Origin of the sequence: Marinimicrobium sp. C2-29 (genome assembly GCF_038419845.1) — a bacterium.
In the GTDB taxonomy this organism is placed as follows: domain Bacteria; phylum Pseudomonadota; class Gammaproteobacteria; order Pseudomonadales; family Cellvibrionaceae; genus Marinimicrobium.
Genome location: NZ_JBCAQT010000004.1, coordinates 1 through 57262 on the forward strand (window position 1 = coordinate 1; position 57262 = coordinate 57262).

51 protein-coding genes (1 of these 51 cut by a window edge) are annotated in these 57262 nt (G+C 60.2%); 15 read left to right on the forward strand and 36 right to left on the reverse strand.

The window, feature by feature from the left end:
• Positions 1 to 248: 248 nt before the first annotated feature.
• Entirely contained in the window at positions 249 to 620 is a 372-nt protein-coding gene (locus AAE484_RS04895) for a putative zinc-binding protein (RefSeq protein WP_341937223.1), read from the reverse strand.
• A 196-nt stretch (positions 621 to 816) separates the two neighbouring features.
• Here AAE484_RS04895 and AAE484_RS04900 point away from each other — a divergent pair, with 196 nt between their 5' ends.
• On the forward strand, positions 817 to 2637 hold the full coding sequence (locus AAE484_RS04900) for a putative bifunctional diguanylate cyclase/phosphodiesterase (RefSeq protein ID WP_341937224.1): 1821 nt from the start codon (positions 817 to 819) through the stop codon (positions 2635 to 2637).
• Positions 2638 to 2641: 4 nt separating this feature from the next.
• Here the strand turns inward: AAE484_RS04900 and AAE484_RS04905 are convergent, their stop codons facing one another.
• The 4 genes from AAE484_RS04905 to ubiU form a co-directional block, all read right to left on the reverse strand.
• A complete protein-coding gene (locus tag AAE484_RS04905) occupies positions 2642 to 3304 on the reverse strand; it encodes a TSCPD domain-containing protein (protein WP_341937225.1) in 663 nt (220 codons plus the stop codon).
• A 3-nt stretch (positions 3305 to 3307) separates the two neighbouring features.
• On the reverse strand, positions 3308 to 6562 hold the full coding sequence (locus tag AAE484_RS04910) for an LAGLIDADG family homing endonuclease (protein WP_341937226.1): 3255 nt from the start codon (positions 6560 to 6562) through the stop codon (positions 3308 to 3310).
• A gap of 74 nt (positions 6563 to 6636) precedes the next feature.
• Positions 6637 to 7515 (reverse strand): U32 family peptidase, encoded by an 879-nt coding sequence (locus tag AAE484_RS04915; RefSeq protein WP_341937227.1) that lies wholly within the window; start codon positions 7513 to 7515, stop codon positions 6637 to 6639.
• Entirely contained in the window at positions 7515 to 8510 is a 996-nt protein-coding gene (ubiU, locus tag AAE484_RS04920) for a ubiquinone anaerobic biosynthesis protein UbiU (RefSeq protein ID WP_341937228.1), read from the reverse strand. Before ubiU ends, AAE484_RS04915 begins: the two co-directional genes overlap by 1 nt.
• Positions 8511 to 8629: 119 nt before the next feature.
• On the opposite strand from ubiU, the gene ubiT reads away from it, so the two are divergent.
• Together ubiT and AAE484_RS04930 are read left to right on the forward strand one after the other, a co-directional pair.
• Positions 8630 to 9112, forward strand: coding sequence for a ubiquinone anaerobic biosynthesis accessory factor UbiT (ubiT, locus tag AAE484_RS04925; RefSeq protein ID WP_341937229.1), 483 nt, complete (start codon positions 8630 to 8632; stop codon positions 9110 to 9112).
• Between the two features lie 132 nt (positions 9113 to 9244).
• Positions 9245 to 9664 carry a hypothetical protein gene (locus AAE484_RS04930; protein WP_341937230.1) on the forward strand — a complete coding sequence of 140 codons (420 nt, stop codon included), beginning with the start codon at positions 9245 to 9247 and terminating at the stop codon, positions 9662 to 9664.
• A gap of 15 nt (positions 9665 to 9679) precedes the next feature.
• Here the strand turns inward: AAE484_RS04930 and AAE484_RS04935 are convergent, their stop codons facing one another.
• Positions 9680 to 10180, reverse strand: coding sequence for a CBS domain-containing protein (locus AAE484_RS04935; protein ID WP_341937231.1), 501 nt, complete (start codon positions 10178 to 10180; stop codon positions 9680 to 9682).
• A 419-nt stretch (positions 10181 to 10599) separates the two neighbouring features.
• Between AAE484_RS04935 and AAE484_RS04940 the strand changes: the two genes are divergently transcribed.
• The gene (locus tag AAE484_RS04940) at positions 10600 to 12396 is read left to right on the forward strand and encodes an assimilatory sulfite reductase (NADPH) flavoprotein subunit (RefSeq protein WP_341937232.1); all 1797 of its coding nucleotides are present in this window, start codon (positions 10600 to 10602) and stop codon (positions 12394 to 12396) included.
• The gene (locus tag AAE484_RS04945) at positions 12396 to 14099 is read left to right on the forward strand and encodes an NADPH-dependent assimilatory sulfite reductase hemoprotein subunit (protein WP_341937233.1); all 1704 of its coding nucleotides are present in this window, start codon (positions 12396 to 12398) and stop codon (positions 14097 to 14099) included. Before AAE484_RS04940 ends, AAE484_RS04945 begins: the two co-directional genes overlap by 1 nt.
• Positions 14100 to 14129: 30 nt before the next feature.
• Here the strand turns inward: AAE484_RS04945 and AAE484_RS04950 are convergent, their stop codons facing one another.
• The 7 genes from AAE484_RS04950 to AAE484_RS04980 form a co-directional block, all read right to left on the reverse strand.
• Positions 14130 to 14351: a hypothetical protein gene (locus AAE484_RS04950; protein ID WP_341937234.1), complete on the reverse strand. Its 222-nt coding sequence runs from the start codon at positions 14349 to 14351 to the stop codon at positions 14130 to 14132.
• Between the two features lie 98 nt (positions 14352 to 14449).
• Positions 14450 to 14662, reverse strand: coding sequence for a DUF3565 domain-containing protein (locus AAE484_RS04955; protein WP_341937235.1), 213 nt, complete (start codon positions 14660 to 14662; stop codon positions 14450 to 14452).
• A gap of 11 nt (positions 14663 to 14673) precedes the next feature.
• Positions 14674 to 16308, reverse strand: a complete 1635-nt coding sequence (locus tag AAE484_RS04960; protein WP_341937236.1) for an FG-GAP repeat domain-containing protein — start codon at positions 16306 to 16308, stop codon at positions 14674 to 14676.
• A 115-nt stretch (positions 16309 to 16423) separates the two neighbouring features.
• Complete coding sequence (locus tag AAE484_RS04965) at positions 16424 to 17038, reverse strand: SCO family protein (RefSeq protein WP_341937237.1); 615 nt, start codon at positions 17036 to 17038, stop codon at positions 16424 to 16426.
• Entirely contained in the window at positions 17035 to 17802 is a 768-nt protein-coding gene (locus AAE484_RS04970) for a formylglycine-generating enzyme family protein (protein ID WP_341937238.1), read from the reverse strand. The genes AAE484_RS04965 and AAE484_RS04970 overlap by 4 nt, the downstream gene beginning before the upstream one ends.
• A 44-nt stretch (positions 17803 to 17846) precedes the next feature.
• Positions 17847 to 18989 (reverse strand): multicopper oxidase domain-containing protein, encoded by a 1143-nt coding sequence (locus AAE484_RS04975; RefSeq protein ID WP_341937239.1) that lies wholly within the window; start codon positions 18987 to 18989, stop codon positions 17847 to 17849.
• A gap of 77 nt (positions 18990 to 19066) precedes the next feature.
• Positions 19067 to 19492: a c-type cytochrome gene (locus AAE484_RS04980; protein ID WP_341937240.1), complete on the reverse strand. Its 426-nt coding sequence runs from the start codon at positions 19490 to 19492 to the stop codon at positions 19067 to 19069.
• Between the two features lie 581 nt (positions 19493 to 20073).
• On the opposite strand from AAE484_RS04980, the gene AAE484_RS04985 reads away from it, so the two are divergent.
• The 3 genes from AAE484_RS04985 (at position 20074) to AAE484_RS04995 (ending at position 22960) form a co-directional block, all read left to right on the forward strand.
• The gene (locus tag AAE484_RS04985) at positions 20074 to 21231 is read left to right on the forward strand and encodes a cytochrome P450 (protein WP_341937241.1); all 1158 of its coding nucleotides are present in this window, start codon (positions 20074 to 20076) and stop codon (positions 21229 to 21231) included.
• Positions 21232 to 21412: 181 nt separating this feature from the next.
• Complete coding sequence (locus tag AAE484_RS04990; RefSeq protein WP_341937242.1) at positions 21413 to 22072, forward strand: peroxiredoxin; 660 nt, start codon at positions 21413 to 21415, stop codon at positions 22070 to 22072.
• A 111-nt stretch (positions 22073 to 22183) separates the two neighbouring features.
• Positions 22184 to 22960, forward strand: a complete 777-nt coding sequence (locus tag AAE484_RS04995) for a class II glutamine amidotransferase (RefSeq protein WP_341937243.1) — start codon at positions 22184 to 22186, stop codon at positions 22958 to 22960.
• Between the two features lie 92 nt (positions 22961 to 23052).
• Here AAE484_RS04995 and AAE484_RS05000 read toward each other — a convergent pair whose 3' ends face one another.
• From AAE484_RS05000 to sufT, 3 genes are all read right to left on the reverse strand, one after another.
• A complete protein-coding gene (locus AAE484_RS05000; protein ID WP_341937244.1) occupies positions 23053 to 24405 on the reverse strand; it encodes a TrpB-like pyridoxal phosphate-dependent enzyme in 1353 nt (450 codons plus the stop codon).
• A 152-nt stretch (positions 24406 to 24557) separates the two neighbouring features.
• A complete protein-coding gene (locus AAE484_RS05005) occupies positions 24558 to 25916 on the reverse strand; it encodes an OmpP1/FadL family transporter (RefSeq protein WP_341937245.1) in 1359 nt (452 codons plus the stop codon).
• A gap of 125 nt (positions 25917 to 26041) precedes the next feature.
• Positions 26042 to 26560, reverse strand: coding sequence for a putative Fe-S cluster assembly protein SufT (sufT, locus tag AAE484_RS05010; RefSeq protein ID WP_341937452.1), 519 nt, complete (start codon positions 26558 to 26560; stop codon positions 26042 to 26044).
• Positions 26561 to 27016: 456 nt separating this feature from the next.
• Here sufT and AAE484_RS05015 point away from each other — a divergent pair, with 456 nt between their 5' ends.
• On the forward strand, positions 27017 to 28603 hold the full coding sequence (locus tag AAE484_RS05015) for an MFS transporter (protein WP_341937246.1): 1587 nt from the start codon (positions 27017 to 27019) through the stop codon (positions 28601 to 28603).
• 63 nt (positions 28604 to 28666) lie between these two features.
• Here AAE484_RS05015 and AAE484_RS05020 read toward each other — a convergent pair whose 3' ends face one another.
• The 4 genes from AAE484_RS05020 to ytfE all read right to left on the reverse strand — a co-directional run bounded on the left by AAE484_RS05020 (position 28667) and on the right by ytfE (position 33557).
• The gene (locus tag AAE484_RS05020; protein WP_341937247.1) at positions 28667 to 29023 is read right to left on the reverse strand and encodes a DUF488 domain-containing protein; all 357 of its coding nucleotides are present in this window, start codon (positions 29021 to 29023) and stop codon (positions 28667 to 28669) included.
• Between the two features lie 107 nt (positions 29024 to 29130).
• Positions 29131 to 30477 (reverse strand): NADP-specific glutamate dehydrogenase, encoded by a 1347-nt coding sequence (gene gdhA / locus AAE484_RS05025; RefSeq protein WP_341937248.1) that lies wholly within the window; start codon positions 30475 to 30477, stop codon positions 29131 to 29133.
• Between the two features lie 73 nt (positions 30478 to 30550).
• A complete protein-coding gene (locus tag AAE484_RS05030) occupies positions 30551 to 32914 on the reverse strand; it encodes a nitric-oxide reductase large subunit (RefSeq protein ID WP_341937249.1) in 2364 nt (787 codons plus the stop codon).
• Entirely contained in the window at positions 32907 to 33557 is a 651-nt protein-coding gene (gene ytfE / locus AAE484_RS05035; protein ID WP_341937250.1) for an iron-sulfur cluster repair protein YtfE, read from the reverse strand. Before ytfE ends, AAE484_RS05030 begins: the two co-directional genes overlap by 8 nt.
• Positions 33558 to 33845: 288 nt before the next feature.
• On the opposite strand from ytfE, the gene AAE484_RS05040 reads away from it, so the two are divergent.
• From AAE484_RS05040 to AAE484_RS05050, 3 genes are read left to right on the forward strand one after another with little or no spacing between them, the layout of a single operon-like run.
• Positions 33846 to 34226 (forward strand): YbaN family protein, encoded by a 381-nt coding sequence (locus AAE484_RS05040; RefSeq protein WP_341937251.1) that lies wholly within the window; start codon positions 33846 to 33848, stop codon positions 34224 to 34226.
• 2 nt (positions 34227 to 34228) lie between these two features.
• Entirely contained in the window at positions 34229 to 35422 is a 1194-nt protein-coding gene (locus AAE484_RS05045) for an NnrS family protein (RefSeq protein ID WP_341937252.1), read from the forward strand.
• Between the two features lie 13 nt (positions 35423 to 35435).
• On the forward strand, positions 35436 to 35873 hold the full coding sequence (locus AAE484_RS05050; protein ID WP_341937253.1) for an RrF2 family transcriptional regulator: 438 nt from the start codon (positions 35436 to 35438) through the stop codon (positions 35871 to 35873).
• On the opposite strand, the gene AAE484_RS05055 is transcribed toward AAE484_RS05050, so the two are convergent.
• The 6 genes from AAE484_RS05055 to AAE484_RS05080 form a co-directional block, all read right to left on the reverse strand.
• The gene (locus tag AAE484_RS05055; protein WP_341937453.1) at positions 35856 to 36752 is read right to left on the reverse strand and encodes a sterol desaturase family protein; all 897 of its coding nucleotides are present in this window, start codon (positions 36750 to 36752) and stop codon (positions 35856 to 35858) included. The two genes, AAE484_RS05050 and AAE484_RS05055, sit on opposite strands and share 18 nt — an antisense overlap.
• A gap of 25 nt (positions 36753 to 36777) precedes the next feature.
• Positions 36778 to 38985, reverse strand: a complete 2208-nt coding sequence (locus AAE484_RS05060; RefSeq protein ID WP_341937254.1) for a TonB-dependent receptor family protein — start codon at positions 38983 to 38985, stop codon at positions 36778 to 36780.
• 14 nt (positions 38986 to 38999) lie between these two features.
• The gene (locus AAE484_RS05065; protein ID WP_341937255.1) at positions 39000 to 40229 is read right to left on the reverse strand and encodes an imelysin family protein; all 1230 of its coding nucleotides are present in this window, start codon (positions 40227 to 40229) and stop codon (positions 39000 to 39002) included.
• A 91-nt stretch (positions 40230 to 40320) separates the two neighbouring features.
• Positions 40321 to 41856, reverse strand: a complete 1536-nt coding sequence (locus tag AAE484_RS05070; protein WP_341937256.1) for a DUF4856 domain-containing protein — start codon at positions 41854 to 41856, stop codon at positions 40321 to 40323.
• A gap of 335 nt (positions 41857 to 42191) precedes the next feature.
• Positions 42192 to 44294 carry a sensor domain-containing diguanylate cyclase gene (locus AAE484_RS05075; protein WP_341937257.1) on the reverse strand — a complete coding sequence of 701 codons (2103 nt, stop codon included), beginning with the start codon at positions 44292 to 44294 and terminating at the stop codon, positions 42192 to 42194.
• Entirely contained in the window at positions 44284 to 44946 is a 663-nt protein-coding gene (locus tag AAE484_RS05080; protein ID WP_341937258.1) for a biliverdin-producing heme oxygenase, read from the reverse strand. Before AAE484_RS05080 ends, AAE484_RS05075 begins: the two co-directional genes overlap by 11 nt.
• 76 nt (positions 44947 to 45022) lie before the next feature.
• Here AAE484_RS05080 and lpxL point away from each other — a divergent pair, with 76 nt between their 5' ends.
• Positions 45023 to 45946, forward strand: coding sequence for an LpxL/LpxP family Kdo(2)-lipid IV(A) lauroyl/palmitoleoyl acyltransferase (gene lpxL, locus AAE484_RS05085; protein WP_341937259.1), 924 nt, complete (start codon positions 45023 to 45025; stop codon positions 45944 to 45946).
• A gap of 13 nt (positions 45947 to 45959) precedes the next feature.
• Here the strand turns inward: lpxL and AAE484_RS05090 are convergent, their stop codons facing one another.
• Genes AAE484_RS05090 through dauA form a run of 3 tightly spaced genes read right to left on the reverse strand, consistent with a single transcriptional unit; the run spans position 45960 to position 48974 of the window.
• The gene (locus AAE484_RS05090) at positions 45960 to 46964 is read right to left on the reverse strand and encodes an isocitrate dehydrogenase (RefSeq protein WP_341937260.1); all 1005 of its coding nucleotides are present in this window, start codon (positions 46962 to 46964) and stop codon (positions 45960 to 45962) included.
• A 42-nt stretch (positions 46965 to 47006) separates the two neighbouring features.
• The gene (locus AAE484_RS05095; RefSeq protein WP_341937261.1) at positions 47007 to 47237 is read right to left on the reverse strand and encodes a hypothetical protein; all 231 of its coding nucleotides are present in this window, start codon (positions 47235 to 47237) and stop codon (positions 47007 to 47009) included.
• A gap of 21 nt (positions 47238 to 47258) precedes the next feature.
• The gene (dauA, locus tag AAE484_RS05100; RefSeq protein ID WP_341937262.1) at positions 47259 to 48974 is read right to left on the reverse strand and encodes a C4-dicarboxylic acid transporter DauA; all 1716 of its coding nucleotides are present in this window, start codon (positions 48972 to 48974) and stop codon (positions 47259 to 47261) included.
• A 227-nt stretch (positions 48975 to 49201) separates the two neighbouring features.
• Between dauA and AAE484_RS05105 the strand changes: the two genes are divergently transcribed.
• Together AAE484_RS05105 and AAE484_RS05110 are read left to right on the forward strand one after the other, a co-directional pair.
• Positions 49202 to 49387: a ribbon-helix-helix protein, CopG family gene (locus AAE484_RS05105; RefSeq protein ID WP_341937263.1), complete on the forward strand. Its 186-nt coding sequence runs from the start codon at positions 49202 to 49204 to the stop codon at positions 49385 to 49387.
• Between the two features lie 77 nt (positions 49388 to 49464).
• Positions 49465 to 50025: a CBS domain-containing protein gene (locus AAE484_RS05110; RefSeq protein WP_341937264.1), complete on the forward strand. Its 561-nt coding sequence runs from the start codon at positions 49465 to 49467 to the stop codon at positions 50023 to 50025.
• A gap of 13 nt (positions 50026 to 50038) precedes the next feature.
• Here AAE484_RS05110 and parE read toward each other — a convergent pair whose 3' ends face one another.
• The 7 genes from parE to thiD all read right to left on the reverse strand — a co-directional run.
• Positions 50039 to 51928, reverse strand: a complete 1890-nt coding sequence (gene parE / locus AAE484_RS05115; protein WP_341937265.1) for a DNA topoisomerase IV subunit B — start codon at positions 51926 to 51928, stop codon at positions 50039 to 50041.
• A 51-nt stretch (positions 51929 to 51979) separates the two neighbouring features.
• Entirely contained in the window at positions 51980 to 52558 is a 579-nt protein-coding gene (locus tag AAE484_RS05120) for a YqiA/YcfP family alpha/beta fold hydrolase (RefSeq protein WP_341937266.1), read from the reverse strand.
• A 14-nt stretch (positions 52559 to 52572) separates the two neighbouring features.
• The gene (gene cpdA / locus AAE484_RS05125; RefSeq protein ID WP_341937267.1) at positions 52573 to 53373 is read right to left on the reverse strand and encodes a 3',5'-cyclic-AMP phosphodiesterase; all 801 of its coding nucleotides are present in this window, start codon (positions 53371 to 53373) and stop codon (positions 52573 to 52575) included.
• 159 nt (positions 53374 to 53532) lie between these two features.
• Positions 53533 to 53979, reverse strand: coding sequence for a DUF1249 domain-containing protein (locus AAE484_RS05130; RefSeq protein WP_341937268.1), 447 nt, complete (start codon positions 53977 to 53979; stop codon positions 53533 to 53535).
• Positions 53980 to 54108: 129 nt separating this feature from the next.
• Positions 54109 to 54735, reverse strand: coding sequence for an NUDIX domain-containing protein (locus AAE484_RS05135; protein WP_341937269.1), 627 nt, complete (start codon positions 54733 to 54735; stop codon positions 54109 to 54111).
• A gap of 206 nt (positions 54736 to 54941) precedes the next feature.
• Positions 54942 to 56855, reverse strand: a complete 1914-nt coding sequence (gene thiC, locus AAE484_RS05140) for a phosphomethylpyrimidine synthase ThiC (protein WP_341937270.1) — start codon at positions 56853 to 56855, stop codon at positions 54942 to 54944.
• Positions 56856 to 56893: 38 nt separating this feature from the next.
• A protein-coding gene (gene thiD / locus AAE484_RS05145) for a bifunctional hydroxymethylpyrimidine kinase/phosphomethylpyrimidine kinase (RefSeq protein WP_341937271.1) crosses the window boundary here: on the reverse strand, positions 56894 to 57262 show its 3' portion. The gene runs 480 nt beyond the window's last position; the window shows 369 of its 849 coding nt (coding positions 481–849); its start codon lies beyond the right edge, outside the window; the stop codon is at positions 56894 to 56896.

Below are 57262 nucleotides of genomic sequence, written 5' to 3' on the forward strand. Positions count from 1 at the left end.
TCCCCTATCTTGGCGCATCGCGACGCCGATTAGGAGGGGAGGAGACCATCTCATCGCCCTACGGTTCTAGTTCCCGGAACGATATGGTGCTGCCGCGGAGGCTGGGTAACCCTTTGTGAGACCGTCGACTGCCTGGACGGCAGGCGATCGAGCCTACAGGGATGTATTTACGGCGTGTCTCACAAAGGGTTACCCAGGCGGAGCACTCCGATACGAAGCCGCCCAACAATTCACCACAAATTCAGGCGCTATTCACCCGTCGCGATAATTCCCAGGTCACCGTAAACGCGACGCAACACCTCGTGATGCTCATGGATCGTGCACCCTTCGCCCTTACGTTTTTTGATGCCCATCTGCGTCAGCTCAAAATGCCATTTAGGGGCCACGCCGTGGCGAGCCAGGGTGTGCTTGACGCAGGCGAGCGCGCAGCCATCGACCGCGCAGATATCCCGCCCCGACTTGGCAACCCTGACCAGACTTTTCACATCGCCACCGACACCGGCAATGCAGGACATCTCCGCGTGCCCCTCCCGGTCCATGACTACCGCCAGATCATTGGCCAGCTGCGCCACATTCGAGCAGCCCGAGCATGAATAAACCAGAGGTTTCTGTTTGTCCACCGCTTAGCACTCCATCCAACCGTATTCAGGAACACTTTACCCGCCCGGTCGACGGCCGCATTGACACAGGTCAAGCGAGCGCCATAACTTGGCGGGGGAAAGCCCTGTTTGGCGGCAAAAGCGGCCTCTGATACGTGATTAAGCGTTTGTTGTCGCCTATACTGACAGAATGGACACGACGGAGGTCAGGACCGACATGAACCACACAGCCTACATCCCGCCAGAGGAACCGGCGCACGAAGAGGAGCGCCTGGAGGAGCTGTATGGCCTGGCACTTCTGGACAGCAAGGCCGAGCGGCGCTTCGACCGCTACACCCAGTTGATTGCGGACCTGTTCGATTTTCCCGTGGTCCTGATCAGCCTGGTGGACCGGGACCGCCAGTGGTTCAAATCCCGGCTTGGCTGGGACCTGGCGGAAGTGCCCCGGGACATCTCCTTCTGTGGCCACGCGCTGAACCAGAGCTCGGTGATGGTGGTGCCCGACGCTCTGGAAGACCCCCGGTTCGCCGGCAACCCCCTGGTCACCGGCGATCCCTACATCCGGTTCTACGCCGGGGCGGTCGTCCACGGCCCCTCCGGGCAGCCACTGGGAACCCTCTGCGTCATCGATCGCCAGCCCCGGCATTTCGATGAGCGACAGTGTGATCAATTGCGCCAGCTTGCCGATCTGGTGGAAAGTGAAATTGCCCACTCTTACGATCTGCAGGCACTGAGAGCCTCGGTCGAATTTACCGCCTACTACGACCCGCTCACCCGACTCCCCAACCGCCGATTGCTCATGGATCGGTTGCATCAGCTACTGGCACTGGCCGACGTCAAATCGCTTCAGGTGACGGTACTGTTGTTCAACATCGCGGGGCTGCGCCTGATCAACCAGAACCTGGGCACCGAGGGCGGCGACGAACTCCTGCGCCAGCTGGGCCAGCGACTGACCAAGCACTGCCCCACGGGCGGCACGGTGGCGCGGCTGCAAGCCGACGAGCTGGTGATGATATTTCCCGTGCGGGAGCCAAAACAGCGGGAGGCGGTCATCCGGCGCATTCACCTTGCGCTCGGCCAGTCCTACACCTGCCGGGGGCGCGACCATTACTTGAGGGTGCAGGTGGGCGCCAGTCTGTTTCCCGACCAGGGCGCCACGGCCGAGCAGTTGATCGAGCAGGCGTCGGCAGCGATTCGGGCCGACCACCAGGGGCAGCCCAGCGCCGTACGCTATTTTTCCCGGGAGCACTCGGAGGCGTTGGCCGAGCGGATAAAAATCGAGTCCTGCCTGCAGAAAGCCCTGATCCGCAACGAGCTCTACCTGCTGTACCAACCGATCATCTCTCTGCAGAGCGGAGAGATGATTGGTGTGGAGGCGCTGCTTCGCTGGGATTGCCCGGAAATGGGCCTGATATCGCCGGACCGTTTCATTCCGATGGCCGAGGAGACCGGACTGATTCTTCCGATCGGGCGCTGGGTGCGCAACGAAGCCTGTCGACAACTGCGCAAGTGGCGCTCGGACCCGGACTGGGACATCCCCATCGCGATCAACGTCTCGCCCGTGGAGCTGGCACGCCCCGAATTCGCCCCGGAACTGCTGCAAAAACTGAACACCGAGCAGCTTCCAGCGGAACTGCTATGGATCGAGATTACCGAGTTCTCGCTGCTGGACGACAACAGTCGCGTCAGGCAGAACCTGGAGACCCTCAAGACCCGCTCCATCAGGGTGAACATCGATGATTTTGGCACCGGGTACTCGTCTCTGTCTTACCTGGGCCGTCTGTCGGTGAACAGCCTGAAGATCGATCGCTCGTTCATTGACGGACTACCAGAGGACACCGGCGGGGCTACGCTGACTCGCACCATCATCAGTATGGCCAACGCTCTGGGGCTGGGTCAGGTCGCCGAAGGCGTGGAGAATCGCCTTCAGCTCGAGTTTTTACGCCTCCACCATTGCCAACTCGGCCAGGGCTATCTCATCTCCCGGCCGGTCGCAGCCGACCAGATACCCGCCCTGCGCGGACGGGCTTTAGTTTAAAACGTTAAGAGCACTTGGACGCGCCACAGTTCAGGCAGGTTTTACAGCCGTCCAGCACAATCACCGCCTTGGTGTGGCATTTCAGGCAGAGTGTTGCGGTCGGGGGAAACTCGCCCGCCTCCCCCTGAATGTTCTGGCGCTGCTCGTACTCCTGCTGCTTTTCCGTCAGCACTTCACGCTGCGCTGGTGACAGCGACTCCTCTTCGATCAGACCGATGGATTTCATGTGGGTCTCAATGGCATCGCCGATCTCCGCCACCAGCGAGGGCATGAACCGGCCGCCGGATTTGAAATACCCACCCTGAGGGTCGAATACGGCCTTGAGCTCCTCGACCAGAAAGGTGACATCGCCCCCCTTCCGGAACACCGCCGAGATCACCCGGGTCAGCGCGACCACCCACTGGAAGTGCTCCAGGTTCTTGGAGTTGATGAAAATCTCAAAGGGCCGACGCACCTCGTGATCGGTGCCCGGATTGAGCACCACATCATTGATGGTGATATAGAGCGCATGGTCCGACAGCGGCGTTTTGATTTTGTACGTTGAACCCTCCAGGGACTCCGGCCGCTCAAACTTTTCGTGCATCCGCTCGATATCGGGGGCCTTTTCCGGCTCCGGCTTTTTGATGGAAAATCCCGTGATTTTCTTGTCGATGACTTTGGCATTCATAGTTTAAAACTTCCCGTAGTAGCCTTCTTTCAGCGCTTCGTACAAATTGGCGGCGTTGTGAATTTCGCCGTCGTACTCGATTTCTTCGTTGCCCTTGAGCTCCAGTTTCTGGCCATCTTCCAGCTCAAACACATAGGTCGTGTTCTCCAGGTCCTGCTCTTTGACCAGCACGCCCTGGAACGCTTCCGGGTTGAAACGGAAAGTGGTACAACCTTTGAGGCCCTTTTCGTAGGCGTAGAGGTAAATATCCTTGAACCGGTCGTAGGCGATTTCGGTGGGCACGTTGATGGTTTTGGAAATCGAAGAGTCGATCCATTTCTGGGCGGCCGCCTGCACGTCCACGTGCTGCTCGGGCGTGATCTGGTCGGACACCACAAAGTAATCCGGCAGACCGGTTTCCCCCGGCTGCGGATAGGGTTTGGCGTTGGGCTCCAGCAACTGCCGATAGCGCAGAAGTTCGTAGGAGAAGACGTCCACTTTTTCCTTGGACTTTTTGCCACTGCGGATCACATTGCGCGCATAGTGGTGAGCGAAACTCGGCTCGATCCCGTTGCTGGCATTGTTGGCCAGCGACAGGGAGATGGTGCCCGTGGGGGCAATCGACGAATGGTGGGTGAAGCGCCCGCCGGTTTCGGCCAGCGCATCCACCAGTGCCGGCTCCTCTTCCGCGATCTGTTGCATATAGCGGCTGTACTGGGTCCAGAGTACCTTGCCGGGCACCCTGTCACCCACCTGGTGCCGCTCGGCCAGCTCTGGCTGTTTGGCCAGCATGATGGGCGTGACTTCGAACATTTCATCCATGATGGGGGCGGGCCCTTTTTCCTTCGCCAGTGCCAGGGCTTCGCGCCAACCGGCCAGCGCCAGTTCTTTGCTCACCTGCTCGGTAAAGGCAACGGAAGCGGGGCTGCCGTAGGGAATGGTGAGCATGGTCAGCGCCGAGCCCAGCCCGAGAAAGCCCATGCCATGCCGGCGCTTACGCTCGATCTCGTGACGTTGCTCGGGCAGGGCCAGGCCGTTGATTTCCACCACGTTGTCCAGCATGCGGGTAAACACCGCCACCAGCGTGCGGAATTTTTCCCAGTCGAACTCGGCGCGCTCGGTAAAGGGGTGTTTGACGCACTGGGTCAGGTTGACCGAGCCGAGCAGGCAACTGCCGTAAGGAGGCAAGGGTTGCTCACCGCAGTTGTGGACGTAGAGGCCATTCGCATCAAAGGCATTGATACCCGGAACCTGGACGTCGTAGACGGTCTGCGTCCCGGCGGCGACAAGATCCTCAACCGTGACCATGAAGCGCTCGCCATTGAGTTTGCGCTTGTAGGCTCCCAATGCGTTTTTCAGACGGGCCAGTTTGTCCGCGTCGGAAAAGCCGACCCGCTCCAGAAAGACCGGCAGGTTATCGCCGGCGATGATCAGTTCATGTTGAGCCGCCGTCGCGTAGTCTTTGCTTGCGCCCCGGCCATCCGGCATCGCCCGATCCATTGCCGGACGGCGGTTCCGGTAGAGGCGGGTGGCGATTCCCAGACGCAACAACATCCGCTGAACGGCCTTGAGGCGCGGCAAGTCGGATTGCGCCAGACGCACACTCACGCCCTTTTCCTGAGATCCCTGCACTGACCCGTCAGCGTCAAAAAAGCCTCTGAGGAAACCGCTGTAAAATTCGCTGGAGCGGGCCTCCAGTGCCGGTGTGATCGACTTGTCTCCCGGCGTCATGCCGAGTGTCTCGGCCAGGTTTTTGATGGCGCCGGTCGCCAGACGATATTCGCCACGACCGGGCACCTCCATCCAGCCCGAAAAGTCCGCCCGGTGAGGCAGTGTCCGGGCACAACGCAGCGCCTCGGCCATCACCGGGTGCGCCTGAGGCGAGTCGCCCACCGCCATCTGCCCGGGCCATACGGACAACACGGCCTTGTCGGACTTCAGGGTGCCATCCCCCACCAGCAGGCCCATCAGATAGCCCTCCTCGCGGCTGCCTTCGCCCGCCCACTCGGGCTTCGCACGGTGGTTGTGTAAGACCACCTGATCGCCCGGGCTTAACTGCTCGGCCGGCACCCACTCGAACTCCTGGGCCCAGCGGTTTTTTCGTGCGACCTTGCGGACTTTGTGATCGCCGGTGAGCGTCACACTGTGCCCTTCCCGGGTGGTCAGCTCGAACACCGGTTTGTCGCCCGTGGCGAAAAAGCCATCCTCCCCGGTCAGGTGATCCTGTCCATCCACCCGGGCGCTGAACGCCTTTCCCAGCAGTTGGTGTACCTGTCGTGGCCCCGCACTGGTGTGCACCCAGGTGTCGGCGGTAACGCAGGGGTTGGTCGCGCGAATATCCTCGCAGAACCAGTTGTTGTTTCGCTGGTTGACGCGGTCGATAAGAATGAAGCCCGGCTCGGCGAAATCGTAGGTGGAGCGCATGATCTGATTCCACAGCTGACGCGCCGGGATTTTTTTGTAGACCTTGCAGGCCACTTCGCCCTGGTCGTTGCGCAGGTACTTCTCGGCCAGATGATCCAGACGGCGCCAGACCACCTGCTCCGGGTTGTCGCGCTCGAGTCCTTCGCGCTCGATGTCTTTCTCCGTGACAGGGAAACTCAGCGGCCAGGTCGCGTCGGACTTCACCGCCTGAATGAAATCATCGGTGATCAGCAGGGACAGATTGAACTGACGCAGCCGGCCGGCCTCGCGCTTGGCGCGCACGAATTCGCTCACATCCGGGTGGTGGACATCGAAGGTGGCCATCTGCGCGCCGCGCCGCCCGCCGGCGGAGGAGATGGTGAAACACATCTTGTCGTAGATATCCATGAACGACAGCGGGCCGGAGGTGTTGGCACCGGCGCCCGCCACGTAGGCGCCTTTGGGGCGCAGGGTGGAGAATTCATAGCCGATGCCGCAGCCGGCCTTCAGGGTCAGGCCCGCCTCAACGTTCTTCTGCAGAATGTCTTCCATGGAATCGTTGATGGTGCCGGACACCGTACAGTTGATGGTCGAGGTGGCGGGCTTGTAGGCCTGCGCCCCGGCGTTGGAGATGATGCGCCCGGCGGGAATGGCACCGTTCTGCAGCGCCCAGAGAAACTGCTCGCGCCAGTGCGCCTTGCGCTTGGGTTCAATATCGGCCAACGCCTCGGCGACTCGCGCCCAGGTGGCATCGATGGTCTGGTCCACCGGCTGGTCCTGATGATCCTTCAGACGGTACTTCTGGTCCCAGATGTCCTGGGACGCCGGCTGAAGCTCGACGGCGGGTTCGGTGATGTCCTTGGGTTGCTCTGTCATTCGTCAGCCTCTACTCGTTGGTTCTGCAAAATTACAATAAACCGGGCGGGAGGCTCTTTTAAAGAGCCTGCCCTCTAAGAAACCTGCACAATACCGGCCATTTTGTGCCAGTAGCCGTTCACATCCTCCGGGCCGCGGCCGGCGGCGGGCTCGCCCCGGTCGGCGGCGCGAAAACGATCCAGCCAGTCGAGCGTCCCCTCGGGCTCCGGACTGAGCCGGACCACATCCACCAGCCCCTTCATGCCCGGCAGGTCGTTGATCAGGTTATAGCGGTCACCGGACTGGGTCTGAATCCCATTGAGCACAAACAACCGCTCACCTTCCTGATTGTAGACCGGCCGGCCCGAGGGGTATTTGATGCAGCACAAATCACACTGATCTTTTGCCCGATTTTCCGAGCGGGCGGTAAAACAGCGCGCCGACCAGGCCAGCGGCAAATGCCCGAAGGCGAAGACTTCGACCTCAAAGCTCCCGCGGATATCCTCGATATCCGGGTGGCCCAGAACCTGGGACAGCCACTCCCGGGACAGTTCCACCGGCATCAACCAGCGCTGCATGCCGAACTGCACCAGTTGCCGCAGGGCCTGGGGGTTGTAGCAGTTGATCGCCGCACCCGCGACGAAGGGCAGGCCGGCTTCGCGCAGCAGGCCCACAGCTCCCATGTCGTTCGCTTCGATGACAAAATCGCCGTTATCGCAATAGCGGCGCAGTTCGCGCAAGTCTGCCGGAGATTCCAGCAAGGTCATGGTGGAGAGCACCACCTCCTTGCCCGCTTCGCGCAGCATGTGCGCCTGATTCAGGTAATCGTCCAGCCGCAGCTCGCGGCGCTTGGGGCACACGGTCTCGCCCAGATAGACGATGTCAGCGACCGATCGCGCCACCTGCTCGTAAAAGCGCTGCACCTGCTCTTTGGGCCAGAAGTATAAAATTGGCCCGACACTCACTTTTAACATTAACGCCAACTCCTGTGATAGGCCCCGATGGTGGTCTGATGGCCCTCGGACAGGCCCGCCAGGGTGTCATCCCAGTCCTGAAGGACCCGGTAGCGCTCCGGATCCTTCAGCAGCCGGTCGATTGCCTGGCGCCACACCCGCGTGACCTGCCCCACGTAGGCGGGGCTGCGCTGGCGGCCCTCGATCTTCACCGCCTTGATGCCGTTCTGGTACAGTTCGGGCAACAGGTTCAGGGTATTGAGGCTAGTGGGCTCCTCCAGCGCGTGATAGCGCTCTCCCTCCACCTCAAAGCGGCCCTTGCACAGGGTGGGATAACCGGCATTTTCACCACCGGAAAACCGGTCGATCAGATAGCCATTCAGGCGGGACTCCAGCACCCCCCGTTTTTCTTCCCAACGCACAAATTTGGCCGGCGAGCAGGCGCCGGAATTGTTAGGGGACTCCCCGGTCATGTAGGAACTCAGATAACAGCGCCCTTCGGCCATGATGCACAGGCTGCCAAAAGCGAACACTTCCAGCTCGGTGCTCACCGTGTGTGCCAGCGCTGAGACCTGCTGCATGGACAACACCCTGGGTAACACCACCCGGGTGACTCGGTAGGTCTGACGATAGAATTCTATCGCGGCGGCATTGGTGGCCGATGCCTGGACTGACAGGTGCCGCTCCACCTCCGGGTAACGCTCGGCGGCGTAGGCCAGCACCGCCATATCAGCCAGAATCAGCACGTCCGTACCGGCCTTGACCGCCTCGTCCACCGCCACCTGCCAGCTCTCCCAGTCATTGGGGTGGGCGAACGTATTGATCGCCACGTGCAATCGCCGGCCTTGACGGTGGGTTTCCCGGGCTGCGTCCTGAAGGCCTCGCGAGTCAAGGTTGAGCCCGGCAAAGTGCCGGGCGTTGGTATCGCCACGCAAACCGACGTAAATGGCATCGGCCCCCTCTTTCAGGGCCGTCTTCAACGCAGGCAGACTGCCCGCCGGGCACAATAATTCCACAGTTTTCTGTCTCTTGGGTTGGTTTATCCGTTCACTTGAAAAGCATCCTCTACCCACTAAGGGCGAGTGGCGCGCTTCGCGGGCTTTGATAGCATTGCCCGCTCAGGAGGTATTTCACTATGGTTGCCATTCACTCCCGCTCCGGGGTTTCATCCTCGCTCGCCGGCCGCGTTCCCGCTCTGGTCCGCCTGAGCACTCATCTGCTTCCCTCTGTTTTGCGACAGCAGGCTCTGTCGGGCGGCCTGAATACCGCCTTCAACCAGCCGGTCCACCGGGGGGAGCTGGACTTCATGCGCGGTCGTTGTGTCCGTATCAGGGTGTCGGACATTGACCTGGATTTCTCCGTCACTCTGCTGGGCCAGCGGTTATTCGTCTCGATGAACCCCGTCGACCCCGACGTCACTTTCCGCGCCGAACTGCGCGATCTGCTGAGCGTCATTGCGGGCCAGACTGATCCCGACACCCTGTTTTTCCGTCGCAGACTCGCCATTGAGGGAAACACCGAACTGGGACTGGCACTGAAAAATTTTCTGGACAGCCAGGACCCCGAGCAGTTGATACCCGCACCGGCCTACCGGCTGGTGACCTATCTATCGGCTTAGCCTACTGGCCGGGCCGCGGTTCCGATATTCCCACAAGGGCCTACCCATTTCGGGGAATGCCAGGGCGCCCACAAAGTGTGCACAATGAGTCGCTGAAGATCATTGCCCCCAATTCCGGACAAGAGTGCCATCATGTCAACCTTCGAACTCGATCACTTTGATGATTTTCTGGCCATTGCCAACCAACAGAGTGAACCGCAGAAACTGCTCTTGGTATTGACCAGACGCGAGCTGCCCCAGGGGCATACCGACGAACAGGCGGAAGTTTTTGAGAGGGGAGGCGGTGGCCACCTGGCGCCCCTGGCGGGTATCGACAAGCAGCCATCTGAGTTGTCAGGTTTCGCGGCTTTCGAGCAGGAGGCAGCGCAGTTGGGTGAAGACTGGGACGCGGTGTTTGTGGCGGCGCTACCCGGCAGCCAGGGGAAACTGCCAACACCCAAGGCGGTAGATGATGGCATTGAGAGAGTGATTCACGCCATCCGCAGTGGCATGGTCAATCAGTTTCTGGTCTTCGATCGCCAGGGCGTGCCGCTTCAGCTCAGTCACGGCTGATCGATTCGCGCAGGCTCAGGCGTACTCCAACCGCTCGTGAAGGGCCTGCAGAGCGTCCATGGCGGTGATGACACCCGTGATTTTGTTATTCTCGGTAACGAACACCCGATGGATATGGTGTCCGACCAGTGTCGCCACGACTGCCTTCAGCTCGGCACCCTCCTCCACCGTAATGACTTCGGGCACCATGATCTGGTGCACGGTACAGTTGCGATCGGCGGTTTTTACCCAGGCTCGCAGGTCCGTCTCGTTAATCTCCTGCCCGCAACTGTCACGGTAGAGATTGCGCAGCGCATCACCGCGCTGCTCTTCATCCATGGTGTTGAACCGCACGATGTCACTGACGCTGACAACGCCCACTAGTTCGTGATCCGAGGCGATCACCGGCGCGGCGGAAATCTGCCGGTGAATGAAGAACTCCGCCAGCCGATGAATGGTCCAGCCTTCATAAGCGGTCAGCAGATCGCCGTGCATGATGTCGCGCGCCTGCAGGCCCGCCAGTGATGAGAGGGTCATAAGGGTTTCTCCGGTTACTGGGTAAACGCCCGCTCCCGGGCTTGTCAGGGTCAGAGTTTGCAAATCCAGTGCCACTACCGCAGAGGCGCTCCAGGCCAGTATTCGCCCCATTGTCGCGCACTGGACCGAAATAATGACGCGCCAACTTGGTGCGCGTATTCAACTAAAGCAGAATAACGAACATCTTTGGTGCACAGAAATTCGCGGTAATCGCGCTTTCAGACGAGGGTAGCACCGCCCTATCCAGCCGACACGGCTGATAAAGCCATAGCGTCACGTTCTTTGCTTAGACAACATCCGTCTAAAAAGAGCGACAACTATTGCTTGAGTTTTTGCTAGCGTGACCTATGTCAGTAACACCATGTAAGTAACACCATGTAAGTAACACCGTTCACCGACCAACAGGGAACCCGAATTTGATGACCGCATCTTTGCCTCCTTCACCCCTGAGCGACGCCCAGCGCCAGCAGGTCGACGCTCTGGTGCGAGAGCTCAATGGACAGCAACTGGACTGGGTCCAGGGCTATCTGGCCGGTTACCGGGCCGCCCTGCAGTCCGGGGGCGAAGCGCCGTCGGTCTCGCAGCCGCAGGGTGCCGGGCTGACGGTCCTGTTCGGCTCCCAGACCGGCAACGCCGAGACCCTGGCCGAGCGGCTCACCGAGCAGGCGCGCGCCAAGGGGCTGGAGGTGGAATGCTTCGACATGGACAACTTCCCCACCCGTCGTCTGAAGAAAGAGCAGCGCCTGGCGATCATCACCTCGACCCACGGCGAGGGCGATCCGCCGGACAATGCGCTGGGGCTGCACGAATATCTGCACGGGCGCAAAGCCCCCAAGCTGGGCCAGCTCAAGTACGCCGTGCTGGCGCTGGGGGACTCGAGCTACGAATACTTCTGCCAGACCGGCATCGACTTCGACACGCGCCTGGCCGAGCTGGGAGGCGAGCGCCTGATCGAGCGGGTGGACTGCGACGAGGATTTCGATGAAGCCGCGGATCAATGGATCGCCTCGCTGCTGGACAAGCTCAGCGCCGAGCAGCCGACGGCCGGAGCCGAGCACGCCCCGATCACCGTCGCTTCGGTCACGCAGGGACAAGAGAGCCGCTACGATCGAAAACACCCCTTCACGGCACCGATGCTGGACCGGGTGACACTCAACGGTCGGGGCTCCAGTAAAGCCGTACACCATATCGAACTCTCACTGGAAGAGTCCGGGCTGAACTACACCCCGGGTGACTCACTGGGCGTTTATGTGCAGAACGACCCGGCGCTGGTTGGGCGGGTACTGGAACACACGGGATTTGGAGGCGAGGAAACGGTCACACTGAAAGACGAGTCCGTTCGTCTCGACCAGGCGCTGCAGCATCACCTGGAGCTGACCCGGCTGACGCCACCGACAGTGCAACACTGGGCCAAACTGAGCGAGTCGTCCGAGCTCAACACGCTGGTCGATAACAAGCGCGAACTGATTCAGTGGCTGCACGGACGCGACCTGCTGGATCTTTTGCAGGCCTACCCGGTCGACGGGCTGGACGCGCAGGCGCTGGTGGACCAGCTGCGCCGGTTGCCTCCACGGCTCTACTCCATCGCCTCCAGCCAGGCCGCGGTGGACGATGAGGTACACCTGACCGTGGCCGCCGTGCGCTACGAGCAGCGCGGCAGAGAGCGCGAAGGCGTGGGCTCCACCTGGCTGGCCGACCGGCTCGCACTGGACGAGACTGCTCCGGTGTTCATTGACCCCAACAAAAATTTTCGCCTGCCCCAGGACGGCGACACACCGATCATCATGATCGGCCCCGGCACGGGCATCGCGCCCTTCCGGGCCTTCATGCAGGAGCGCGAAGCACTCGAACAGGCGGGCAAGAACTGGCTGTTCTTCGGCGACCGGAATTTTCGCACCGACTTTCTCTACCAGCGCGAGTGGCTGCAATGGCGCAAACAGGGGCTGCTCAGCCGACTGGATGTGGCCTTCTCCCGCGACGGGCCGGAGAAAGTCTATGTACAACACCGGCTGCGCGAAGCCGGCGCCGAACTCTGGCGCTGGCTGGAAGACGGCGCGCACATTTACGTGTGCGGTGATGCCAACGCCATGGCCCCCGATGTGCACGAGGCGCTGATTGACGTGGCCAGCACCCACGGCCGCAAAAGCCGCGAAAACGCCGAGCAATACCTGCGCGATATGACGCGGGACAAACGCTACCAACGGGACGTGTACTGATGAGTGATTCACTACCAGAAGCCGAACAGATCAAACGCGAGAGTCGTTACCTGCGGGGCAGTCTGCGCGAGTCGCTGGCCGATAAGGCCACGGGTGCGCTGCGCGAAGACGACACACACCTGAGCAAGTTCCACGGTCTCTACCAACAGGATGACCGGGACCTGCGCGAGGAGCGACGCCAACAGAAGCTCGAGCCGCATTTTCAGTTCATGCTGCGGCTGCGTTTGCCCGGCGGCATGCTGACACCCAATCAATGGCTGGGACTCGACGAGGTGGCCGAGCACTTCGCCGATGGCAGTCTGCGCCTGACCACCCGACAGACCTTTCAGTTTCACCGGGTGTTCAAGGAAAACCTGGCGCCCCTGATTCAGCATCTGGACGGGCTGGGGCTGGACAGTCGCGGCGCCTGCGGCGATGTCAATCGCAACGTGGTGACCAACGTCAATCCACACCTCTCCGCCAGTCATCAGACGGTGTATGAGACCGCCGTTCAGATCAGCGAACGTTTGAAGTGGCGCTCAGCGGCCTACGAGGAGGTCTGGTTGAATCAGCCGGAAAAACAGACCGACGAGGAAGAGGAGCCTTTCTACAGCTACCTTTATCTGCCCCGCAAATTCAAGGTGGCCATTGCCCTGCCGCCCCACAACGATTGCGATGTGCTGGCCAATGACATTGGCCTGATCGCCATCGAGGAGAAGGGCGAGATCGCCGGCTACAACATCGCCGTGGGCGGCGGTCTGGGTATGACCTACGGCGACCGGGACACTTATCCGCGCCTGGCCACTCCGGTGGGCTTTGTGCCCGCCGATCGAGTGGTGGACGCCTGCGAGGCCATCGTCGCCATCCAGCGCGATCACGGCTGTCGGACCAACCGGGCCCACGCGCGCTTCAAGTACACCCTGGACGACTACGGGCTGGACTGGTTCAGGGAGCAATTTGCCGAGGTCCACGGCCAACCGCTGGAAGCGGTGCGCGACTATACGCTAACCGACAGCGGCGACCGCTTTGGCTGGACGGAGGATGACGAAGGGTTCCATCATCTCACCCTGTGCATTCCCAGCGGCCGCATCCGGGACTTCGAACAGCTGAAGCTGCGCACGGCGCTGCGTACCATCGCCAAGATTCACTCGGGCGAGTTCCGGATTACCTGCAACCAGAATCTGATCATTGCCCGGGTCAACAAAAAGGAGCGCTCGGCCATCCAGAAACTGGTGGATCACTACGGGCTGGACGATGGCAGCCGAAGCACACCGCTCGCGCGCAACGCCATGTCCTGTGTGGCCTTTCCCACCTGCGGGCTGGCCATGGCCGAATCGGAACGCTACCTGCCGGAGCTGACGGGGAAAATTCATACGCTGATGGAAGAGGTGGGTATCGGACAGGAGGCCATCCAGCTGCGCGTCACTGGTTGCCCCAATGGTTGCGCCCGACCCTATCTGGGGGAGATCGCCCTGACCGGTAAAGGTCCCGGCAAATACAACTTGTATCTGGGCGCCGATACCGGAGGCAACCGATTGAACCGGCTGTACCGGGAAAACATCGATGAGCCGCAGATTCTCGCCGAGCTCAAACCGCTGTTCGAGCGCTACGCGCGGGAGCGAGAATCCGCTAAGGGCTTTGGCGACTTCCTGTATCAATCCGGCATCCTGAGCGCCAACACGGGCCCGAACGATTTCCACGAACCGCTGATTGCCCGCAGCTGAGATTAGCGCCTGGTGGTGCCACCTGAGCCGCTAGTTTACCGGGCGCCCCAATTGCTTGAGCGCCACCAGGCGGGTGATGTAGCTGATTTTGAGCACAGTGGCGAAGGGAATCAGACTGAAGTGAGCGGCGATCTGCAGCGTCAGGCTTAGCCCCTGGTAGAACCAGTAGCCCAGGGCCACCGCGCCAAGGGTGAGCACGACGCTGGCCAGCATGCCGAAATGGGCCAGTTGAAGCAGTTTCTCCGGTTGCATGGGTTACCTCCAGGCAGAAACGGTGCATTTAAGATATATTATAAATGCATCTTTATGAATTGCAACCCCACTCGTTCATCACCCAAAGACCACTACTTCTACCGGACGGGATTATCCCGCGGCTCGTCACGATCGCACTTTTTGCAGTTCAGCCGCTCGCCCAGCATGGCCGTACGCCCCATTTCGGTGGTCACCCAGGGGCGCTCGACCCAGGGCGGCTTGTGGCGCACATGCTGGTTGTGACCACATTCGAGTTCGGCCACCCAATGATCTTCTTCGTCCCTGTGGTAATCGACAATCGGCTGTTGCATGGGCTGTCAGGTCATGAGTCTTGATTGTTGATAAACAGCAGCAGGCGGTCACTCTCGCCACGCTGGTCGGCTTTCATTTTGCCCGTATCCACCGACGGCACACCGTCTTTGACGCTCATAAACTCCTTGAGAATATCCATGCGAAAGGCGCCGGTCACGATATCCAGGCGACCGTTGCCGGTGACATCCACCAACTCCAGCGGCACAACGCCGCGATACTGATCGCTGATCGGGCGGGGGCGAAACTGCAGGTCGCCGGTGTTCTCAAACCAGACCAGTGACTGGCGCCGTTCGTCATCCCAGTAATTGGTCCAGCTGCTGACCACAAGATCCGGATCGCCATCGCCATCCATATCCCCGACCGCGACATTGGCGGCGCCGTAAAACCGGCCGATATCGTGAGCGGCAAACTCCATATTGCCCTTGTTCTCCAGCCACTGAACACCGTGGTAGGGTTTGGGGTCGGTCTGGGTATCGAAGGCGTCGCCGTTGGTGAAGATGATATCGGGTCGCCCATCACGATTCAGATCTTCCACGATCATGCTGGTGGCCCCGAACATGGGGTGGCCCGCGTCCAGAATATCCACCCGTTCAAACGCCCCTTTGCCCTGATTGATGAAGGCAATGAGGGTTTCGTGCTCCTGGGCCACGAGGGTGACCAGGTCCATTTTTCCGTCCCCGTTCAGGTCCACCGGGGTCAGGTTCAGAGCACCACTCAAGCCGAGCAGTGGCCGCTTCTGGTAATCTCCGCTTCCCTGATTTTCCAACCAGAATACCTCACCCACGTCGCCGCCACCAAAGACGGCCACCGCCAGATCCAGGTCGCCGTCGTCATCGAGGTCCAGTGCCTGGATATCGGTCACACGGCCCAGTTGATGCATCAGCAGCTTTTTCTCATAATCGCCCTCGGCGTTCTGCTCCAGCAGGAAGAGTTTTCCCGCCAGCACACCACTGGGGGCAATGTCCCCCAGGTCCGCGACGAGAATATCCTCGCGACCGTTACCATTGAAATCCACCACCCGCGCCTTGATGGGCAGCGCGATCTCAGCCAGAACCTTTTCCTTCCAGGCCGGTGACTCGCCACCCTCTGTCTGCAACAGTCGCAACTCGCCGCGCTCACCATCGCTTACCAGGAAATTCAGGTCGTACTCGCTATCGACGAGCTCCACTCGCTGAATATCGAGAATCTGCGGGATGCTGGATCCGGGGCCGATCGTTGCGGCGTTCCACTCGAGGCTCGGGTGGGGCTGGTCGATGTAGGGCAGGCTCGCCAGTTCTTCGGGACTGGAGCCATAGTACAGTGCCTTGATATGCGGAACGGCTTCGGCCGGAATCACATCCTGCCCGGTGCGATTCTTCGCCAGCTCCACCATGGAGTCGATGACTCTAGGCCAACTGTGCCGGGGCAGTAGTGAAGGGGAAGGCAGGTGGTGGCAGCCCCCGCAATAACGCTGGGTCAGTTCAACCACCTCCTGACGGGACTTGCCTTCGCGGGGAGAGCTCTCCTGGGCGAGGGACGGAGCGGCCGCCATCGCGAGCACGAGGCACCCGATTTGGAAGCCTGCCAGCGAGGCCTTGATTCGCGGCGCCTTCAGGCCCTTCGCGCTCGGCACCGCCGAGCGTAATCGAGTCAGTATTACCATCATGATTCCCCTACCCTTGCACCACCCAGTGAGCCACCGGGAGCCGTGCCCGACGGTTCATTATCATTGTGGTGCCCAGTGTACACCAGGCAGGGAAAAACCGATAAATGCCCCCGCTTTATCGGAAGTGGCCGAGCGCACCTGCGGCGGGCTGGTTCAACCCTTCCAGGCGATGCACCAACTCACCCTCGGGGCTGAGCACCGCCACCAGGTTGCTGTGGTCATAGCCGCCCTGCGGATTTTTCCGGTAGCGCACCCCAAGCAGAGCGGCGAGCGTACGCACATCCGAGGCGGAAGCGGTGGCGAAATGCCACTCGGGCCCAACAGCGCCGACACCCTCGGCATACCGCTGCAATCGCTCGGGAGTGTCCCGCTCGCTGTCAAAACTGACCACCAACAAATCGGTTCTCTCCCGCCGCTCGGCGTCGAGCGCCTGATACACTCGGCGCACATCCTGAACCAGTACCGGGCAGGCGGTATTGCAGCTGGCATAAATCATGGTGACGATCACATTCCGGCCCGCGAGATCTCCCAAGGTCAACGCCTCGCCCCGATGGGTCTGCCACTGAATATCGAGCTGGTGCAGCGACTCACCCGACACTCCACTGGCCATGGGCAGGGGCGTTTGCGTGTGATGATGGCCATGATGATCACCCTGAGGGTGGTCGGCCGCCATGCTCCAGGCACTCAGAGCCCAGAGTGCCAACAGGGTACTGAATCGACATTTGTTCATGGATTATTGCCTTCTATCGGGTAAGCGCAGCGAAACCCCTGATTACTGGCGGTGGTCTCCGGGGTGTAGTTGCTGCGCGATTGGTAACGTAAAAGGGTGGCGTAATGGGCGCTGTCATACCGGGCCATCAGTCGGCCGGTATCCCCACAGGAGCCGCCCCCCAGATCGATTTTCTCGCCATTGCTCAGCAGCAGCTGGTAATCCTCCAGCCACTCGTTGACCGGGCCGATAAAACCGGTCAAACCATGCACGGGATCTTCATAATGCACGGAGCGCTGTTCGCCGTACCAGGCAAACACCGCATTGGCATAGGCCTGATCACTCATATTGCTGTTAGTGCGCAGCAAGTGAACCAGATACTCCCACTGAACCAGCGTCGGTAGCGCACCGCCCCGGGCCTCGCAATAGGCGCGCGCCGCGAACCAGGGTACCTGCACGACGGGTTCGTCACCTTCGCCGTTGGGCGTCAGGTCAGAATGCCATTGGCGCAGGTAATGTCCATCGTGAAAGAGATCGGCCACCGCCGAGCGCCGCCATTGCGGGTACCGCTCGACAAACTCGGCATAAGCGGCCCGGTTGACCGGATGCGGGTCAACGCGAAAGGCATCGACCCACTCGGTTTGAACTTCCCGATCCAGCAATACAGGGTGGACGAAAGTGCCGGCAGGGACCTCGACGGGGCCTTCCGCACCCACCCAGGCGCTCCCGACCATGAGCAGACCCACCAGCGCGATTCTGAGTTTGACGCCCGCTGATCCGTTCATGGTAAGACCTCGTCGAATTTAGTGTTGCGAGTGGATGGCCAGGCTCACTTGGCTTCGCGCGGGCCGGCAATCAAGGCACCGGCCGCACCGCGTTCGGCGTCGTGAAATTCGTGATCGACCAGTTTGTAGACACCTTCCTCGGGCACAATGAATTCCACCACCGCGCCGTTACTGGCACCCAAAAGAACGGTCTGCATACCCCGCCACTCGTTCTCCAGGTTGCCCTCGTACCACACGCGGTCAAAAATCGCGCCGATGACGTGAAAGCTGGAGGTGCCATTGGGGCCGGCATTCAGCACGTAGAGGCGTACGCGATCGCCTTTGTTCGCCCGCAGAGGTTGGTCCATCAGTGCGGAGACGTGGCCGTTAAAAGTGACATGACTCGGATTGTTGGCCATGGCCGCCTGGTGATCGTAAATATGGGAATCACCCGCCTTCTGCAGATAGAACTCCGACTGGGTAATCACATACTCGTGATCGGCCTCGGTGGGATAACCCTCTTTGGGAGACACCACCACGGCGCCATACTGCCCCATGGCGGTGTGCATCAGCACACTGGAGGTACCGCAGTGATACATATAAACGCCGGGATAGTTCGCAACCCACTCAAACCGGATGGTCTCTCCCGGAGCGATACTGCGCCACTTGTCATCGGCGGCCACGGTGCCGCTGTGAAAGTCCATGGAGTGCGGCATGGGCGAGATCGCCGGCTCGGGCTTCTGGTAGGGGTTGGCCGCCAACTGATGGTAGAAAGGCGCCGGCCCCTTGCCGGGTTCGGTGATCACGACCGGTTCGTCCGAGCGGTTTTTCATGGTAAAGATCACCCGGTCGCCTTCTCGTACATGGAGCACTGGCCCCGGCACCGTGCCACCAAAAGTCCAGGCGTTATAGCTTACGCCAGGAGCCACCTCCACTTTCTGGGAAAAGGTATCCAGACGCACCTCGTGGGTGCGGTTTCCTTTGTAATCCAGCTTGGCCAAATGGGGGGAGGCGGTCATATACTCGCCCACAACCGCATCGCCCTGATAGTCTTCCCGGTACACTTCAGCGGTCGGCATGCCATAGAGCTTGCCATCCACCGAAAACTCCCCGGCGTCATCCACGACGGTTTGCTGCGAACAACCGGCCAACCACAAGGCCGAAGCCACACCCGCGCCCAACACTACTGATTTCATGACTGTTTTCATCGCTTTACTCTCTTTTCCAGAGGAACCACATTTACCAAAAGGATCCGTTTCTAAACGGGACCATCAATTTCAATTCGCTAGCGCAGGGCCTGAACGGAGGCTTCTGAGATCGGCCCGTCTTCACCATTCAGATCCGACAGAATGTAGGCCACCAGATCCACTATCTTCTGGTTGTCGATATGGGCCATGGCTGGCATATGGCCGCTGTAGTGATCACCGTTCACCTCCAGCGGCCCGGACACGCCTTTGATGATCACCTCGGCCAGATACTCGGGATTGCCGGCGATGTTGGGGTTGTCTGCCAGTGGGGGAAAAGCGCCCTTGATACCCGCCCCGCCGGGCTGGTGACACGCCTGACAGTTCTGCTGGTAAACGGCTTTGCCATTAGTGGGGTCAGCGGCCCAGGCGGTCACCGCCAACATCGCGCCGATGCCGCCGAGCAGCAATTGCCGAAGCAGCCTGGAAGCAGAACGAAAGAAAGGCCCTGGGGGTTCACGGTTCATAAAACACCTCTTGTCAAAATAGCGAGAAAGGCAAAGAAAGGCGTGGATAAGCCACGGCTCCACCGCTTTCGAGCGGCCAAAAAAAAGCCCGAAGATGAACACATCTTCGGGCCTGCTTAGAAGGGACTCAGCATCGGCGTGAATTACAGCGCTACTCCATGGCTTACCATCGGGATAGGCATAAGTTCTGGCACAATGGTTCATACGCACCTCAGTCTGTTACGGGGCGAGGCACGGTTGTTACAATCTCACCCACAGCTTCATATAAACAGAAATAATTGCGCCAGGACATTCCCACAAAGTAGCTACTCCTGTGGGTATAGGCTCATACCCATTTTTATCTGGAGCCGTGGATGCTGCACGGCCCCTACCTCCACCGGTGCAGCCGGGAGACTATTGAGGGGTAAACCCATGGAAAAACTCAAACCGGACGTTGTAGTATGGCCGCTCAGCTGCCGATTTGACCCTTCCTGCTTTAGCCGCAAACCACGAGCACGCAATAACAACGTCAGAACACCCCCAGAAACGCTCCGGCAACCAACGGAGTCGTGGGTGTGCGTACCTTTACTGGGAGAAATGCTATGATCGATGTTGAAGAACGGTATGACTGGAACCCCAGGTCCGATGAAGTGTTGGACCACCCCCTCACCACGTTCGACCGAATGCGAAGCAGGTGCCCGGTCGCCCACAGCGATTATATGGGCTGGTCCGTATTCCGGCACGAGGATATACTTCGGGTCGTTGAGGATGATGCTACCTTCAGCAATCAAGTATCCAGACACCGGTCGGTGCCCAACGGCCTGGACAAGCCCGAGCACAGTCCTTACAGAGCGTTGATTGAGCCTTTTTTTTCACAGGCTCGCATGGCCGCATTCGAACCCTTGTGCCGGGACATCTCCGCCGACCTGATCAGCGGCGTACTCAACCGTCAGTGCGTCGACACTGTTCCGGCGCTGGCCGAGAATTTTGCGCTGCAAATCCAGTGTGCTTTTCTCGGATGGCCCAGAAACCTGCAGGAACCGCTTCGCCGGTGGTCCCATGAGAACCACGAGGCTACCCTGGCCGGTGATCGCGAGGCCATGAACGAAATCGCCCAGCGCTTCAGTCGCTATATTCACGAACTGCTGGAAAGCCGCCGCAAACAAGGCGCCTGGGCACCGGACGACATCACCACCGAGATCATGACCAGCCGCATCAACGATGAGCCCATCCCCGAGGCCGATATCGTCAGCATTCTCAGAAACTGGACGGTGGGCGAAATCGGCACCATCGCCGCCTCAATCGGGTTGCTGTTGAAGTACCTGGCGGAGCACCCGGAGCTCCAGGAGACCTTGCGCCGGGCACCTCAAACTATTACCGAAGCGGTGGATGAGATACTTCGCATTCACGGGCCGCTGATCACCAACCGTCGCCGGGCCACCCGGCCGGTCACCCTGGGTGGCCGCGCCATTGCTACCGACGACCGGGTTACCGTCAACTGGGTGTCGGCCAACCGGGATGAAGCGGTATTCCCCAAGCCCGATGATTTCCGCTGGGGGAGAGATCAGCATCAGAACCTGCTGTACGGAGCCGGGCTGCATGTCTGCCCCGGAGCGCCCCTGGCAAGGCTGGAGCTGGGAGTGTTTCTCGAGGAATTACTAGCCGCTACCGGCGGGTTTTCGCTCAGCCCCGGCAGGAGTCCGGTCAATGCCTATTACCCCGCCAGTGGGTATCAACACTTGTGGCTGGACTTTTCTTAGTGGCCCGAGTGGCCATTCCCCTTGTATATGCATTCTCGCTATAGGTTATGCAAATTCGTGATTTAACAGCACGCGATCATTCCGATAGGATATCCTTAATTCACGGGCAGAGGGTTGCAAATGATCAACACCGCCCGCATCTCTAGGCTTCAATCAGCAAATCCGCTAAGGAGGAAAGCTTATGGCCCTGCGAATCGGCAGTACCGCACCGGACTTTACCGCGCAGACCACCGAAGGCCAGATCAATTTTCATGACTGGATTGGTGACTCTTGGGCAATTCTGTTCTCACACCCCAAAGACTTTACTCCTGTATGCACCACTGAGTTGGGCTACATGGCCAAGCTGAAGCCGGACTTCGACAAGCGCAACACCAAAATCATTGGTCTGTCGGTCGACCCGGTGGAGAACCACTCCGAGTGGAGCAAGGATATTGAGGAGACTCAGGGAACGGCGCCGAACTATCCGATGATCGGCGATACCGACCTGAAGGTTTCCAAGCTGTACGACATGCTGCCCGAAGACGAAGGCGACAGTGCCGAGGGCCGTACTCCGGCTGACAACGCCACTGTACGCGCGGTCTTCATCATCGGCCCGGACAAGAAGATCAAGGCGCAACTGATCTACCCCATGACCAGCGGGCGCAACTTTGATGAGATTCTGCGTCTGTTGGAGTCCATTCAACTGACCGCCAAACACACGGTGGCAACGCCGGTGAACTGGAAAAACGGCGAAGATATCATCATTCCGCCGTCGGTCAGCGATGAGGATGCGAAGAAAAAATTCCCGGAAGGCTTCAAAACCCTCAAGCCCTATCTGCGGGTGGCCAAGCAGCCCCAGTAACCCGCTCGCGAACACGCCGGCGGCGCCCGCCGCCGGTTTTCTGTCTCCTTGTGCGCCCATCCCTGAGCGTATAATGTTCGGTCAAGTCCGGAACCTGAGAGCCTGCCGATCATGTGCGAACTTCTGGCCATGAGTGCCAATACCCCCACCGACCTGTGTTTCAGCTTCACCGGGCTGACCCGTCGCGGTGGTGAAACCGGTCCCCATAAAGACGGTTGGGGTGTGGCCTTTTACGAAGGCAAAGGCGTGCGCTGCTTTCACGATGTGGGCGCCAGCGCCTCCTCCCGCATCGCCGAGGTGGTGCAGACCCATCCGATCAAAAGCGAAGTGGCCATCTGCCATATACGCCAGGCCAATGTGGGGAGAATCTGCCTGGCCAATACCCATCCGTTCACCCGGGAGCTCTGGGGCCGGTACTGGGTGTTTGCCCACAACGGCCAGCTGTCGGGCTTTTCGCCCGACCCCGGATTCTACGAACCGGTCGGTACGACCGACAGCGAAGCGCTGTTCTGCGATATTCTCAACCATCTTCGTCAGCACTGTGACCGGGACGCCCCCACTGAAGAGTTGGTTCGCCAGTTGGTTGAGCTGTCCAGGACCTACGCCCGCGAAGGTGTGTTCAACCTGCTGCTGAGCAACGGCGACTGGCTGTTCACTTACTGCTCCACCAAGATGGCCTGTATTACCCGCCGAGCCCCGTTCGGCCCCGCCCGGCTGAAAGACGCGGATATGGTGGTGGACTTCGAATCGGAAACCACGCCCGACGATGTTGTCAGCGTGATCGTCACCGAACCACTCACCAGCGATGAGACCTGGGATATCTATCAGCCCGGGGAGTGGCGCCTGTGGCGCAAGGGCGAAGTGGTGATGACAGAATCTGACCTCTGAACTATCCGGCGGTAACATTCAGGCGGGAGCAGTCTTAAAGAAGCTCGCGCCCAGCGCTTTAGCGCTGGAGGCGAGCGGAGCGTTTCAGGTCGTTACACCGAAGGCAAACCGGACAGAGCCATTGCCATTTCCTCTTCGCTGTATTCGTGGTCACTCAACTCGCCAGAGAAATAGGCCGTATAGGCCGCCATGTCGAAGTGACCGTGCCCACAGAGATTGAACAGTATGGTCTCGGACTTGCCCTCTTCCTTGCAGCGCAAGGCTTCGTCGATCGCCCCCTTGACCGCGTGATTGGCCTCGGGGGCCGGAACTATGCCTTCGTGACGGGCGAAGAATACGCCGGCTTCAAAGCACTGGCGCTGGGTGTAGGACACCGCATCAAACAGATCCAGCTCCCTGGCATGGGAGACCAATGGCGCCATACCGTGATAACGCAGCCCGCCGGCGTGAAAACCCGGCGGGGTAAAACCCGAGCCCAGAGTGTGCATCTTGGTCAGTGGCGTCATCTGGGCGGTATCACCGTAGTCGTAGGCATATTTGCCGCGCGTGAGCGTGGGACAGGCCGAGGGCTCCACCGCCACAATACGCGAGCGCTCACCACCGCGCAGGGCATGCCCCATGAACGGGAACGCGATACCGGCAAAATTGGAGCCACCGCCGGTGCAGCCCACAATCACATCCGGCCAGCTGTCCGCCATTTCCATCTGCTGCATGGCTTCCAGGCCGATAATGCTCTGGTGCAGCAATACATGGTTGAGCACGGAGCCCAGAGCGTATTTGGTATCTGGATCCTGCACGGCCAGCTCCACCGCCTCGGAGATGGCAATTCCCAGGCTACCGGTGTGCTCCGGGTTCTCGGCCAATACCTTGCGGCCAAACTCGGTCTGATCCGAGGGTGACGGCAGACAATGGGCCCCGTAAGTTTCCATCACTGCCCGGCGGTAGGGCTTCTGGTCGTAGGAGACCCGTACCTGAAACACGTTGATATCCAGACCGAAAAGCGCACCGGCATAGGACAGGGAGGTGCCCCACTGGCCGGCTCCGGTTTCGGTGGTCAGGCGCTTGGTGCCGGCCTGCTGGTTGTAGAACGCTTGGGCAATGGCGGTATTGGGCTTGTGGCTACCGGCCGGACTGACCCCTTCGTATTTGTAGAAGATCTTCGCCGGTGTGCCCAGGGCTTTTTCCAGCCGATGCGCACGATACAGCGGTGCCGGGCGCCATTGGCGGTAGACATCGCGCACCGGCTCTGGGATCTCCACCTCGCGCTCGGTACTCACCTCCTGCTCGATCAAAGCCATAGGGAACAGCGGTTCCAGGTCCGCCGGCCCTACCGGCTGATGAGTTTGAGGATGAAGCACGGGTGGCATGGGACGGGGGAAGTCCGCCTGGATGTTGTACCAGGCTTTGGGCATCTGGTCTTCGTCGAGAAGAAATTTGGTCTGCATGGACGGGGTTCCTGTCAGTGTGATTATTATCGCTTTGATAGAATAATACTGAAGCCGTCGAAAGATGCCAACACGACGAAACGCGAGAACCGGCCCTTAATAGTTTCCCCTTTGGCGGCCCAGGCTTTAACGGACCGCCAAAGGAGCGAGCCTCAGAAGCGCCAATTCACCTGCGCGCCGATGATGTTCACGGTGCTGTCGAATTTTCCCTGAAGATTGTAGCTGCCTCCCGTTGCCGTGGGCTCCTGACGATCGAGTTCGGCATCATCCACCATCAGGTGGGCGTAACTCACATCCAACGAGACGGCATCGGACAACAGAAAGTTGGCACCAAACGCCAACCAGGTGCGGTCCTCGTCCGGGATGCGCGGGCTGGCGTATTCCGGGTCGGTCTGGGGCGCTTCATCTTTGGCAACACCAAAACGCCAGGTCATCGCGTCCGACCAGGCAAAGCTGGCGCCGAGCGCCAAGCGCAGGGTGTCGTCATAACGCAGGTCCAGTTCGGTCACATTTTCACCGGAGTCGACATTGTCCACCGCAATGGTCTGGATGCTGCTCCAGCGCGTCTGGGAGACATCCGCATGCAGTGTCCACTGATCACCGAGTTGCTGCGAGCCACTCAGGGTGAGGGTGTCGGGCATCTCCGCGCCGGCTTCCACACTCCCCTCGCGAGCCGACAGAGCGCCCGCACAGAGCGTCCCTGTAGTGGGGGCCGGTGGTGCCCCGGTGGGAAGGCCCGCCTCCGGCGCACAGGCGGCATTGTAATCAAAGCTTGCCGATCCGCTGAGGGCAAAGTCGCCTCCCTGGCGCCACAACAGACCGATATGGGTGCCGGGCGCCGGTGTCCACAGGACGCTGGCATCAAAGACAAAATCATCATCGTCGCCTTCAATCCTGGCACCACTGTCCGTCGCCGGGTCGGGGTTGAGGCCCAGGGTGGAGTCAAACTGGCTCTCCAGCTGCACATCAATGCGCTGGTAACTGACGCCCAGGCCGAACGCGATCTGATCGTTCGGCGCCCAGGCGGTGGTCGCATTGAAGTTCATCACCTCCAGCTCGCTGAAGGTAGCCTCGTAACGGCCGGGCCAGGTGGTGCCAAAATCACTGGACAAGCCGAAGGGACCGCCAGCGCCCAGCCCCAGGGTAAACTGCTCTGAGAGCGGCATCACCCAATAGGCGTTAGGGATAAACCCGGTCTCATCGGTTGTGGCACCGCCATCCACTGACACCGTATTCCCGCTCACCGTGTAGCTGGAGCCGTCATTGACGAAGTCCGCTTCGGTAAAGACGGCATTCCCGCCGAGCGTAAGCTGACGGCCCTCGAGGCGCGACATGCCGGCCGGATTGAAATAGACGGTCGAGGCGTCGGTGATATCGGAAGCGGTGCCGGCGAACGCCTTGCCCAGCTGGGCCGGGCTTTGCTCCAATAGCTGGAATGACGAGGCCAACGCCAGTGACGGCACACTCAACGCGACAGCGGCCAGTGCGGCACTCAGGGGATTGCGAACCATACGACTCTCCTCCAATTCATGATCGGGTGTCAGATTTCTCTGTCAAAACCTTTGCACGACCTGAAGTGTAGCAGCTGCTCAGAAAAGAACCGTTCACCACCGCACGAACCCGCCCAGGCGGGACATCAGAAAAACATGCCCGTTTCCAGCTGCGCCTCTTCGCTCATCATGGTCTGATTCCAGGGCGGATCGAACACCAATTCGACGTTGCTGGACTGAACGTTCGGCACTTCGGCCAGACGGCGTTTGACGTCATCGATCAGCACATCGCCCATACCGCAGCCCGGCGCGGTCAGCGTCATTTCCACATCCACATGACCCCGGTCCTGGTCGATGGCCATTTTGTACACCAGCCCCAGGCTGACAATGTTGACCGGAATCTCCGGGTCGTAGACCATCGAGAGCGCCTTCCACACCTGCTCTTCATCAATTTGGCCATCGGCACGCGCCTCGAATTCCAGGCCGTTGGATGTCAGGCCGATGGCATCGGCATCTTTGCCATCGATACGGATCAGATTACCGTGATACAGAAGCGTATAGCTGGCGCCCAACGCCTGGGTAATGGCCGCCTCCGCCCCCTTGGGGATCATCAGGTCATCGCCGGAGGGCACCAGCTTGGCCGGGGCTTCGCGCTCAAACACCACCTCGCGCCCCTGGGCGCTCTGGGGTTTTTTGGCGTTGGGGGCGCGAATGGTGATCTGTTGTTGACCGTCCTGCTCCTGCAGACCGATTTCCAGGCCTTTCAGATACGGCAGACTGCGTTTGTCCAGATACAGTTTGAGATCGCCCTCGTACACTTCCAGGTCGGTTTCAGACTCCTCACCGGGGCGGCAATAGGCCAGGCAGGTTTCCGCCCGCGGCGTTCCCGCCTCGACAACAAAAATCCGCGCCGCATCCACACCCTGGCTGCTCAGCAGCTCGATCAGGTAGTCGCGGGCCGGTTCGGAAATATGAAAACTGGGCTGCATAAGATGCTCTCTGAGTACTCGTTTTGATTAATGCTTATGCTACCATTAAATCCTCGCGGTAAAAATACCCGAGTGTCACACTCAGGTATTACCGCATCGGTCGATTGGTCGCTCTCACCTTTCGGAGTCTGTATGAACTTTTACCACCCGCTTGCCTTCTGGCTGGGTTGTATCGGCATCACGCTGGGCGTGCTCTCCCAAATCCCCATGTTTTTGCATGCGGCCCCGATGGGCTATCACATGGCCGGGATGCCCATGAGCACCACCATGCTGGTGGGAATGGCGCTGATCCCACTCGGGCTCCTGCTATCCGGGTACGGTGTATTGCCCCGGCTGGCGGAGCTTCGACATCAGCACGAGAGTCACTTGCAGTTCCATATCGCCGACCGGGTGCCGCTCAATGCGGAACACTGGAAGCTGGTGATCGTGCTCTGGGTGGCCGTTACAGTTGATGTTATGAAACCCGCCACACTGGGCTTTGTGATGCCGGGCATGGCTTCGGAGTACCAGCTCACCAGCCAGTCGGCGGGCGCACTCGCGGTGGTCGCGCTGACGGGCACGACGGTGGGATCGGTACTATGGGGCATGGCGGCCGACCGCTTTGGTCGCCGCGCGGCGATTTTATTGTCGGCCCTGATGTTTATTGGTACGGCCATCTGTGGCGCCATGCCCTCCTACACCTGGAATCTCATCATGTGCTTCCTGATGGGTCTGTCGGCGGGAGGGTTACTGCCCATTACCTTTGCGCTGATGGCCGAATCCATCCCGGCCAAACACCGCGGCTGGCTACTGGTCGCGCTGGGCGGGCTGGGAACTGCAGCGGGCTACCTGGTGGCGGCCGGCTCCGCCACATTACTTGAACCCACGTTCAGCTGGCGCATTCTCTGGTTACTGGGGTTGCCCACCGGCTTACTGGTCATCTTTCTCAATCGCTACATCCCCGAGTCACCCCGCTACCTCGCCAGCAAAGGCCTGAACCATGAGGCTCGCCATGTATTGGCGCGGTTCAGCGGCAACGCCCACCAGGACAGTGAGGTCGTTGTGGAACCAGAGCCGGAGTCGGCCCCGGGCGGCTTTGGGGAGCTGTTCAAGGCGCCCTACGTGGGTATCACCCTCGGTCTGATAACCGCCGGTGTCGCCTGGGGTCTGGTCAATTTCGGATTTCTGCTTTGGTTGCCCACCAACCTCCACGCTTTGGGGCTGGCAGAACATGCCAACTCCCTGGTGGCCCAATCGGCCTTTTTTGCCCTGCCCGGTGTCGCTCTGGTGATCTGGCTCTACCACCACTGGAGCTCCATTCATACACTGACGCTGTTTTCCGTGTTGACGGCAGCGGCTCTGTTGATTTTCGCTCTCTGCAGCCTTTTCGGCTGGTTGACGCTACCGGTTTTAACGGTTTGTACCGCGCTGTTGCTGACCAGTGCCAGCGGCATCATTGCAATGCTGATTCCCTACGCGTCAGAAATTTATCCCGTTCACCTGCGCGGTACCGGCGCGGGCATTGTCGCCGCCAGCTCGAAGTTGGGCGGCATTGGTGGCACTCTGCTGGGGGTCAGTGGTCTGCTGGACTCGCTAACGGCGTCCGCTCTGGTCATTGCGACACCGCTTTTCGGGGCGGCCTTGCTGTTGGGACGCAATGGAATCGATACCCGGGGCCTGCATCTGGAAGATATACGCCGAGCCATGCGACGCAAAACTCAAGACAGCGTCAAATCATAGTTGACCGGTCGAGCAGAAAAAGGCGGCGCGCCACCCCGATTACATTAATGTGTGAACCGAGCTTCAGTGGTCCATCTTTTTCAGGTACTCGCGCAGAACGCGGGCGTGGTTGTGCTCTCTGTCTTTGGCGCCGAATATGAGTGTCAGCTTTCCCTGTTCACTTTTCTCAAGTAGCTCCCTTGCCCGTGACTTATTGTCTTTCAGCTCTTGCAGATAGTGGAGCCGAAACTCCTTCCACTTATCCGGATCGTGACTGAACCATTTGCGCAGGGTTTCGCTGGGGGCCACTTCCTTGCACCAGTCCTTGAGTGCAAGATCTTCCTTTTTGATGCCCCTCGGCCAGAGTTTGTCCACAAGCACCCTGGCGCCATCCCCGCTCTCAACCGGGTCGTGAGCTCGCTTGATAAAAACATCCACCATAGTGACACCTTCTCTTCGCCAGGTTGTTACACTGAAATGACAAGTGGCAGCCAGAATTCAGTAGCCGCCCTGTGCACAACGTTGATCAAGGCCTTGGCATAACGCTGTCAGATAACCCCAAAAGCCAGCATGGCATCGGCGACACGGCGGAAGCTGGCGATATTGGCACCGGCCACATAGTTGCCGTCGAGATCGAACTCCCGGGCCGTCTCGTAACAGTCCCGATGGATATTGGTCATGATCTGGCGCAGGCGCTTTTCGGTGTACTCAAAACTCCAGGCATCGCGACTGGCGTTCTGCTGCATCTCCAGTGCGGAGGTGGCCACCCCGCCGGCATTGGCGGCTTTTCCCGGACCATAGGCAACATTGTTCTCCCAAAAGCAATCGACGGCCTCCGGTGTGCAGGGCATATTGGCGCCCTCGGCGACCGCCTGGCAGCCATTTGCAACCAGTGTTTGCGCGTCCTTTTCATCCAGTTCGTTCTGGGTCGCACAGGGGAAGGCGAGATCGCAGGGAATCTCCCAGATGTTGCCCTGTTCACGGTAATCGGCGTCGCCGTGCTGATCGGTGTACGCTTTGATGCGGTCACGTCGGACTTCTTTTATTTCCTTGACCGTGTCCAGATTGATGCCGCGCTCATCAAAGATCACGCCGCCGGAATCCGAACAGGCCACGACTTTCGCACCGAGTTGCTGTAACTTTTCGATCGCGTAAATCGCCACGTTACCGGAACCGGAGACCACACAGGTTTTGTCTTTCAGCGTTTCATTGCGGGCTTTGAGCATTTCCTCGGCAAAGTACACCAGCCCGTAACCGGTCGCCTCTTTGCGTACCAGCGCCCCGCCCCAGCTGGGACTTTTTCCGGTCAGGACGCCGGACTCGTAACAATTGGTGATGCGCTTGTACTGGCCGAACAGAAAGCCGATTTCGCGCGCCCCTACACCGATATCGCCCGCGGGCACATCGGTCATCTCTCCGATGTGCCGATACAGCTCTGTCATAAAGCTCTGACAGAAACGCATGATTTCGTTGTCGGACTTCCCCTTGGGGTCAAAATCCGAACCGCCCTTGCCGCTGCCGATGGGCAGCCCGGTCAGGGCATTTTTGAAAGTCTGCTCGAAGGCGAGAAATTTGATGGTGCCCAGCAATACGCTGGGGTGAAACCGCAGACCGCCCTTGTAGGGGCCAAGCGCGCTGTTGAACCCGACCCGGAAGCCCCGGTTGATGTGAACCTCGCCATCGTCATCCTGCCAGGGCACCCTGAAAATGATCTGACGTTCGGGCTCGCAGATGCGCTCGATGATTTTCTGCTGGGCGTAGTAGGGACACTTTTCCAGGACGGGGGTCAGGGTTTCAATCACTTCCCATACCGCCTGATGGAATTCGGTTTCCCCGGGGTTGCGACTTTTTACTACATCATAAATCGCATCGATCCGTTCTTGAGCATTGACCATTCATTCCTCCAAACATCGTCTGTAAACACAGGGCGGGTAAGCTCCCGCCCTGTGTCAATCACAACAGGAGAGCCTACTTATCTCCGCCGCACTGTCCGCAGCAGGTTTCACCGCTGTGGGCTTCGGCCATGGCCGCATCCGATTCGGCGTAGGCCGGCGCAAACTTCTCCACCGGCTGAACCGGGCCGATCCACTCCGCCGCGTCCGGAAAGAATACGCCCTTGACCACCTGCCAGCTCACCGCGAGAGCGCCGACAATAAAGATCACGTCACCAAAGGTACGCACCCAGCGTAGCGTTTCCAACAGTGGCTGCTGCAGAAACTCTTCGCTGCGAGCATACCACAGGCCCTCTGAGGCGCTGGCGGCAAACTGGATGATACCCACCGGCAACAGGCTGGTGAACAGCATCAGTACCAGGCCCGCATTCAGCCACCAGAAGGCGGTTTTCATCAATTTTTCATTGAAGACCATCTGGGGGCGGATGTAGCGCAGAATCAGCAGCGTAAAGCCCAGTGCCAGGAAACCGTAGACCCCGAACAGCGCCGCGTGAGCGTGGGTCGGCGTGGTGTTCAGACCCTGCAGATAGTAGAGCGCGATGGGCGGGTTGATCATGAAGCCCAGCACACCGGCACCGAGCATATTCCAGAAGGCCACCGCCACGAAGAACAACAGGGGCCACTTTATCTGCTGCATCCAGGGCGCCTTGAACTTGAGCCGCCAGTTTTCCCAGGCCTCGTAGCCCAGGACCACCAGGGGCACCACTTCCAGCGCACTGAAGGAAGCGCCCACCGCCATGACCGGGGTGGTGGTGCCGGAGAAGTACAGATGGTGGAAGGTGCCGGGCACGCCGCCGAGCATGAACAGCGAAGCCGAGGCCAGAGAAGCGGCCGTGGCCACGGTACGCGAGACCAGCCCCATGCTGCAGAAGATGAAGGCCAGAGCGGCGGTGGCGAAGACCTCAAAGAACCCCTCCACCCACAGATGTACCACCCACCAACGCCAATACTCCATGACCGAGAGGTTGGTACGCTCGCCGTAGGCGAGGCCGGCGCCGTAGAACAGGCCGATGGCCACCACCGAGGCGGTGAACAGCGCCAGCAGGTTTTTGTCGCCGGGCTGGCGCAGGGCAGCGGCAATGCCGCGCATCATCAGGATCAACCAGAAAACGATGCCGAGGAACTTGAGAATCTGCCAGAAGCGGCCCAGGTCCACATACTCGTACCCCTGATGGCCGAACCAGAAGCTCAGGTGGGCGGGCATGATCTGATTGATGGCAAAGAAGTTACCGGCGAAGGAGCCCACCACCACAGCGATCAGCGCCCAGAAGAGGACATCGACACCGAGTTTCTGATACTTCGGATCCTTGCCACCGTTGATGATCGGGGCCAGAAACAGGCCCGCTGCCAGAAAACCGGTGGCAATCCAGAACATGGCCGCCTGCAGGTGCCAAGTGCGCATCAGCGAATAGGGAAGCCAATCGGAGGTCTGAATACCGTAGAAGCCCTGGCCTTCGACCGTGTAGTGAGCGACAAAGCCCCCGAGAAAGACCTGGGCCACAAACAGCGCGACCACCACGAACAGGTACTTGCCCAGTGCTTTCTGTGAGGGTGTCAGATTGAAGGTTGTAATCGGATCGGCTTTGGGTGCGACCGGCTCGTCTTCCTCTTCTTTGCGCAGGAAGGCCCAGCCCCAGACCAGACCACCCACACCGGCAATCAGCAACACGACACTGACGATGGACCAGATGACGTTTTCCGCCGTGGGCTTGTTGTCGATCAGAGGCTCGTGGGGCCAGTTGTTGGTGTAGGTGGCTTTGCCGGGATAACGCTCGGTGGCGGCGGCCCAGGCGGTCCAGAAGAAGAACTCGGTCATGCGCTCGCGCCGCTCGTCGTTGGGCAGAGTCACTTCCTTCATCGCATAGCTTTCGCGCGTGCCCTGCAGCTCGGGCGAGCCGCCAAACAGACGATCGTAGTAGTCGGCCGTCTGGGCGATGGCCTCGGCCCGCCGATCGGATACCTGCAGGGTATCGGTCTGCGGATCATAGTCGTTGGTGCGGTAGGCGGTTTTCAGATCGTATTGAAGGTTGTTCTGCTCACGCCCGCTGAGCTCTTCATAGGGCACGCCGTATTCTTCCCGGGCCGCCAGCTCCAACCAGGCGAGCAGCTCCCGATGCAGCCAGTCGGCGGTCCAGTCCGGGGCCTGATAGGCCCCGTGACCCCAAATGGAGCCCAGTTGCATACCGCCCACCGACTGCCAGGCGGTCTGGCCGTCGAGAATGCTCTCTTCGGTCATCAGCTCCTCACCGCTTTCACTGATCACCTGACCGGGAATCGGCGGCGCCTTGCGGTACACTTCCACACCAAAATAGCCCAACAGGGCAAAGGTCAATGCCAGGACACCGATCAGCGTCCACCAGAGGCCACGGTACTTACCCATTGTCTGTTTCTCCACGTCCGTCAATACGCTCGAATAGAATGTTGTTTTCCAGATGGATATGGTCCATCAGGTCCTGCTGCAGGGCTTCCAGACCGGTGTAGAGCGCGCGCCAGGTGTTGCAGGCGCCGGACGGCAAGGTGATGCCCTGAGTGAGGTCGCCAATGCGCGCCAGCGCGGCGCCATGGTCATCGTGTTCCTGACGCATCATGGCCACTGGACCGGAGGCTACATCGCGCATGCCCCGGCTGATCATGGGAAACAGCACACGCTCTTCTTTCTGCATGTGAGCCTCCAGTTCAGTCGCCATGACTTCCAGGTGATCAGACAGCCCGGCGGGGCACGCCGGATGGCCACCGTGCACCAGCTCAACGCGCTGACTCAGACGAATCAGCTCGGGAAACTGCTGGCGATGCACGTCGTGGTAGCGTGTCAGGATGTGCTCAATCAGTTCGATGTCGCTCGGCGATGGCAAATGATCCAACTCCCTCAGAATCGCGTCGGCATCCACGCCTTTTTCCTGCGCCGCCTGCGCCAGGGTCTGTCGACCACCACAGCAAAAATCCAGATGATGCCGATGAAATATCGCCGTGGCCCCGGGAACCACCCGTGCCAGGTCACCCAATGTCTGCTCGAGAGCGTTCATGTCATTTCTCCAAGTCACTGGCGACGTTCGCCTTAGCCTCTGATATCGACGGGTACCAAACCCACCACTAAAGATTCATATATTGTGCATCTTTAAAGTCAATCCTATCTTCATCGTCATAAGAAGTAAAACAGATTCATGTTAAATCCCACCAAGCCTCCCCAAAGACATACCGCCCCTACCTTCAAAGGAGTACAGTCATCCCTCCTCAGCGTCGGTTGCCGGGGCCGCGCATAAGATGTACTATAAATTCATCTTATTGGCAGCCTGACAACCGGGATACGCCCCATGAAGCTCATTCATTTACGACGCACCCCCTGGTTATGTCTGGCCTGGAGCTGTCTGGGTCTCGGCGCTTTGGGTGCGGCGCTGCCGCTGGTGCCCACCACGCCGTTTTTACTGCTGGCCGCCTGGGCGGCCCCCAAAGGCTCCCCGCGCTTGGCCCAGTGGCTGCAGACTCATCCCCAGTTGGGTCCCACGCTCGAGGCCTGGCAGACCCGGCGGGCGATACCTCCCCGAGCCAAAAAATGGGCCGTCGCCATGCTCGCGACCAGCTGGCTGGTGCTGTTTGTGCTGGATACCCACACCGGGGTTCTGGCCTTTCTTGCCGTTTTATTTATGCTGGTGGGTACCTATGTCACCACCCGCCCCGACGCTGACGGAGTGTAACCATGGCGCAACCCTCACCTCCTCCTGCCTCTCCCCTGCTCGCCTACGCCTTTCGGCCCTTCTTTTTGCTGACGGGCCTCTACGCGGTATTGGTGGTGCTGGCCTGGGTCGGTTTCCTGTTCGGCAATTGGCCACTGCCGCTGGGTTGGTCGCCCTTGCAGTGGCACAGTCACGAGATGGTGTACGGCTTTGTCGCGGCAGCCACGGCCGGCTTTGTGCTCACCGCCATGACCAACTGGACCGGAGCGGCGCCACTGGCGGGGAGAGGGCTGGCGGCATTGATCGCACTCTGGCTGGCGGGGCGCCTGGTCTTCTGGTTCGCCGGCTGGCTACCCACCTGGTTGGTGGCGGCGGTTGATCTGGCGTTTCTGCCGGTACTGGCCATATACGTGGCGAGGGTACTGCTGCGCCACGGCAACAAACGCAACCTGATTCTGGTCGGAGTGCTGGGACTGTTGACCCTGGGCAACTTCCTGATGCATCTGGGCTTCCTCACGGGCAAGACGGGTCTGCTCAAGCTTGGCCAGACGCTGGCGCTTGATATCATTACCCTGATGATGGTGGTGATCGCCGGGCGAATCATTCCCGCCTTCACTGCCAACTGGCTACGCCAGAATGGGGGCGACCCGGAGTGGGTGACCCGCTCGGCGAGAACCGATCAGATGGCGATGCTCAGTGTGCTTCTGCTGGTGATCGCCGAACTGCTGCCCTCGCCCGCCTGGCTGGTCGGCGCTCTGGCCCTGGCCGCCGGCGCCATCAATGGCCTGCGACTGGTCCAGTGGGCCGGGTGGCGCACCTGGCGCGAGCCCATGCTCTGGATTCTGCACCTGGCTTACGCCTGGATCGTGCTGGCCCTGCTACTGCGCGGCCTTGACCGGCTCGGCGGGGCCGGAATGACCAGCCTGTGGCAACACACTCTGGGCGTCGGTGCCATGGGTACGCTGATCATCGGCGTCATGAGCCGGGTGGCCATGGGCCATACCGGGCGCCCGATCAAGCTGCCCCGTTTTGGCGGTCTGATGTTTCTGGCCATCATTGCGGCCACACTGCTGCGCCTGGCCGCCGCCAACCAATGGGTGGATTACCGCATCGGAGTGACCCTGGCCGCCCTGGGCTGGATTCTGGCGTTTGCCTTGTTTGTGGTACTTTATTGGCCCGTATTAACCCGCCCCCGCGCCGACGGTCGCCAGGGCTGAAACGAGAGATGTCATGCACATTACCCGCTACACGGACTACTCGCTGCGCGTGCTCATGTACGTGGCGCTCAAGGGAGAGGAGCTGTCGACGATTCGGGAAATCGCCGAGAGCTACGATATATCCCGAAATCATCTGATGAAGGTGGTGCAGGAGTTGAACATCAAGGGCTACCTCACCGCCATTCGCGGCAAAAACGGCGGCCTGCGCCTGCGCGGCCGACCGGAAGAGATCAACCTGGGGGAGCTGGTGCGCCGCACCGAGCAGGATCTCACCCTGGTGGAGTGCTTTGGCAGCGGCAGCCAGTGCGCCCTGACGCCCGCCTGCCAACTCAAAGTCGTACTGGGTGAAGCGCTGGAGGCGTTTTTCCGGGTGCTCGACAGCTACACCCTGGCGGACCTGGTGCATCCTGACAATGCACGGGAAATGAAACAGTTATTGCGTCTGCCCTGAACGCGGGGACGAAACCCCAAAGCGCAGCCGTCGCGGGCGCTCGCCCGCCGGCAGGTGACTGCCAAAGAGCCTGTCCCAGAGCGTCAGACAGGTACCAAAGTTACGATCCCGGTGTTCCGGCGCCGCGCTGTGGTGCAATTGGTGCTGCGCCGGGCTGATCAGCCAGCGCTCCAGTCGTCCGAAGGTGAACCAGATATGACTGTGGCGCAGATTGGCGCCCAGGAAGTTGAAGGCGAAGCCCAGTACATCCACGCCCAGCACGTCCAGACCGCTCAACTGACCTCCGAACAGATAGACAAACACCCCACTGACACCCCCGAACACCACCAGGCCGCGCAGGTAATAGGCGGTCATTTCCAGCGGGTGCACCCGGAATAAGGTCAATGGAGTGAGTCGCCTGGCGCTGTGGTGGACCCGGTGAAAGCGCCAGAGCCAGGGCACCCGGTGCATGGTCCGGTGCAAGGCAAAGCGGCTGAGATCCTCCACCAGGAAAAACACCAGGGTATAACTCAGCGCAATGGCCAGCCAGTGCCACGGCAGCGCGGGGGCGTTGCCCAGATGGATCTGGAGGGTGCGGGCCACCCAGAGCGTGGCCATCATATGACTGCCCAACAGGGGCACGATCAGCAGTACCCGCAACGTACTGTTGCCCAGCATCAGACCCAGGTCCGTGGCGGTGGAGCGGTTGAGCCAGTGACGGCGTGAGAACAGGCTTCGGTGCAATCCGCGCCAGAAACCGATGTCTTCGCGCCGGCGAAACTGGAGATACAGCGCCACCACCGCCATCACCCCCGCCGAGACCCAGAACAGCCAGTACATGCGGCTGGCCGGGTTCAGCGGGTAGTTCAGGGGCGCGGTCAGCGCCTGCCACCAATCCATCTCAAACACCCCGTTCAGGCCTCCTTCAGAAGCGGTAGGTCACGCCCAGCTGCACCGTTCGCGGCGCATTGGGGCGGGCACCGAAGGGCCGGCGGGAGACCAGCTCGCGCTCGTCGGTGAGGTTGTCCGCCACCAGCTGCAGGCTCAGGTCCGACGACAGATCGTAGCGTGCGGACAGATCCAGGGTGGTATAGGCCGAGAGGCGATCGCGCCCCGTGGGCTCATCCCGCCCGGGCCGGTCACGCATTTCACCGGAATACTTCACCGCCAGGTCCACCTGCCAGTCCAACGCCATCAGGCCGATGCCGAGCCGGGCCTGGTGGTCGGGGGTGTAGGTCAGCTCATCGCCGGCCCGCACCGTGCCCCACTGGGAGAAGCCCGAAGTGAAATCGCTCTGGAAAGCGCTTTCGGTATAGGTGTAAGCCAGGCTCAGCGGCATCTCGAGCCGGTCGCTGAGCGACCAGACCAGATCCCCGGTCAGCTCCAGGCCGGCGATTTCCACGCGGCCGCCATTGAACTCCTCGCCCGGCTCGCAGCCGGCATCGGACACCCGACAGCGGCCGAGCAGGTTGTCGTAGTCGCTGAAAAAGCCGATGGCGTCCAGGGTCAGCTCCCCGGCCTTATAGCGAAAACCGTACTCGAGGTTGACGCTCTCCTCCGGCTCCACCGATTCACCGGCACCCGGGCCGCTGGGGGAGAAGCCTTTGTTCACCCCCACCAGCAGGCCCAGGTTGTCGGTCCATTCATAGAACACACCGGCACCGGGTATGACAATGTCCTGGGTATTGCTTCGGCGGCTGCCATCGGCACGGTTATCCACCTCGCCTTCAATGCGCTCGGCGCGCAGGCCCAGATTGATTTTCCAGGGGCCGCGACGGATTTCGTCGCTGACAAACAGGGCCCAGGCATCAGTTTCCGCCCGGTTGTCGGTCTTGAGCGCCCGGTCGGTGATCCCGTCGAATGCCAGTTCGCCGTCCTGCACCCGATAACCAAAGGGCTGATGGGCGCGGTCGACATAGTCGTGGTGGTAGCGCAGCCCCACGGCCAGCTCGTGCTGCCAGCTTCCCAGACCCAACTCATGCTGCAGCTCGGTTTCCAACCCCTGAGAACCGTACTCGCGGGCGTTATCAGTCACATCGAGTCGATCCGACAGACGATCACTGGAGTTGATCTCCCCTCTCAGCAGCGAAATCTGCCGGTCGAACACGTCAGGGCGATTGAAGATACTGCTCGCGCTCAGGTTCTCGGAGTAGTCGCCATCCTCGGCCGGAGCGGCGAAGAAGCCATCGAGCTTTTTCCAGGCGCGATCAAAACGGTTGATGTACAGCTTGTTGATCCACTGCCAACCGGTGTAGAAGTTGGCCTGGTGCAGCAGATGCGCCTGGGTGTGCTCGGACTCGAAGCGATCGGCACCGCTGCCCAGGTAGCGACGATCCGGGGTCGCCTCGAAATCCTCATCGGTCAATCCCAGGTAGGTTTCATCGGAATCCTCGTCGGCATAGCCCAGCTTCAGGATGACACTCTGGGCCACCGGCGAGCCGGGCCGCGATTCCCAGCCCAACTTGAGGTTGAGATCGTTCCGGTCAAAACCGGTACCGGCGCCGTTGTCCAGCTCCTTGAAGCCATCGGCGCCATAGTTGAGCAGATCCAACTGGTAGCTGAACTGCTCCTGGCTATCGCCTAAGACCAGTCGGCCTTTGCGGTAGCCGTCGGTGCCGGCACTGAGTGACACCCGGCCTTCTCGCTCGAAGGGCAACGGTGCGGTCACCAGATTGACGGCGCCGCCCACGGTATGGGGACCATAGTGAATGGCCGAGGGGCCCTTGAACACTTCCACCGCGCTCATGCGATTGACGTTGGGCACGTAGTAGGCCGCCGGCGCCGAATAGGGTGCGGGCGCAATCAGAATGCCGTCTTCCATCAGGGTGATTTTCTGACTGCGCTCAGCAGTGGCACCGCGAATGCCGATGTTGGGCCGCAGGCCGTAACCATCCTCGGTGCGGATATATACACCGGGCACCTGGGTCAGCAGTTCATTGATATCGGTCTGGTCAAACCGGGCGATGGCATCTTCGTCCAGAAAGCTGGCGGCGCCCGCGGTGGAGCGCACCGCGTCGGCACCACCGGTCACCAGAACTTCCTCGTAGACCAGTTGGGGCAACTCAATATCCTGGGCGCTGGCCAGGCCGCTGACCAGTGCCAGCAGCAGGGGCGTGTGTTTCAATCGATTCATGTTCATTCCCGCGATCAGTCGTTGTCGGATTGCCCGCGTTCGGGCAAGTCGAGGTTGACGATGGTGATGAAGTCCGTGCGCAACCGGTCGGTCACCCGCTTGAGGTACGCATGTGCGGCGCAGGCTCCGGGATAATTGTCCTCCGGGTTGGCGGCGGCATTCTGGCAGTCCTGAGCACTACCCGACTCGTGTTGCGCGCGCATCTGCTGAAGGAGAGTGGGACTTGAATACCCCGAGCGGACGTCGGCATCGATGATGGCATCCTCAAACGCTTCCTTTACGTCGGGAAAGCCCTCGTGCACAAAGATGTCGTCGAAGCCCAGTCCATTGCCGCCTTTGAAACCCTGCAGAAAGGCTTTCATATTGACCTGAATATTCCGCATAGACGTTTCGCTGTAGGGCGACTCGACCGCGTCCGGGCAGGCAACGGCGTTACAGCCGGTATGCAGGCCCGTGGGCACGCCGAGTTTGCGGTCCTTGGTCTGCAGCTCAACGTAAAAAATCGCATCGGACAGCGCTTTCAGGTTGTCTTCCTGATTGGCAGGGTTGACCCACTCAAAGCGGTAGTCACCGCCCTCCGGCTCCCAGGTTTGCACCAGTGTCTGAGAGGCATCGACAATGTCATCGGCCAGGCGCTGAGCATAATCGCAGCGCTGCTGGCGACGGGTCGACTCCGGCAGGTCATTCCATCCCTCGGTTTCACTGATCTGCGAGGGGCAGTGATGGGTGAGATCTTCAGAGAACAGCAGGTACTCCAACGCGTCCAGACCGCGGGCGTTGAACGAGCGCGCACTGAGGTTAAAGCCTTCTTCCTGGGCCAATACCACGCTCTGGTCCACGGCACACTCGCTCAGCGGTGCGCTGCTGCCAAAGGAATAGATCCGGTTGCGCAAAGCGCCGCCGTTGGCCGCCAGCGGGCCGACCTGAAACAGCTCCACCCGCTGCCACTGATCCATGGTCGAGCGCCACTGGTCGCGCGCCCGCTGAATTCGCGAGGCGCCATCCGAATCGTTCAGAGACTCGCAGTAGAACTCGACTGAGTTGATCCCCTCGGCCAGCTCATCCGCCTGATCAGCAAAGGCGCGGTACTCGGGCAGAAACACATTGTCCGCGTAGTTGGCCATCATGCCCTGATAATCAAAGCCACGGGTCGTCTCCGACTCGGCGCTTCCGGATTGATCGTCGCCCACGCAACCACTGACGGCCACGGCCAATAGGGGAAGGGCCCAACGATAGATTCGCATCTTTCTGCACTCCTGATTCGGTCATTTCTCAACGCACAACAGGCGAACACCCGAAACGGGTGCCCGCCTGTTCGCCTGGGTCAGTCAAGGCTTACCAGTTTTCAACGTTTTCCGCGTCGAAGCCATAGGCGTCCTGCATCAGTGTGCGGGCCGCCAGCATATCGGCGATGTATTGCTCCACCCCGCCTTCAAACGCTTGGCCTGCCTGGGTGCCGTCGGCCAGCACCGGCGCGTCGCCCATCAGGGAGAGGATCTCTTTCAGATCAGCCAGCGCCTCGGCATCCGCGCGGAAGGGAGACTCGGGGCTGAATTGCAGATTCAGGGCGAAGCCTTTCATTTCACCCCAGTGCTTGGCAAGATTCTTGAAGTGGGCCAGGTCCTGGAACTTGCCGTTTTCCGTCGCTTCCAGATCCGCCACGGTATCGTTGATGTAGTGCACCACGGTGGCCGCAATGCATTTTTCCCAGGTCAGCGCCGCCACTTCGATCTGCTCGTTCAACTCGGTCTGACGGTCCCCGGTCAGCTCACCGGTCTGGGCCGCCTCGCGCAGAATGGCGCGGCCGGTCAGGAAGGCGTCAAAGACCTCGGCGGTGTAGTCCGTGGGGTTGGTATTACCGGCGGTACCGGCATCGCGCTTGGCACAGTTGGTGGAGTTACCGAAGTTGAATTCGCTGCGGATGTCGATGGCGTCATCGCCGTTGGTGTCTTTGTAACCAACGTTGCGGATTTCATCGATGGTGTAGTCACCGTAATCACGAGCAGCGCCGAAATAACCAAAGGCTTCATCCCAGTTGTGCTCGCCCTCGGTGTAGGCATTGTCGCTCTCAAGCTCCAGCATGTTGGCGAAGTCGGACTGCAGGTAGTCGTTGGTGCCCTGGGAGAAGGCGACCGCGCCCAGCAGAAACTTCTGGGTCAACTGACGCAGGTCCCGGCCGTGGGCATCAATGGTCACAGTGTCCAGCGCCACAGAGCCATCGACCGTTTCGATTTGCGGGGAGACACCGTCGGTGGCTTCATGGGCCAGAGCGGCGAAGTAGTAATCCACCAGGTCCACCGGCAGGGCATCGGCTTCCAGCCCGTCTTCCCAACCAAAGAATTCGCCATCGATCAGATTGGCCACTTCGCCATTACCCTGACCGTCGCCTCCGGCGATTTTGCCGATCAGGTCTTTACCGCCGGCAATGGCACCGTAGGTCAGCTCACCGGAGTCTTCCGGCAGGATGGTCATACCGTCGAGATCACGGGCATTGAACTCGCTGGTGATGTTGTCGGAGGTGGCGGCATCATAGCGGAAGTAGAAGTTCAGCTCCGATTCAACGCTGTCCTGACCGGCGTCTTCCTCCAGATTGTTCATTTCCACCACCAGGTCGGCCAACAGAATGTGGCGCTTGGTCTGGCCGGTGTAGGCAACGGTGCTCTCGCCGTCGGCATTGGGGAAGCTGTAGGTGCTGGGCACGTCGAGACTGCCATCGTCGCCGTTGTCACCATCATCGCCGTCATCATTGTCATCGCCCGGCTGCTCTTCGGTGGGCGGCTCATTGCCGTTGTCACTGTCGCTGCCACCACAGGCGGTCAGGGTAAAAGTGGCCAGTATCGCCAGAAGCAGGGCATACAGTCGGAATTTCACGGGCGTCTCCTTTTCTGTTTCATCGAAATTGCGGGTATCGGATATGGAGAGGAATCGAATCGATAGTGATTCTCACCCTCAGTTGACGGCATAGTAACTTATAATAAGATCGATTATCAAATACAATTGCATTAAATTTTGCTCTCCCGCACAAGGGCCTCGCTTCGATACTGAGCCCGGTGACCAGAGTACAAGTGCACGCCGCATTTTGGGAAAAGGCGCAGGGAAAGGGAAAAGGCGGGAACGAGGGCGAGGCCACTCAGGAACCTTGCCTGAAACTGTCAGGCGTTGGGCTTCCGTGTCTTAGGGTATGAAGGTGGCCTTCAAGGCCGGCTTCAATCCGTCCCCAGACATACCCGATTGCGTCCGGAATACTTGGCCTGGTACATGGCCCGATCGGCGCGCACCAGCAGCGTTTTGAAGCTGTCGCCCCGACCCCATTCGGCTATTCCGATACTGATGGTAATGGGCTCGCCCAGGCCAAAATCGGTGTTGGCGACCCGGTCGCGCAGGCGCTCGGCAAACACGGCGGCATCTTCAAGCGGGGTATTGGGAACCAGAACCACAAACTCTTCGCCGCCCCATCGCCCCAGCTGATCGGCGTCCCGAAGCCCTCCCTGCAGGGTATTCACCAGGGTTTTCAGAACGCGATCCCCGACCTCGTGGCCATGGGTGTCATTGACCGCTTTAAAGTAATCAATATCGAACAGCAGGAGGCTGAAGGTCTGCCCGTAACGCTCGGCATTGGCGAGCGCCATCTGCACCAGATGCTCAATGCGGTAGCGGTTCATGATCCCCGTCAACGCATCGGTATTGGCCATTTCCTGCAGGTGCTCGTTCACCTCGGCCAGCGCCTTGCGCTCGTGGCGCAGATGTTCGTTCAGACGCGCAATTTCATGGGCGGACGCGATCACCGCCAGGTCGTCACCCAGGTCCCGGATCGCCATTTCCTCGGCGGGGTGCCAGGGCTTGCTGTAACCCCGGACCTCCTCGCGCCAGCCCGCAAAGGATTGGCGTGGCGAGAGGACCCAGCGGTCGTCTTTCTTCTCAGGGGCTTTTTCCGGTTTCCCGGCCCAGTCGATCAGCTCCACTTGCTCGACCCGAAAGAACAGCAACCAGCCGCGAGCGTCCATATCAATCAGCAGAGGCATCGCCAGCAGGCCACAGGCCTCACTTTCGATGAGCGAGGCCTCCGGGTATCCGGATTCGAGCAGCGAGGTGGTGCTCCAGGGCTCGGCATCGGGCACCTGGTACTCAAGCCAGTTGCCCAGCGTGCGCAGATACTCCTCGTCCGGCACCTGGCCGTCGGCGGTGATTTCTCCCAGGTAGACCATTGCCAGCCCCTGGGCATCAAACAGCTCGCGCCAGGAGGCCGCGTACTCGAGCAGCAGGTCTCTCGGCGCCTGACGCTCCTGCACGCTGCGAGCGAGCAGCGCGCGATTTTCGTGGATGCGCTGACGGTACTGCGCTTCGCCCTCCGCCTTGATCAGGAACAGACGCTGCCCCGCCACCTGGACCAGAGTGGCGACGCTGTCGCGCGCCGAGGGCGAGAGCGCCAGCGGTTCGCGACTGTGGCAGGCCACCAGCCCCCAGAGCCCGGTTTCGGAGTAGATCGCAACCGACAGCGAAGCGCTGACGTCCATATTGTGCATATACTCCCGATGGACAGGGGAGACCGCCCGAAGGGTGCCAGCACCAAGATCCACCGGCTGGCCCGTGTCCGGGTTGACGGTAGGAACCAGGGGCACCGGATCGGCCCGGCAATCGGCGATCATCCGCACCCGGTTACGCTCATACAGGGCGCGCACCTGGGGCGGAATATCACTGGCGGGAAAGTGATGGTTCAACAGCGAGCCCAGAGCGTCATTGCGGCTCTCGGCCAATACCTGCCCGTTCCAGCCGGCATCGAAGGCGTACACCAGGCAGCGATCGAACCCGATGATATCCCTCACCGCTTCCACCAGCTTATCGAGCACCTGCTCTCTGGATTGGGTCTCGACCAGTTGGCCAATCCAGTCGTTCACCAGCGACAGCCAGCGATAGCGGGTGCCACCATCCAGGGGCTCCAGCTCCACGACCACGGTATCGCCGGAGCGAAAGGCAGCCACATGCAGACGGCGGGATTCGCCGGCGTAGCGGCGGGTCACGGTCAGGGCGCCGGGCAGCTGGTCGACCTCTTTGAGTCCTTTTTTCAGTCGACTCAACAGGCTTTTGCCCAGCAGCTCGTCCGGCTTTGCCTCCAGGCACTCGGCCACCGGCCGACCCAGCACCTCCCCCACATTGGCACTGACCTGCTGCACCCGGCGCAGCGACGTATCGAAGCACAGAAGAATGCCAAAGGCCTGAATCGCGCCGGGAATATGCACCGGCTCGCGCCCGCACTCGGCAAGGGCGGCGTCCATATCACGTTGGGAGTTGTCGGTCGGCTTAACGGTCACTCTGTTCCACCTGCCAGTGGTCAAGATGGGCATGGAGCCCGGAAAAGGTCGCGCGCGCACCGCTCAGGGTCGCGTTTTGATCCAGGTGTGGTTCGATCCGCGACAACCAGTCTCGAAAGTGCGACCAGCTGTCGAGCTGTCCATGAAGATTGAAGTAACGTGCGCCCCAATGCCCGGACAACCCGAGCGCCCGGTGCAGCCGCGGGCCAATCACCCGCCCGCCCTGGGTCGCCCCCTCAAGGACGTACAGTACCCCCGGGACGGTTTCGATCGTCACGTTCACCGGCACTTCGCCGCCGGGCTCTGGCAAGAAGTCGCAACCCAGGTCCGCCAGATCCGCCTGCAACAGGGGCAACCGCGGCCGGTAGCGATAGACTGAGGGGAAGCGGGAGTGCCAATGGTCCAGAGCCGCGCTCAGCCTCGGCTCCAGACGCCGGTAAAAGGCCGCAAACGCCTGCAGCAGCTGCACATAACGGTCCGGACTGAGGGTCGGATCCAGCAGCCCGCTCACCAGAGGCTGCGCCTCCAGCGCCCCGTGCGCGTCCCGGGTACCGAGACGCAGCGATTGCAGCAGGCTCGCGTCTGAATTCCGGGATGAACCCGGTCTGGTCGCATCAAAGCTCGTCGTGGCATTTGGCGCGTATTCTAACATAGATCAAGCTCTCCCCCTTTGACGACCGTTACCGTTAGAATAGCCGCTTTCCATGGCCCTGTGAGGAATCTTTGTAATGCCGCGCTTTACCCTGAACCTGCTGCACCCGCGTTACTGGCTTACCTGGGTGGGTTTCGGGCTCTGGTGGCTGCTCGCTCAGCTGCCCTACCGCTGGCAGATGGCTCTGGGCCGGGCTCTGGGGCGACTGGTCTGGCGCCTGGCCAAAAGCCGGCGCCACACGGCGATGCGCAACCTGGCCCTGTGCTTTCCGGAAAAATCGGTCGAAGAACAGCGTGCCATGGCCCGCGCCACCGTCAGCTCCACCGCACAGGCCCTGTTTGAAACCGGTATTTCCTGGTTCTGGCCCGACTGGCGGCTGCGCCGGCTGTTCACCATTGAGGGGCTGGAGCACCTGAAAGCCGCGCAGAGCGAGGGCCAGGGTGTGGTGCTGCTGGCCATGCACGTCACTCACCTGGACCTGGGTGGCAACCTGCTGTGCATGAGTCACTCCATCGATGCACTCTACCGGCCGCACGACAACCCGGTATACGATTTCTTTCAGGTCAGGGGACGCAGCCGCCGGAGCGATGACACTGTCATTATCGATCGGGAGGACATGCGCCTGATGATCAAACGGCTGCGTCGGGGCCGGGTTATCTGGTACGCCCCGGATCAGGATTACGGCCCGCGCCGACCGCATGTATTCGCGCCTTTTTTCGGGGTGCCGGCGGCCACGATCACGGCCACCTCCAAGCTGGTGCAGATGGGGCGCGCCCGGATCATTCCGTTTACCCATTTCCGTCGGGATGACGGCTCCGGCTACGACGTGAAAGTCTACCCCCCTCTGGAGAACTTCCCCGAGGGGGACGACCATCGCGATGCCGAGCGCATCAACCGCGTGCTCGAGGAGCTGATCCGCAAGCACCCGGAACAGTACATGTGGGTGCACCGGCGTTTCAAGACCCGTCCGGAGGGCGAGAACAGCCTGTACTCACGTTAGAAGAAGCGCCCCCTTACAAGCGACTCAACACAGCCTGCGTGAACTCCTCTGTACCATGAGAGCCACCTAAATCGCGAGTTGTTCGATCACCGGACTTGATGGTATCGCGCAGCGCAGCTAGCACGCGTTCTGCCTTCTCAAGTTCTCCGAGGTACTGCAACATCTGCACCGCCGCGAGAATCATTGAGGTGGGGTTGGCGATATCCTTTCCCGCAATGTCCGGAGCACTCCCATGGACCGCCTCGAAGATTGCATAGTCCTTACCAATGTTAGCGCCGGGAACCAAACCCAAACCTCCGACCAAACCGGCGCACAGATCAGAAATAATGTCACCAAACAAATTGGTCGTTAATATCACATCAAATTGCTCGGGGTTCATCACCAACTGCATGCAGGTGTTGTCGACAATCATCTCCTGAGTTTCAATGTCAGAGTAAGCCTCAGCCACCTCCCTTGCCGTGCGCAAGAACAACCCGGATGTGGATTTTAGAATGTTGGCCTTATGGACTATCGTTACTTTTTTGCGCCCCTCTTTCCGCGCCAGCTCATAGGCAAACGTCGCTATTTTACGCGCTCCATCGCGAGTGATCCGACTGGTTGCCTCGGCCACCTCGCCGTCGTCCGAAAGCTGTTGACCAATACCTGAGTACATCCCCTCAGTATTCTCTCGCACTGTAATGATATCGACGTTCTCATATCGAGCCGCAGTCCCTTCAAACGATAGCGCAGGGCGGACATTGGCGTACAAGTTAAACATTTGACGCAAGCTGACATTCACTGAGGTAAACCCAGTTCCAATAGGGGTCGTTAGGGGGCCTTTCAGGACGATCTTGTGTTTTTCAATCGCATTAATTGTCGCCTCCGGAATCAGACTCCCTCGTTTTTCCAGTGCGGTGGCGCCCGCATCCGCAAAGACGTAGGTGTAGTCACACCCAACCTTTTCCAGAACCTGAATGGCGGCAGCCACAACACTGGGGCCAATACCATCACCTTCGATAACCGTAATAACTTTAGGCATAACGTTTTTCCTTCAGCTGCTCTGACGCCTGTTAAAGTCTATTCAGAGCGAAAAATGTACATTCCTGACGCCAAGATCCTTCAATACTAAAAGGATCCTGTTGGCATCTTTTGAGCCGACAATGGATTCATCGTCGTTTATCAATAAATAGCTTCCTCCCGATGGCTCGCGAGCCCAGACGATCCACTCTGAAAAATCGCTGGGGTTGGGCATGACATCAAAAATGATAACCTCATCGGCTAACAATTTTTCTTTTACAGTGGATAATTTCATAAGAGTCTCTCAGCCATGAAATCAAAGGCCCCGTATTGCCTCGTTAAGGTTTCGATGTATGCGGAACGCACCTGCCACGGGTTCAACACCGGCCCTAACGAGCGTTTTCATTGGCTGAAAGTGCACATCGGTCAATATGAGTTCCGCACCTGTCGTCCTACAGTGCGCTATTAGCTTGGTCAACGCGGACACTCCACCGGCGTCGAGCACAGTGACTTGGTCCAAGTGGAGAATGATGGTTCTATTCTTCTCGCAGTATTGGGTCAGCTCTCCAAAAATTTTGTCGGCTGCAGCAAAAAACAGTGGACCGGTAATTTTGAAAATACGGCAGGAGAGTGGCAGGTTTTCGACCGGGTAATCCGGGTTTCCGGAGATCTCGACAACACGGGTCATTTCCGCTATCTGCTTCATAAATAGAATGGCCGCGAGTACGATGCCGGCCGTAATCGCAATCACCATGTCAAAAAGCACGGTGAGCGAAAAGCAGCATAAGAAAACCCAGCGGTCACTCGACTGCGATGTTTTCAGCATATGAACGCTTTTGGGCGCTTCACTCATGTTCCAGGCAACCACCACCAACAGGGCCGCCATACCCGCCATGGGTAAATACCCCAACAACGGTGCCAGCGCAACGAGTCCAAGCACGACCACCAAAGCATGGACTGCGGCCGCCACCGGCGATTGGGCGCCCGCTTTGAAGTTGGCGGCGGAGCGAGCGATTGCCGCCGTCGCGGTAATGCCGCCAAAGAAGGGAACAACCACATTGCCGATGCCCTGCCCGAGGAGTTCGCTATTGGCGCTGTGTCGTTTACCGCTCATACCATCCAGCACGACGGCGCATAACAGCGACTCGATGGCGCCGAGCATGGCAATAGCAAAGGCGGCCGGCAGCAGGTCTCTCAGCAAGTCCCAGCTAAACACCAAACGGGCTCCGTCAGCTCCCGGCTGATTCCAGGGCCACTGAAAGCTTGGCAGGATGGGCGGAATGCCTTGGCCACTAGTGCCGTCGGCCAGGGTATAGCTGAATCTTGAGTCGATGGTGTCGACGGAGAAGCCCGTCTTGTTTAAAACCAACGCCGCTAAGGCGCCCAGGATCACAGCGGGCAGATGGGCGGGCACCGCGGTTTTCAACCGGGGCCAGAGGACCATCACCGCCAGTGTCAGCAGTGCCACAACAACGCTAGGCCAGTGTGCGAGACCCGCCGACTGGGCGAGCAGAATGATTTTGTCGAGGTAATGCTCAGGCATGGTCGCGATCGGCAGCCCGAAGAAATCCTTGATCTGGAGTGTTGCTATCACCACGGCGATCCCGCCGGTAAAGCCCAGCGTGACGGGTTCGGGGATATATTCGATCAACCGCCCGAGACGTAACAGCGCCATAACGATCAGCATGCAGCCGGCGAGCAGCCCGGCAAGGAGTAAGCCGCCCAGGCCGTACTGCTGGGTGATCGGGTAAAGAATCACCACAAAAGCGGCCGTGGGGCCGGAAACACTGAAGCGCGAGCCACCCGTCAATGCGATGACAAACCCTGCGATAGCGGCCGTGTAGAGGCCGTACTGCGGCGCCACACCACTCGCTATTGCCAGCGCCATCGCCAGCGGGATGGCGATCACCCCCACCGTCAAACCCGCCAACAGATCCCCTTTGAAGCGCTGCCTGGTGTAGGGGGTGTTCAAGCAGCTCTCGCGAAGGGCATGACTGATACGCAAGGAAAACAAATGGGCTCTGTGCGGCACTCGAGGGATCTCCTCCTAGCCATTATGGACAGTGTGGGAATGTTAACAGAGATATACCATTATTAACATACCATTCTAACAATGTTATACTTCGATTATTGAGACTCTGCAGGTATGCTTAACCTCAAGGGACAGGCCAGAATGAGTCGCTAACCCCGAAACAGTTGGCGCCCTCAAAGCTGATTGTCCTACTGATTGAGCGATACAGACTGAAAGAGACAGATGCTATGGAACAAAAGACAGCGCGTTTGACGGTACTAATTGACCCCACAAAGAAGGCTGCCTTCGAGGAGCTGTGTGCTACTCAGGACGTAACGCCCTCGCAGGTTGTGCGCAAAATGATTCGGGAGTACCTCGACAAGCACGGAGTTAGCTATGCGAATCAGCCGCAGTTTCCCGCTGATGGCACATGACGACCGAAGAGTTCGACGCTCATAACAGGCGTTGCTTACGACTGGGTCGTGATATTTTTAAACAGGAGGTATAGATAATGAAAAAGCTGGCGTTATGTAATGCCGATGTTACCAGTGAACTGGCGTGGCCGGAGTCTGGCGAGGAGACTACGGTAGAATCTCCGGCACTTGACGTGTTTACCGATTTCACCACCACAAAGCCGCTGATTATCGAGGCGAACACCAGCGCAGTCGATGCGGATAAGCTGATGCAAAAGGCCCACGTACGCCTAAAGATCGTTGTGGATGAAGACAAACGTTTTTTGGGAATTGTCAGCTTTCAGGATATAAGCGCCCAGGAAATGATGATAAAAGTATCTGAAGGTCATAAGCGGGAGGATCTTTCCGTCGGGGATTTCATGCATCCAAGACATCAACTGAAGGGACTGACATACACCGAGCTGTCGACGGCATCAATAAGAAAGGTCATAAACGCACTTAAAGATAGCCGCCAGCAGCACTGTGTTGTCGTTGACGATGATCGACGCCGACTGAGGGGCATTATCTCCGCCAGCGACTTAGCAAGAAAATTACGATTGCCGCTGGACATACATAACGAATCGAATTTTTCTCAAATTTACAAAGCCATCATGCACTAACGTTTTGCCTAAATTAGAGATCGATGTCGGCCAGGTTGCCTTTAGACTCCAGCCAGGTTCGCCGGTCGGAGGCCCGCTTTTTCCCCAGCAGCATATCCATCATGATCATGGTGGCCTCCGCATCATCAATGCCCAGCTGCACCAGCCGGCGGGTATCCCGGGCCATGGTGGTTTCGCGCAACTGCAGGGGGTTCATTTCGCCCAGCCCCTTGAACCGCTGGACGTTGACCTTCCCCTTCTTCTTTTCCGCCTCGATGCGATCGAGCACGCCGTTCTTTTCGCTCTCGTCGAGGGCGTAGTACACCTCCTTGCCCACGTCGATCCGGTACAGGGGCGGCATGGCAACGAAGATGTGCCCGTTTTCCACCAGTGGGCGGAAGTGGCGGACAAACAGCGCGCACAGCAGTGTCGCAATGTGCAGGCCGTCCGAGTCGGCATCGGCCAGAATACAGATCTTGTGGTAACGCAGTGACTTCAGGTCGGCATTGCCCGGCTCCACCCCCAGGGCGATGGAGATATCGTGCACCTCCTGGTTGGAGAAGATATCGCCCACATCCACTTCCCAGGTGTTCAGGATCTTCCCGCGCAGGGGCATGATCGCCTGAAACTCCCGGTCGCGGGCCTGCTTGGCCGAACCACCGGCCGAGTCGCCCTCCACCAGAAACAGTTCGCTGCGCACCGGGTCGGAGCTGGAGCAGTCCGCCAGTTTGCCCGGCAGTGCGGGCCCCTGGGTGACTTTTTTGCGCGCGACTTTTTTGCTGGAGCGCACCCGCTTCTGCGCGTTGTTGACGCACAGCTCCGCCAGCTTGTCGCCATCTTCGGTGTGCTGGTTGAGCCAGAGCGCCATGGCATCTTTGGCCACGCCCGAGACAAAGGCGGCCGCTTCGCGTGAGGACAGGCGCTCTTTGGTCTGCCCGGAAAACTGGGGATCACTCAGCTTGGACGACAGGACATAGCTGCAGTTGGCCCAGACATCTTCGGGCGCCAGCTTGACCCCGCGCGGCAGCAGGCTGCGGAACTCGCAGTAATCGCGCAGGGCATCCAGAAGCCCGGTACGCAGACCGTTGACGTGGGTGCCGCCCTGGGCCGTGGGAATCAGGTTGACGTAACTCTCCTGCACCAGCTCGCCGCCCTCGGGCAGCCACTGGACCGCCCAGGCCACGCCTTCGGTCTTGCCGCTGAACTCGCCCACAAACGGCTGCTCGGGTAGCGTCTCCCAGCCCTGGGTGGCGCCCTGAAGATAATCTTTCAGCCCGTCCTCGTAGTACCACTCATCGGTCTCGCCCGAGTGCTCATCTTTGAAGGTCACGCTCAAGCCCGGGCACAGGACCGCCTTGGCCCGCAGGTTGTGGCGCAGCCGACTGACGGAAAATTTGTGGGTCTCGAAATAGCTGGGGTTGGGCAGAAAGCGGATGCTGGTGCCTGTATTGCGCTTGCCGCAGGTATCGATCACTTCCAGTTCCGTGGCCTTGTCGCCGTTCTGGAACCCCATGCGATGCACCTGGCCGTCGCGCTTGATGGTGATTTCCAGCGTTTGCGACAGAGCGTTGACCACCGAGATCCCCACCCCGTGCAGACCACCGGAGAACTGATAGCTCTTGTTGGAGAACTTGCCCCCGGCGTGCAGGGTGCACATGATCACTTCCACCCCGGGCTTGCCCTGCTCGGGGTGCATATCCACCGGCATGCCCCGGCCATCGTCGGAAATGGTCACCGAGTGGTCCTTGTGCAACACCACCTGAATGCTTTTGGCGTGGCCCGCCAGCGCCTCATCGACACTGTTGTCGATCACTTCCTGCGCCAGGTGGTTGGGCCGGGTGGTGTCGGTGTACATGCCCGGGCGTTTTTTGACCGGGTCCAACCCGGTGAGGACTTCAATATCTTCAGAAGAGTAATTGGCCATAAGTCAGTCAAGTGTCTCGAATTTTTGTGTTATCGGTGGGCAGCGCACCACTCAATCGCTCTGTTCCAGAAAGGCGAGCGCTTGGGGAATATAGCGCTCAAAGCCCTGAAAGGCGTGGTCGCCGCCTGGCTCAACCGTCTGTTTCGCCCCCCGGTAGTGTGCTACCGCCTGGCGGTAATCCAGCGTCTCATCGCCGGTCTGGACCAGCAGCCAGAGGTTTTCCGGGTGGGAGATGGCGGGCACATCGTAGGTTTTGATCGGTTCGACGTGGCGCGCCTCCAAGCGGTAGCTATCATCGGTGTGATAGCCCTTGAGGTCAACCTCGAGAAAGTCCGGCATGAACTGCCAGGGGCGCACGGCCGGATTGATCAACACCGCGCGCAGAGCATGGCGCTGGGCCAGCCAGGTCGCCCAGTAGCCGCCCAGCGAGCTGCCCATCAGGTAGACCGGCGGGGAGGCGGCGTTGATCAAGGTCTGCAGCTGGTCGGCCGCCCGATCGGGATAGGGGGACAGGTGCGGGCAACAGAAGCGGATGTCCGGGCGCTCGCGGGCCAGCCAGGCGCCCACTTTCTGTGCTTTGCGGGAGGATGGCGAGCTTAGAAACCCGTGAATGTAAACCAGAGTGGGCATTGAGCGCGTGTTCGCTAATAACCGAGGGATTCGAAATCGACGTGATAATCCCGATCGCTCACCCGCGAGACACCCGTCTCCAGTCGGCCGTCCGCCCCCAGCTCAAACCAGCGATACCCCGGCATGGCATGATCCAGCGCAAAGTTCTCACTGCCCGGTTTGAACTGGATACAGGTGGCGGGCGTGGCAAACAGCTGAACCCCGTTGCGCTCGCCCTGGTAGAACTGGTGCACGTGGCCCCAGGAAATGCCTTTGACCTGGTCGTGGGCGTCAATCACCCGGAAGAAATCATCGGCATTGTTGAGAATGTACTGATCGATCCAGTCGCTGCCCACCGGCACCGGTTGGTGGTGAAGCATGACCAGCGTGGGCCGATGGGTATTGGAGGAAAGCGTCTGCTGCAGAAAATCGAGCTCGCTCTCGGCCAGATGCCCGTGCACCTGCCCCGGCACAGCCGAGTCCAGCAGTATCACCAGCCAGTCGTCCAGCGCCATGAGGCGCGACTCCGGATGCTCGAAATCCTCGATCTGGGCCATGAGCGAGGCCGAGTCGTGATTGCCCGGCAACCAGCCCAGAGGCACCGAAAAGTGTTGGCGCAGGATCTCCACAAACCGGCCATAGCAGTCGGGGTGGGCATCGCTGGCGATATCACCGGTACAGACCAGGGCATCGACGTCAGACTGTTCGTGCGCAACCAATCTGAGTACGTCATCCAGGCTTTGTTCGGTATTCAGGCTTTGTTCGGTATTCAGGCCCAGCAGCTCCGGATCGGAGGGGGGGCCCAAATGGCAGTCAGTGATCTGAATCAGGCGCACGCGTATCTCATGTCCGTGTAAATTCTCACCCGAGCGGTCGACAATCTGGCTCTCACACCCCCGTCCACCCCACAAAACCCGGGTATTTGCACCGAGAATAACCACAACGAAGGAGCGGCGCAAGAGACACGCCAGCAAACTGCGAGGCTGTCGAACTTTTTACCAGACGGTTTCCAGGCTGCGCCCCTGCTTCAGGCAGAGCCCCAGCCACTCGCCCAGAAAGCGGTTGAGTTGGGCTTTCTCGTCCTGCTGGTACATGGCCTGATTGGGGTAATCGTAGCGGGGGTGGAGCCGGCGGTGCCGCTCCCAGGCGAGCACTTCGGCCAGATGGGCATCGTGATAGAGGCGAACGGTCAGCTGCGGCGCCCGCAGCCAGGCGTCCGGTTGATCACCGGCGTCGGCCTGCTTGATCTGGACCGTGGTGGTGTAGCGGGAGCGCTCCAGCACCCGGATGCGGGTGTGCGAGCGCGGACCGCCGCCGGCGACGGCAAACTGCCACTGCTCAGCCCCGTCACCCTCGGGCATCAATTTGCGCAGGCGCAGGTAATTGGCCTCACACTCGGCAAGCTGACGCGACAGATCGACTTTGTAGCGGGCTTTCACCATCAAATTGGGTCTCACAACGGCTCAACAGGGGTTTTCACCCGGCTCGATCGGGGCGCCGGCACGGGAGTAAAGCGACCAGTCTAGCAAATAATGAACGCCAGAGTGTGACCGCCCCTGCAAACGGGGCGTTTACTGACGTCGCAACTGGGGCCGGTGAATCTGCAGCCATTGCAGACACAGCAGCACGGCGGCATTGTTGAAGCGGCCCGAGTAAAGTCGCTCAAGCGCCTCCCCGGCGGGGATCACATGGACCTTGATGTCCTCGTGCTCCTCATCCAGACCGTGAATGCCACCGGCCTGACGGAGATCGACCAGGGCGCAGAGCAGATGCATCCGCTCGTCCGAGCCGCCCGGGCTGGGCAGGTAGTTGCAGATGTACTCCAGCTCCCCGGCTTCGACGCCCGATTCTTCCACCAGCTCTCGGCGGGCCACATCTTCGGGGGTCTCGCCGTCTTCGATCATGCCGGCGACGATTTCCATGCACCAGGGGCCCGAGGGTTCATCGAGTGCCCCGGCACGGAACTGCTCCACCAGCCCCACCAGGTCCCGATCGGGATCGTAGAGCAGCACACCGACCGCTTCGCCCCGCAGAAAAAGCTCCCTGGAGAGTTCTTCGGTCCAGCCGCCGCGAAAGAGTTTGTGCTTGAGGGTGACCTTGTCGGCCCGGAAGAAGCCCTTGTAGAGGGTTTCGCGTCGGGTGATGCGCACATCGTCGCGGGTGAAGGGGGGCTTTTTCCAGTCGGGGGTATTGGCCATGATCGTTGACTGCTGTTGGTTAATGGGGATTTTCGGGTTTGCGTATTGTTAAATATCAGGGTCGTTGGCCTTGTAGAAAGACCGGTCTCGCACTTGACGTGTATTTACGGCGGATGCGCCTTAGGCTTATCCGCCCTACGCAACCTTCGGGCGATTCGTAGGGCGGATAAGCGGCAAGCGCATCCGCCGCTCCCAAGCACCGAAGATCAGACCTTCTGATACAACTCCGCACCCTGCTCGCGGAACTCGCGCGCTTTCTCCTGCATCTCGGCCTCCACATCAATCATGCGGACCACCTGCTCGCCCTCCTCCTCGGTCACACGACCGCCGGCCGCGGCGAACTCGCGCACCTCCTGGGAAATCTTCATCGAACAGAACTTCGGTCCGCACATGGAACAGAAGTGCGCCACCTTGGCCGACTCCTTGGGCAGAGTCTCATCATGGTAAGCGCGGGCCGTATCCGGGTCCAGCCCCAGATTGAACTGATCATCCCAGCGGAACTCGAACCGCGCCTTGGACAGCGCATCATCGCGCAGCTGCGCCCCAGGGTGCCCCTTGGCCAGATCGGCCGCGTGGGCGGCGATCTTGTAGGTGATGATGCCATCTTTCACATCATTTTTGTTGGGTAACCCGAGGTGCTCCTTGGGCGTCACGTAGCAGAGCATGGCACAACCGTACCAGCCGATCATGGCCGCGCCGATGCCCGAGGTGATGTGATCGTAACCCGGCGCGATGTCAGTGGTCAGCGGCCCCAGGGTATAGAAAGGCGCCTCGTCACAGCACTCGAGCTGCTTGTCCATGTTCTCCTTGATCATCTGCATGGGCACATGGCCCGGGCCCTCGATCATGCACTGAACGTCGTGCTTCCAGGCGATCTGGGTCAACTCCCCCAGGGTCTCCAGCTCCGCGAACTGGGCCTCGTCGTTGGCATCGGCCACCGAGCCGGGGCGCAGGCCGTCACCCAGGGAGAAGGACACATCATAGGCCTTCATGATCTCGCAGATCTCTTCAAAGTGGGTGTAGAGGAAGCTCTCCTTGTGGTGCGCCAGACACCACTTGGCCATGATCGAACCGCCGCGAGAGACGATGCCAGTCACCCGCTTGGCAGTCAGCGGCACATAGCGCAGAAGCACGCCGGCGTGAATGGTGAAATAATCCACCCCCTGCTCGGCCTGCTCGATCAGAGTGTCGCGGAAGATCTCCCAGCTCAGATCCTCGGCCACGCCGTCGACTTTCTCCAGCGCCTGGTAAATGGGTACCGTGCCGATGGGCACGGGCGAGTTGCGCAGAATCCACTCGCGGGTTTCGTGAATGTGCTTGCCGGTGGACAGGTCCATGACCGTATCCGAGCCCCAGCGTGTGCCCCAGGTCAGTTTGGCCACCTCCTCTTCGATCGACGAGCCCAGCGCGGAGTTGCCGATGTTGCCATTGATCTTCACCAGAAAGTTGCGCCCGATGATCATGGGTTCGATTTCCGGGTGGTTGATGTTGGCGGGAATGATCGCCCGGCCCCGGGCCACCTCCTCGCGCACAAACTCGGGGGTGATCTCATCGGGAATGGCGGCACCAAAACTCTCGCCCGGGTGCTGAAGTTCCTGGTGGCCGCGCTCGCGCGCCTGGGCCAGCGCCATGTTTTCGCGAATGGCGATGTACTCCATCTCCGGGGTGATGATGCCCTGGCGAGCGTAGTGCATCTGGCTGACGTTGGCGCCCGGCTTGGCCCGGCGCGGCTTGCGGGTGAGGTTGAAACGCAGCTTGGCCAGCTCGGGATCATTCAGCCGCTCCTGCCGGAAGCTGGACTGGCTGGCTTCGAGCTGCTCGGTATCATTGCGCTCCAGAATCCAGGGGGTGCGCACTTCGGCCAGGCCCCGGCGCAGGTCGATGCTCGCCTCCGGATCGGTATAGGGGCCGGAGGTATCGTACACCCGCAGCGGCGGATTGGGCTCACCGCCGAACTCGGTGGGCGTGTCGTCCAGCGTGATTTCGCGCATGGGCACGCGCAGGTCCGGGCGCGAACCAGTGACGTAAATTTTGCGCGAACCGGGCAGCGGCTGTATCGAAGCTTCGTCCACCTGGGCGGCATCGCTCAGTGACTGGGCTGTGGCATTTTTGGGACTCATGGGTGTGTGCTCCTTGATCGGTGGAAACTCAATGACAGTTAATTGATGTTGATTGACATCTGATGATGGAAATGGTTGAGGGGGCCGGCGCCTCCACCGAGCTGCCAGCGGGCACCGGCGGCCAGCGCGCCCTGCAGATAACCTTTGGCCTCACCGACCGCGCCGGGAAGACTCAGCCCGCGGGCCAGCCCGGCGGTAATGGCGGCGGCCAGGGTGCAGCCACTGCCGTGGGTGTTGGGTGTATCCAGACGGGGGCGGGAGAAGGTTTCGCTGAACCCGGCACCGAGCAGCAGGTCCTCGGCGTCGGGCCCGGTCCCGTGGCCGCCTTTGAGCAGCACGGCCTCGGGCCCGAGCGCCAGCAGGCGCTCGGCCTGGCGCCAGCGGTCATCCCGCGTACGGGCAATGCC

What these genes read in the sequence shown, in the direction of transcription:
- AAE484_RS05040 (WP_341937251.1), top strand. Translation starts at nt 33,846, where the DNA reads ATGAAGCTCATTCATTTACGACGCACCCCCTGGTTATGTCTGGCCTGG.
- AAE484_RS04965 (WP_341937237.1), bottom strand. Translation starts at nt 17,038, where the DNA reads ATGAACAAATGTCGATTCAGTACCCTGTTGGCACTCTGGGCTCTGAGT.
- AAE484_RS04975 (WP_341937239.1), bottom strand. Translation starts at nt 18,989, where the DNA reads ATGAAAACAGTCATGAAATCAGTAGTGTTGGGCGCGGGTGTGGCTTCG.
- AAE484_RS04955 (WP_341937235.1), bottom strand. Translation starts at nt 14,662, where the DNA reads ATGCAACAGCCGATTGTCGATTACCACAGGGACGAAGAAGATCATTGG.
- AAE484_RS04935 (WP_341937231.1), bottom strand. Translation starts at nt 10,180, where the DNA reads ATGACCCTCTCATCACTGGCGGGCCTGCAGGCGCGCGACATCATGCAC.
- lpxL (WP_341937259.1), top strand. Translation starts at nt 45,023, where the DNA reads ATGCCGCGCTTTACCCTGAACCTGCTGCACCCGCGTTACTGGCTTACC.
- AAE484_RS05135 (WP_341937269.1), bottom strand. Translation starts at nt 54,735, where the DNA reads ATGGCCAATACCCCCGACTGGAAAAAGCCCCCCTTCACCCGCGACGAT.
- AAE484_RS05060 (WP_341937254.1), bottom strand. Translation starts at nt 38,985, where the DNA reads ATGAATCGATTGAAACACACGCCCCTGCTGCTGGCACTGGTCAGCGGC.
- parE (WP_341937265.1), bottom strand. Translation starts at nt 51,928, where the DNA reads ATGGCCAATTACTCTTCTGAAGATATTGAAGTCCTCACCGGGTTGGAC.
- AAE484_RS04995 (WP_341937243.1), top strand. Translation starts at nt 22,184, where the DNA reads ATGTGCGAACTTCTGGCCATGAGTGCCAATACCCCCACCGACCTGTGT.
- AAE484_RS05015 (WP_341937246.1), top strand. Translation starts at nt 27,017, where the DNA reads ATGAACTTTTACCACCCGCTTGCCTTCTGGCTGGGTTGTATCGGCATC.
- AAE484_RS04990 (WP_341937242.1), top strand. Translation starts at nt 21,413, where the DNA reads ATGGCCCTGCGAATCGGCAGTACCGCACCGGACTTTACCGCGCAGACC.
- thiC (WP_341937270.1), bottom strand. Translation starts at nt 56,855, where the DNA reads ATGAGTCCCAAAAATGCCACAGCCCAGTCACTGAGCGATGCCGCCCAG.
- AAE484_RS04985 (WP_341937241.1), top strand. Translation starts at nt 20,074, where the DNA reads ATGATCGATGTTGAAGAACGGTATGACTGGAACCCCAGGTCCGATGAA.
- AAE484_RS05095 (WP_341937261.1), bottom strand. Translation starts at nt 47,237, where the DNA reads ATGAAATTATCCACTGTAAAAGAAAAATTGTTAGCCGATGAGGTTATC.
- AAE484_RS05030 (WP_341937249.1), bottom strand. Translation starts at nt 32,914, where the DNA reads ATGGGTAAGTACCGTGGCCTCTGGTGGACGCTGATCGGTGTCCTGGCA.
- AAE484_RS05090 (WP_341937260.1), bottom strand. Translation starts at nt 46,964, where the DNA reads ATGCCTAAAGTTATTACGGTTATCGAAGGTGATGGTATTGGCCCCAGT.
- AAE484_RS05050 (WP_341937253.1), top strand. Translation starts at nt 35,436, where the DNA reads ATGCACATTACCCGCTACACGGACTACTCGCTGCGCGTGCTCATGTAC.
- AAE484_RS05005 (WP_341937245.1), bottom strand. Translation starts at nt 25,916, where the DNA reads ATGGTTCGCAATCCCCTGAGTGCCGCACTGGCCGCTGTCGCGTTGAGT.
- AAE484_RS04900 (WP_341937224.1), top strand. Translation starts at nt 817, where the DNA reads ATGAACCACACAGCCTACATCCCGCCAGAGGAACCGGCGCACGAAGAG.
- AAE484_RS04930 (WP_341937230.1), top strand. Translation starts at nt 9,245, where the DNA reads ATGTCAACCTTCGAACTCGATCACTTTGATGATTTTCTGGCCATTGCC.
- AAE484_RS04960 (WP_341937236.1), bottom strand. Translation starts at nt 16,308, where the DNA reads ATGATGGTAATACTGACTCGATTACGCTCGGCGGTGCCGAGCGCGAAG.
- AAE484_RS04950 (WP_341937234.1), bottom strand. Translation starts at nt 14,351, where the DNA reads ATGCAACCGGAGAAACTGCTTCAACTGGCCCATTTCGGCATGCTGGCC.
- AAE484_RS04910 (WP_341937226.1), bottom strand. Translation starts at nt 6,562, where the DNA reads ATGACAGAGCAACCCAAGGACATCACCGAACCCGCCGTCGAGCTTCAG.
- AAE484_RS04945 (WP_341937233.1), top strand. Translation starts at nt 12,396, where the DNA reads ATGAGTGATTCACTACCAGAAGCCGAACAGATCAAACGCGAGAGTCGT.
- AAE484_RS04970 (WP_341937238.1), bottom strand. Translation starts at nt 17,802, where the DNA reads ATGAACGGATCAGCGGGCGTCAAACTCAGAATCGCGCTGGTGGGTCTG.
- AAE484_RS04905 (WP_341937225.1), bottom strand. Translation starts at nt 3,304, where the DNA reads ATGAATGCCAAAGTCATCGACAAGAAAATCACGGGATTTTCCATCAAA.
- AAE484_RS05065 (WP_341937255.1), bottom strand. Translation starts at nt 40,229, where the DNA reads ATGCGAATCTATCGTTGGGCCCTTCCCCTATTGGCCGTGGCCGTCAGT.
- AAE484_RS05130 (WP_341937268.1), bottom strand. Translation starts at nt 53,979, where the DNA reads ATGGTGAAAGCCCGCTACAAAGTCGATCTGTCGCGTCAGCTTGCCGAG.
- ubiT (WP_341937229.1), top strand. Translation starts at nt 8,630, where the DNA reads ATGGTTGCCATTCACTCCCGCTCCGGGGTTTCATCCTCGCTCGCCGGC.
- AAE484_RS05045 (WP_341937252.1), top strand. Translation starts at nt 34,229, where the DNA reads ATGGCGCAACCCTCACCTCCTCCTGCCTCTCCCCTGCTCGCCTACGCC.
- AAE484_RS05055 (WP_341937453.1), bottom strand. Translation starts at nt 36,752, where the DNA reads ATGGATTGGTGGCAGGCGCTGACCGCGCCCCTGAACTACCCGCTGAAC.
- gdhA (WP_341937248.1), bottom strand. Translation starts at nt 30,477, where the DNA reads ATGGTCAATGCTCAAGAACGGATCGATGCGATTTATGATGTAGTAAAA.
- AAE484_RS05020 (WP_341937247.1), bottom strand. Translation starts at nt 29,023, where the DNA reads ATGGTGGATGTTTTTATCAAGCGAGCTCACGACCCGGTTGAGAGCGGG.
- AAE484_RS05000 (WP_341937244.1), bottom strand. Translation starts at nt 24,405, where the DNA reads ATGCAGACCAAATTTCTTCTCGACGAAGACCAGATGCCCAAAGCCTGG.
- AAE484_RS04915 (WP_341937227.1), bottom strand. Translation starts at nt 7,515, where the DNA reads ATGTTAAAAGTGAGTGTCGGGCCAATTTTATACTTCTGGCCCAAAGAG.
- ytfE (WP_341937250.1), bottom strand. Translation starts at nt 33,557, where the DNA reads ATGAACGCTCTCGAGCAGACATTGGGTGACCTGGCACGGGTGGTTCCC.
- AAE484_RS05105 (WP_341937263.1), top strand. Translation starts at nt 49,202, where the DNA reads ATGGAACAAAAGACAGCGCGTTTGACGGTACTAATTGACCCCACAAAG.
- AAE484_RS05110 (WP_341937264.1), top strand. Translation starts at nt 49,465, where the DNA reads ATGAAAAAGCTGGCGTTATGTAATGCCGATGTTACCAGTGAACTGGCG.
- AAE484_RS05120 (WP_341937266.1), bottom strand. Translation starts at nt 52,558, where the DNA reads ATGCCCACTCTGGTTTACATTCACGGGTTTCTAAGCTCGCCATCCTCC.
- AAE484_RS05080 (WP_341937258.1), bottom strand. Translation starts at nt 44,946, where the DNA reads ATGTTAGAATACGCGCCAAATGCCACGACGAGCTTTGATGCGACCAGA.
- AAE484_RS04980 (WP_341937240.1), bottom strand. Translation starts at nt 19,492, where the DNA reads ATGAACCGTGAACCCCCAGGGCCTTTCTTTCGTTCTGCTTCCAGGCTG.
- AAE484_RS04940 (WP_341937232.1), top strand. Translation starts at nt 10,600, where the DNA reads ATGACCGCATCTTTGCCTCCTTCACCCCTGAGCGACGCCCAGCGCCAG.